This is a genomic window from Pseudomonas sp. PA-6-3C (assembly GCF_021605825.1).
GTDB lineage: Bacteria > Pseudomonadota > Gammaproteobacteria > Pseudomonadales > Pseudomonadaceae > Aquipseudomonas > Aquipseudomonas edaphica.
Genome location: NZ_WKDV01000005.1, coordinates 1 through 57,406, shown reverse-complemented (window position 1 = coordinate 57,406; position 57,406 = coordinate 1). Strand labels below are relative to the sequence as shown.

At 59.5% G+C, this 57,406-nt stretch carries 48 protein-coding genes and 1 pseudogene (1 of these 49 cut by a window edge); 24 read left to right on the top strand and 25 right to left on the bottom strand.

Translation table 11 applies throughout. The features are described 5' to 3' along the window. The 5 genes in view from GIW48_RS05555 to pepN are tightly spaced (at most 14 nt apart) and all read left to right on the top strand, a layout consistent with a single transcriptional unit that may run on beyond the window. A protein-coding gene (locus GIW48_RS05555) for a metallophosphoesterase (protein ID WP_370589459.1) crosses the window boundary here: on the top strand, positions 1 to 850 show its 3' portion. 125 nt of this gene lie to the left of the window's left edge; the window shows 850 of its 975 coding nt (coding positions 126-975); its start codon lies off the left edge, out of view; its stop codon occupies positions 848 to 850. After that, a complete protein-coding gene (locus tag GIW48_RS05550) occupies positions 847 to 1,716 on the top strand; it encodes a rhomboid family intramembrane serine protease (RefSeq protein WP_236462777.1) in 870 nt (289 codons plus the stop codon). Before GIW48_RS05555 ends, GIW48_RS05550 begins: the two co-directional genes overlap by 4 nt. 14 nt (positions 1,717 to 1,730) lie before the next feature. After that, positions 1,731 to 1,991 carry a YeaC family protein gene (locus GIW48_RS05545; protein ID WP_017138108.1) on the top strand — a complete coding sequence of 87 codons (261 nt, stop codon included), beginning with the start codon at positions 1,731 to 1,733 and terminating at the stop codon, positions 1,989 to 1,991. Further along, complete coding sequence (locus tag GIW48_RS05540; RefSeq protein ID WP_056860307.1) at positions 1,988 to 2,818, top strand: DUF2797 domain-containing protein; 831 nt, start codon at positions 1,988 to 1,990, stop codon at positions 2,816 to 2,818. Before GIW48_RS05545 ends, GIW48_RS05540 begins: the two co-directional genes overlap by 4 nt. Positions 2,819 to 2,832: 14 nt before the next feature. Then, entirely contained in the window at positions 2,833 to 5,490 is a 2,658-nt protein-coding gene (pepN, locus tag GIW48_RS05535) for an aminopeptidase N (protein ID WP_236462780.1), read from the top strand. Between the two features lie 354 nt (positions 5,491 to 5,844). Here pepN and GIW48_RS05530 read toward each other — a convergent pair. After that, a pseudogene (locus GIW48_RS05530) lies at positions 5,845 to 6,057 on the bottom strand (aldo/keto reductase); the annotation flags it as partial. A gap of 92 nt (positions 6,058 to 6,149) precedes the next feature. Between GIW48_RS05530 and GIW48_RS05525 the strand changes: the two are divergent. The 4 genes from GIW48_RS05525 to GIW48_RS05510 all read left to right on the top strand — a co-directional run bounded on the left by GIW48_RS05525 (position 6,150) and on the right by GIW48_RS05510 (position 9,024). Further along, positions 6,150 to 6,866, top strand: a complete 717-nt coding sequence (locus tag GIW48_RS05525) for a helix-turn-helix transcriptional regulator (RefSeq protein ID WP_170039668.1) — start codon at positions 6,150 to 6,152, stop codon at positions 6,864 to 6,866. Between the two features lie 51 nt (positions 6,867 to 6,917). Continuing rightward, positions 6,918 to 7,253, top strand: coding sequence for a nuclear transport factor 2 family protein (locus GIW48_RS05520; protein ID WP_017138114.1), 336 nt, complete (start codon positions 6,918 to 6,920; stop codon positions 7,251 to 7,253). 15 nt (positions 7,254 to 7,268) lie between these two features. Beyond that, positions 7,269 to 8,375 carry a cell division protein ZapE gene (gene zapE, locus GIW48_RS05515; protein WP_236463081.1) on the top strand — a complete coding sequence of 369 codons (1,107 nt, stop codon included), beginning with the start codon at positions 7,269 to 7,271 and terminating at the stop codon, positions 8,373 to 8,375. A 157-nt stretch (positions 8,376 to 8,532) separates the two neighbouring features. Next, entirely contained in the window at positions 8,533 to 9,024 is a 492-nt protein-coding gene (locus tag GIW48_RS05510) for a GNAT family N-acetyltransferase (RefSeq protein WP_017138116.1), read from the top strand. A 112-nt stretch (positions 9,025 to 9,136) separates the two neighbouring features. Here GIW48_RS05510 and GIW48_RS05505 read toward each other — a convergent pair whose 3' ends face one another. The 4 genes from GIW48_RS05505 to GIW48_RS05490 form a co-directional block, all read right to left on the bottom strand. Continuing rightward, positions 9,137 to 9,349, bottom strand: coding sequence for a hypothetical protein (locus GIW48_RS05505; RefSeq protein ID WP_017138117.1), 213 nt, complete (start codon positions 9,347 to 9,349; stop codon positions 9,137 to 9,139). A gap of 142 nt (positions 9,350 to 9,491) precedes the next feature. Continuing rightward, the gene (locus GIW48_RS05500; RefSeq protein ID WP_236461139.1) at positions 9,492 to 11,729 is read right to left on the bottom strand and encodes a TonB-dependent siderophore receptor; all 2,238 of its coding nucleotides are present in this window, start codon (positions 11,727 to 11,729) and stop codon (positions 9,492 to 9,494) included. Between the two features lie 128 nt (positions 11,730 to 11,857). Then, positions 11,858 to 13,600: a phosphoethanolamine transferase CptA gene (locus GIW48_RS05495; RefSeq protein ID WP_236461141.1), complete on the bottom strand. Its 1,743-nt coding sequence runs from the start codon at positions 13,598 to 13,600 to the stop codon at positions 11,858 to 11,860. 152 nt (positions 13,601 to 13,752) lie between these two features. Beyond that, complete coding sequence (locus tag GIW48_RS05490) at positions 13,753 to 13,929, bottom strand: DUF6026 family protein (protein WP_268935033.1); 177 nt, start codon at positions 13,927 to 13,929, stop codon at positions 13,753 to 13,755. Positions 13,930 to 14,199: 270 nt separating this feature from the next. Between GIW48_RS05490 and gnd the strand changes: the two genes are divergently transcribed. From gnd to GIW48_RS05475, 3 genes are read left to right on the top strand one after another with little or no spacing between them, the layout of a single operon-like run. Next, positions 14,200 to 15,183, top strand: a complete 984-nt coding sequence (gene gnd / locus GIW48_RS05485; protein WP_017138121.1) for a phosphogluconate dehydrogenase (NAD(+)-dependent, decarboxylating) — start codon at positions 14,200 to 14,202, stop codon at positions 15,181 to 15,183. Next, positions 15,180 to 16,703: a glucose-6-phosphate dehydrogenase gene (gene zwf, locus GIW48_RS05480; RefSeq protein ID WP_017138122.1), complete on the top strand. Its 1,524-nt coding sequence runs from the start codon at positions 15,180 to 15,182 to the stop codon at positions 16,701 to 16,703. Before gnd ends, zwf begins: the two co-directional genes overlap by 4 nt. Next, positions 16,700 to 17,524 carry an HAD family hydrolase gene (locus GIW48_RS05475; protein WP_236461143.1) on the top strand — a complete coding sequence of 275 codons (825 nt, stop codon included), beginning with the start codon at positions 16,700 to 16,702 and terminating at the stop codon, positions 17,522 to 17,524. Before zwf ends, GIW48_RS05475 begins: the two co-directional genes overlap by 4 nt. A 67-nt stretch (positions 17,525 to 17,591) precedes the next feature. Here GIW48_RS05475 and GIW48_RS05470 read toward each other — a convergent pair whose 3' ends face one another. After that, positions 17,592 to 17,852: a hypothetical protein gene (locus tag GIW48_RS05470; RefSeq protein ID WP_170039662.1), complete on the bottom strand. Its 261-nt coding sequence runs from the start codon at positions 17,850 to 17,852 to the stop codon at positions 17,592 to 17,594. Between the two features lie 344 nt (positions 17,853 to 18,196). On the opposite strand from GIW48_RS05470, the gene GIW48_RS05465 reads away from it, so the two are divergent. Beyond that, positions 18,197 to 19,522, top strand: coding sequence for a sigma-54 dependent transcriptional regulator (locus tag GIW48_RS05465; RefSeq protein ID WP_099549303.1), 1,326 nt, complete (start codon positions 18,197 to 18,199; stop codon positions 19,520 to 19,522). Positions 19,523 to 19,642: 120 nt separating this feature from the next. Here GIW48_RS05465 and GIW48_RS05460 read toward each other — a convergent pair whose 3' ends face one another. From GIW48_RS05460 to GIW48_RS05430, 7 genes are all read right to left on the bottom strand, one after another. Next, positions 19,643 to 20,941: a transporter gene (locus GIW48_RS05460; RefSeq protein WP_099549304.1), complete on the bottom strand. Its 1,299-nt coding sequence runs from the start codon at positions 20,939 to 20,941 to the stop codon at positions 19,643 to 19,645. A 49-nt stretch (positions 20,942 to 20,990) separates the two neighbouring features. After that, positions 20,991 to 21,740 carry a hypothetical protein gene (locus tag GIW48_RS05455; protein ID WP_099549305.1) on the bottom strand — a complete coding sequence of 250 codons (750 nt, stop codon included), beginning with the start codon at positions 21,738 to 21,740 and terminating at the stop codon, positions 20,991 to 20,993. Positions 21,741 to 21,777: 37 nt separating this feature from the next. Continuing rightward, positions 21,778 to 22,455 (bottom strand): C39 family peptidase, encoded by a 678-nt coding sequence (locus tag GIW48_RS05450; protein WP_017138128.1) that lies wholly within the window; start codon positions 22,453 to 22,455, stop codon positions 21,778 to 21,780. Positions 22,456 to 22,517: 62 nt separating this feature from the next. Then, positions 22,518 to 23,201: a hypothetical protein gene (locus tag GIW48_RS05445; RefSeq protein WP_017138129.1), complete on the bottom strand. Its 684-nt coding sequence runs from the start codon at positions 23,199 to 23,201 to the stop codon at positions 22,518 to 22,520. 67 nt (positions 23,202 to 23,268) lie between these two features. Continuing rightward, complete coding sequence (locus GIW48_RS05440; protein WP_017138130.1) at positions 23,269 to 23,832, bottom strand: hypothetical protein; 564 nt, start codon at positions 23,830 to 23,832, stop codon at positions 23,269 to 23,271. After that, entirely contained in the window at positions 23,829 to 24,287 is a 459-nt protein-coding gene (locus tag GIW48_RS05435) for a hypothetical protein (RefSeq protein WP_170039661.1), read from the bottom strand. The genes GIW48_RS05440 and GIW48_RS05435 overlap by 4 nt, the downstream gene beginning before the upstream one ends. Positions 24,288 to 24,605: 318 nt before the next feature. Further along, positions 24,606 to 25,601 carry a FecR family protein gene (locus tag GIW48_RS05430; protein WP_236461145.1) on the bottom strand — a complete coding sequence of 332 codons (996 nt, stop codon included), beginning with the start codon at positions 25,599 to 25,601 and terminating at the stop codon, positions 24,606 to 24,608. A gap of 152 nt (positions 25,602 to 25,753) precedes the next feature. Between GIW48_RS05430 and GIW48_RS05425 the strand changes: the two genes are divergently transcribed. Then, positions 25,754 to 26,023, top strand: a complete 270-nt coding sequence (locus tag GIW48_RS05425) for a PepSY domain-containing protein (RefSeq protein ID WP_017138134.1) — start codon at positions 25,754 to 25,756, stop codon at positions 26,021 to 26,023. A 19-nt stretch (positions 26,024 to 26,042) separates the two neighbouring features. Here GIW48_RS05425 and GIW48_RS05420 read toward each other — a convergent pair whose 3' ends face one another. Further along, positions 26,043 to 31,187, bottom strand: coding sequence for a dermonecrotic toxin domain-containing protein (locus tag GIW48_RS05420; protein WP_236461147.1), 5,145 nt, complete (start codon positions 31,185 to 31,187; stop codon positions 26,043 to 26,045). Between the two features lie 183 nt (positions 31,188 to 31,370). Here GIW48_RS05420 and GIW48_RS05415 point away from each other — a divergent pair, with 183 nt between their 5' ends. Next, positions 31,371 to 32,408 carry an Ldh family oxidoreductase gene (locus GIW48_RS05415; RefSeq protein WP_017138136.1) on the top strand — a complete coding sequence of 346 codons (1,038 nt, stop codon included), beginning with the start codon at positions 31,371 to 31,373 and terminating at the stop codon, positions 32,406 to 32,408. A 33-nt stretch (positions 32,409 to 32,441) separates the two neighbouring features. Here the strand turns inward: GIW48_RS05415 and GIW48_RS05410 are convergent, their stop codons facing one another. After that, on the bottom strand, positions 32,442 to 32,762 hold the full coding sequence (locus GIW48_RS05410; RefSeq protein WP_017138137.1) for a DUF883 family protein: 321 nt from the start codon (positions 32,760 to 32,762) through the stop codon (positions 32,442 to 32,444). A 163-nt stretch (positions 32,763 to 32,925) separates the two neighbouring features. Here GIW48_RS05410 and GIW48_RS05405 point away from each other — a divergent pair, with 163 nt between their 5' ends. Beyond that, the gene (locus tag GIW48_RS05405; protein WP_003190904.1) at positions 32,926 to 33,180 is read left to right on the top strand and encodes a hypothetical protein; all 255 of its coding nucleotides are present in this window, start codon (positions 32,926 to 32,928) and stop codon (positions 33,178 to 33,180) included. Here GIW48_RS05405 and GIW48_RS05400 read toward each other — a convergent pair. Continuing rightward, positions 33,173 to 34,081, bottom strand: a complete 909-nt coding sequence (locus GIW48_RS05400; RefSeq protein ID WP_236461149.1) for a LysR family transcriptional regulator — start codon at positions 34,079 to 34,081, stop codon at positions 33,173 to 33,175. The two genes, GIW48_RS05405 and GIW48_RS05400, sit on opposite strands and share 8 nt — an antisense overlap. An 81-nt stretch (positions 34,082 to 34,162) precedes the next feature. Here GIW48_RS05400 and GIW48_RS05395 point away from each other — a divergent pair, with 81 nt between their 5' ends. Beyond that, positions 34,163 to 35,089, top strand: a complete 927-nt coding sequence (locus GIW48_RS05395) for a carbon-nitrogen hydrolase family protein (RefSeq protein WP_138453733.1) — start codon at positions 34,163 to 34,165, stop codon at positions 35,087 to 35,089. A 107-nt stretch (positions 35,090 to 35,196) separates the two neighbouring features. Here the strand turns inward: GIW48_RS05395 and GIW48_RS05390 are convergent, their stop codons facing one another. From GIW48_RS05390 to GIW48_RS05380, 3 genes are read right to left on the bottom strand one after another with little or no spacing between them, the layout of a single operon-like run. After that, a complete protein-coding gene (locus GIW48_RS05390; protein ID WP_236461151.1) occupies positions 35,197 to 35,748 on the bottom strand; it encodes a GNAT family N-acetyltransferase in 552 nt (183 codons plus the stop codon). 5 nt (positions 35,749 to 35,753) lie between these two features. Beyond that, complete coding sequence (locus tag GIW48_RS05385) at positions 35,754 to 36,215, bottom strand: LEA type 2 family protein (protein ID WP_017138141.1); 462 nt, start codon at positions 36,213 to 36,215, stop codon at positions 35,754 to 35,756. Between the two features lie 13 nt (positions 36,216 to 36,228). Further along, a complete protein-coding gene (locus GIW48_RS05380; RefSeq protein ID WP_170039651.1) occupies positions 36,229 to 37,656 on the bottom strand; it encodes a nucleobase:cation symporter-2 family protein in 1,428 nt (475 codons plus the stop codon). Between the two features lie 234 nt (positions 37,657 to 37,890). On the opposite strand from GIW48_RS05380, the gene GIW48_RS05375 reads away from it, so the two are divergent. Next, complete coding sequence (locus GIW48_RS05375; RefSeq protein ID WP_170039649.1) at positions 37,891 to 39,516, top strand: methyl-accepting chemotaxis protein; 1,626 nt, start codon at positions 37,891 to 37,893, stop codon at positions 39,514 to 39,516. Between the two features lie 35 nt (positions 39,517 to 39,551). On the opposite strand, the gene GIW48_RS05370 is transcribed toward GIW48_RS05375, so the two are convergent. Further along, positions 39,552 to 40,667, bottom strand: coding sequence for a Gfo/Idh/MocA family protein (locus GIW48_RS05370; protein ID WP_170039647.1), 1,116 nt, complete (start codon positions 40,665 to 40,667; stop codon positions 39,552 to 39,554). Positions 40,668 to 40,967: 300 nt separating this feature from the next. Here GIW48_RS05370 and GIW48_RS05365 point away from each other — a divergent pair, with 300 nt between their 5' ends. Both GIW48_RS05365 and GIW48_RS05360 read left to right on the top strand, forming a co-directional pair. Continuing rightward, positions 40,968 to 42,005, top strand: a complete 1,038-nt coding sequence (locus tag GIW48_RS05365; RefSeq protein WP_236461168.1) for a WD40/YVTN/BNR-like repeat-containing protein — start codon at positions 40,968 to 40,970, stop codon at positions 42,003 to 42,005. Between the two features lie 15 nt (positions 42,006 to 42,020). After that, positions 42,021 to 44,396, top strand: coding sequence for an efflux RND transporter permease subunit (locus GIW48_RS05360; RefSeq protein ID WP_017138146.1), 2,376 nt, complete (start codon positions 42,021 to 42,023; stop codon positions 44,394 to 44,396). 102 nt (positions 44,397 to 44,498) lie between these two features. On the opposite strand, the gene GIW48_RS05355 is transcribed toward GIW48_RS05360, so the two are convergent. Beyond that, positions 44,499 to 47,465 (bottom strand): dermonecrotic toxin domain-containing protein, encoded by a 2,967-nt coding sequence (locus GIW48_RS05355; RefSeq protein WP_236461153.1) that lies wholly within the window; start codon positions 47,463 to 47,465, stop codon positions 44,499 to 44,501. A gap of 186 nt (positions 47,466 to 47,651) precedes the next feature. Between GIW48_RS05355 and GIW48_RS05350 the strand changes: the two genes are divergently transcribed. From GIW48_RS05350 to GIW48_RS05340, 3 genes are all read left to right on the top strand, one after another. After that, complete coding sequence (locus GIW48_RS05350) at positions 47,652 to 47,948, top strand: DUF5629 family protein (RefSeq protein WP_017138148.1); 297 nt, start codon at positions 47,652 to 47,654, stop codon at positions 47,946 to 47,948. Further along, the gene (locus tag GIW48_RS05345) at positions 47,935 to 49,110 is read left to right on the top strand and encodes a lactonase family protein (protein WP_170039641.1); all 1,176 of its coding nucleotides are present in this window, start codon (positions 47,935 to 47,937) and stop codon (positions 49,108 to 49,110) included. The genes GIW48_RS05350 and GIW48_RS05345 overlap by 14 nt, the downstream gene beginning before the upstream one ends. A gap of 156 nt (positions 49,111 to 49,266) precedes the next feature. Next, positions 49,267 to 49,446, top strand: coding sequence for a hypothetical protein (locus GIW48_RS05340; RefSeq protein ID WP_017138150.1), 180 nt, complete (start codon positions 49,267 to 49,269; stop codon positions 49,444 to 49,446). 126 nt (positions 49,447 to 49,572) lie between these two features. Here the strand turns inward: GIW48_RS05340 and GIW48_RS05335 are convergent, their stop codons facing one another. The 3 genes from GIW48_RS05335 to GIW48_RS05325 are packed head-to-tail and all read right to left on the bottom strand — an operon-like array spanning position 49,573 to position 55,039. Continuing rightward, on the bottom strand, positions 49,573 to 50,166 hold the full coding sequence (locus tag GIW48_RS05335; RefSeq protein ID WP_236461155.1) for a glutathione S-transferase: 594 nt from the start codon (positions 50,164 to 50,166) through the stop codon (positions 49,573 to 49,575). Then, complete coding sequence (locus GIW48_RS05330; RefSeq protein ID WP_236461157.1) at positions 50,163 to 53,801, bottom strand: AAA family ATPase; 3,639 nt, start codon at positions 53,799 to 53,801, stop codon at positions 50,163 to 50,165. The genes GIW48_RS05335 and GIW48_RS05330 overlap by 4 nt, the downstream gene beginning before the upstream one ends. Beyond that, positions 53,798 to 55,039, bottom strand: coding sequence for an exonuclease SbcCD subunit D C-terminal domain-containing protein (locus GIW48_RS05325; protein ID WP_236461159.1), 1,242 nt, complete (start codon positions 55,037 to 55,039; stop codon positions 53,798 to 53,800). Before GIW48_RS05325 ends, GIW48_RS05330 begins: the two co-directional genes overlap by 4 nt. A 271-nt stretch (positions 55,040 to 55,310) precedes the next feature. On the opposite strand from GIW48_RS05325, the gene GIW48_RS05320 reads away from it, so the two are divergent. Beyond that, positions 55,311 to 56,231 carry a hypothetical protein gene (locus GIW48_RS05320; protein ID WP_236461162.1) on the top strand — a complete coding sequence of 307 codons (921 nt, stop codon included), beginning with the start codon at positions 55,311 to 55,313 and terminating at the stop codon, positions 56,229 to 56,231. 323 nt (positions 56,232 to 56,554) lie between these two features. Here the strand turns inward: GIW48_RS05320 and GIW48_RS05315 are convergent, their stop codons facing one another. Further along, entirely contained in the window at positions 56,555 to 56,854 is a 300-nt protein-coding gene (locus GIW48_RS05315; RefSeq protein ID WP_236463166.1) for a DUF6124 family protein, read from the bottom strand. Positions 56,855 to 57,406: the final 552 nt, after the last annotated feature.

Here is a 57,406-nt window from a genome sequence, read left to right as displayed (position 1 = left end):
GCGTATGGCGGTGTTCCTCGGCGATATCATCGACCGTGGGCCACGCATCCGTGAGGCGCTGCATATCGTCCACGATATGACCGAGGCCGGCCAGGCGCTGTGCATCATGGGCAACCACGAGTTCAATGCGCTGGGCTGGAGCACGCCGGCGCCGCCGGGCAGTGGCAAGCAGTTCGTGCGCGAGCACAACCCACGCCATGCGCGGTTGATCCACGAAACCCTGACCCAGTTCGAGCACCACCCGGCCGACTGGCACGACTTCCTCGGCTGGTTCTACGACATGCCGCTGTTTGTCGACGCCGGGCGGTTTCGCGTGGTGCATGCGTGTTGGGACGAAGGCTTTATCCAGCCGCTGCGCGCGACCTTCCCGGATGGCTGCATCGACCAGCACTTTTTGCAGGCCGCCGCCGTGCCGGGCAGCTTTGCCTGCAACGCCTTCGACCGCCTGCTGCGCGGCACCGACATGCGCCTGCCGGACGGCCTGACGCTGACCGGTGGCGATGGCCTGACGCGCTCATTTTTCCGCACCAAATTCTGGGAAGACGACCCCAAAACCTACGGCGACATCGTGTTCCAGCCCGATGCACTGCCGGAACCGGTGGCGCGAACGCCGCTTTCGTCTACGGAAAAAAATTCCCTGCTGCGTTATGGCGTCGACGAACCGTTGTTGTTCGTCGGCCATTACTGGCGCAGCGGCAAGCCGGCGCCGATCCGCGACAACCTGGCCTGCCTGGACTACAGCGCGGTGCTTTACGGCAAGCTGGTGGCGTACCGACTGGACCAGGAAACCCGCCTGGATCCGCGTAAATTTGTATGGGTCGACGTTGAGCGGCCTGAGGTCATTGTATGAGTACGGTAGCTGTATTGCGCTTGCCGCTGAGTGTCGACTTGAGTGGTTTCGTCAAACTGCTGCAACGCATGCAAGTGCCCCATCGCGTCAGTGAAGAAGCAGGCGAGCAAGTGTTGTGGGTGCCCGAGAACATCAGCGCCGACGTGCAAGTGTTGTATCAACGCTTTCCCGCCGGTGACCCGGACCAGCAACTGGATATTCCCCAGCAGGCGCCCGTCACGCGGCCAAGCTTTGTTCAGCAGGTGCGTTTCAGTCCAGTGACGGCGCTGGTGCTGCTGGCGAGCATGATCGTTGGCGCGGTGACCTTGTTGGGTGAAAACCTGCAGACCATGAGCTGGCTGACCTTCCTGCCGTTTCACGTGATGGGCGACTACATCCAGTTCACCCCGTTTGCCGAGACCATGGCCTCGGGGCAGTGGTGGCGGCTGGTCACGCCGATGCTGATCCACTTCGGCATCCTGCACCTGGCCATGAATGGCATGTGGTACTGGGAGCTGGGCCGTCGTATCGAGTTGCGCCAGGGCAGTATCAACCTGCTGGGCCTGACCCTGTTGTTCAGCCTGGTGTCCAATTACGCGCAATACGCCTATGGCGGCCCGAGCCTGTTTGGCGGTTTGTCTGGCGTGTTGTATGGCCTGCTCGGGCATTGCTGGATCTTCCAATTGTTGTCGCCTAACCCGGCTTATCGTCTGCCGCGTGGCGTGCTGGCGATGATGCTGATTTGGCTGGTGCTCTGCATGTCGGGGCTGATCTCGATGATCGGTTTCGGCGAAATCGCCAACGCGGCTCACCTGAGCGGCTTGGTCATCGGTTGCCTGACGGGTTTGCTGGGCGGGTTGTACAACCGCCGCAAAGCCTCTATTTGATAAGGAAGAGCCTTATGTCCTCTTTTGCTGAAATGATCGAAAACATCACCCCGGACATCTACGAGAGCCTCAAGCTGGCCGTGGAAATCGGCAAGTGGTCCGATGGCCGCAAGCTCACTGCGGAGCAGCGCGAGCTGTCGCTGCAAGCGGTGATCGCCTGGGAAATCCAGAACCTGCCCGAAGAGCAGCGTACCGGCTACATGGGCCCGCAGGAATGCGCGTCCAAGTCGGCGCCGGTGCCGAACATTCTGTTCAAGTCGGATGCGATCCATTGATTGAAATTGGTCGCGGTGCAGTCAGTAAAATGTCGGCGCAACTCGGTGAGCCGACCGTTCAATACGCATTTCGCCTGGGCGACACCGAGGTGCCGGTCAACCCGTTGATCGGTACCCACGTGCGCCTGGAATACCTCGGTGCCATTCATTGCAGCCATTGCGGCCGCAAGACCAAGACCAGTTTCAGCCAGGGTTATTGCTACCCATGCATGACCAAACTGGCCCAGTGTGACCTGTGCATCATGAGCCCCGAGCGTTGCCATTACGACGCCGGCACCTGCCGTGATCCGGGCTGGGGCGAACAATTCTGCATGACCGACCACGTGGTGTACCTGGCCAACTCGTCGGGCATCAAGGTCGGCATCACCCGTGCCACCCAGTTGCCCACCCGCTGGCTCGACCAGGGCGCCAGCCAGGCGCTGCCGATCATGCGCGTGGCGACCCGTCAGCAATCCGGTTTCGTTGAAGACCTGTTTCGCAGCCAAGTGGCCGATAAAACCAACTGGCGTGCTTTACTCAAGGGCGATGCGCAATCGGTGGATCTCAAGCAGGTACGCGATGAGCTGTTCGCCACCTGCGCCGACGGCCTGCTGGGGTTGCAGGAACGCTTTGGCTTGCAGGCCATCCAACCGGTAACCGACATCGAGCCGATCGAAATTCGTTACCCGGTCGAGCAATACCCGGCCAAGATCGTCAGCTTCAACCTGGACAAGAACCCGATTGCCGAAGGCACGTTGCTGGGGATCAAGGGCCAGTACCTGATCTTCGACACCGGCGTTATCAACATTCGTAAGTACACGGCCTACCAGCTCGCCGTGCATCAGTAAAAAGGATGCTATCCATGCGCACCGAACAACCGAAGATGATTTACCTGAAGGACTATCAGGCGCCGGATTACCTGATCGAAGAAACGCACCTGACCTTCGAGTTGTTCGAGGACCATAGCCTGGTCCATGCGCAGCTGGTGATGCGCCGCAACCCCGAGCGCGGCGCCGGCCTGCCGCCGCTGGTGCTCGATGGCCAGCAGCTGGAGCTGTTGACCGTCAACCTGGGTGACAGGGAACTGACCGAGGCCGACTACCAGTTGACCGACAGCCACCTGACCCTGCACCCGACCTGCGAAACCTTCACGGTCGACACCAGTGTGCGTATCCACCCGGAAACCAACACTGCCCTGGAAGGCCTGTACAAATCCAGCGGCATGTTCTGCACCCAGTGCGAGGCCGAAGGTTTCCGCAAGATCACTTACTACCTCGACCGCCCGGACGTGATGAGCACCTTCACCACCACGGTGATCGCCGAACAACACAGCTACCCGGTGCTGCTCTCCAACGGCAATCCGATTGCCAGTGGCCCCGGCGAAGACGGCCGTCATTGGGCGACCTGGGAAGACCCGTTCAAGAAACCTGCCTACCTGTTTGCATTGGTGGCCGGTGACTTGTGGTGCGTTGAAGACACTTTCACCACCATGACCAATCGTGAAGTGGCGCTGCGCATCTATGTCGAGCCGGAAAACATCGACAAGTGCCAGCACGCCATGACCAGCCTGAAAAAATCCATGCGCTGGGACGAAGAAACCTACGGTCGCGAGTACGACCTCGACATCTTCATGATCGTGGCCGTGAATGACTTCAACATGGGCGCCATGGAGAACAAGGGCCTCAATATTTTCAACTCCAGCGCCGTGCTGGCCCGCGCCGAAACCGCCACCGACGCTGCGCACCAGCGCGTCGAAGCGATTGTTGCTCACGAATACTTTCACAACTGGTCCGGCAACCGCGTGACCTGCCGTGACTGGTTTCAGCTGTCGCTCAAGGAAGGCTTCACCGTGTTCCGTGACTCGGGCTTCTCCGCCGACATGAACTCGGCCACGGTCAAGCGTATTCAGGATGTGGCGTACCTGCGCACCCATCAGTTTGCTGAAGACGCCGGCCCGATGGCCCACGCGGTACGCCCGGACAGCTTTATCGAGATCTCCAACTTCTACACCCTGACCGTGTACGAAAAGGGCTCGGAAGTGGTCGGCATGATCCACACCTTGCTCGGCGCTGAAGGCTTCCGTAAAGGCAGCGACCTGTACTTCGAACGCCATGACGGCCAGGCCGTGACCTGCGACGACTTCATCAAGGCCATGGAAGACGCCAACGGCGCCGACCTCAGCCAGTTCAAGCGCTGGTACAGCCAGGCCGGTACGCCGCGTCTGGCGGTAAGCGAGTCGTTTGATGCCGCAGCCAAAACCTACAGCCTGACGTTCCGTCAAAGCTGCCCGCAAACGCCGGACAAGGTTGAGAAACTGCCGTTCGTGATTCCGGTGGAATTGGGCCTGCTGGACGGGCAGGGCGCCGCTATCGCCTTGCGCCTGGCGGGCGAAGCAGCGGCTGGCGGCACGTCGCGGGTGATTTCGGTGACGCAAGCGGAGCAGACCTTCACCTTCGTCGACATCGCAGAAAAGCCGTTGCCTTCGCTGCTGCGCGGCTTCTCGGCGCCGGTGAAACTGAGCTTCCCGTACAACCGCGACCAACTGATGTTCCTGATGCAGCACGACAGCGATGGCTTCAACCGCTGGGATGCCGGCCAGCAATTGTCGGTGCAGGTGTTGCAGGAGCTGATCGCCCAGCATCAGCAAGGCCAGGCCTTGAAGTTGGACCAGCGTTTGATCGACGCACTGCGCACGGTGCTCAGCGATGAAAGCCTGGACCAGGCCATGGTCGCCGAAATGCTCTCGCTGCCAAGCGAGGCCTACCTCACGGAAATCAGCGAAGTGGCGGATGTGGAGGCCATCCACGCCGCCCGTGAGTACGCCCGCAAGCAACTGGCCGACAACCTGTTCGAAGCGCTGTGGCTGCGTTACCAGGCCAATCGCGAGCTTTCCAAGCAGACGCCTTATGTGGCGGCGGCCGAGCACTTTGCGCGGCGCGCCTTGCAGAACATCGCGCTGTCGTACCTGATGCTCAGCGGCAAGCCTGAAGTGTTGGCCGCAACGCTGGACCAGTTCGACACCAGCGATAACATGACCGAGCGTCTCACGGCATTGGCGGTGCTGGTGAACTCGCCGTTCGAAGCGGAAAAAGCCCAGGCGTTGGCGGTGTTTGCCGAGAACTTCAAGGACAACCCGCTGGTGATGGACCAGTGGTTCAGCGTGCAGGCGGGCAGCACGTTGCCGGGCGGGTTGGAGCGGGTCAAGGCGCTGATGGAGCACTCGGCGTTCAACATCAAGAACCCGAACAAGGTGCGCGCACTGGTGGGTGCATTTGCCGGGCAGAACCTGATCAACTTCCATGCTGCAGACGGCTCGGGTTATCGCTTCCTGGCGGACCTGGTGATCCAGCTCAATGGCTTCAACCCACAGATTGCTTCGCGCCAGTTGGCGCCGTTGACCCGCTGGCGGAAATACGACAGCGCCCGTCAAGCGCTGATGAAGGCGGAACTTGAGCGCATTCGTGCCTCCGGCGAGCTGTCGAGCGATGTATTCGAGGTGGTCAGCAAGAGCCTTGCGTAAACCGCGCGCATAAAAAAACGGCCTGAACAGGCTAATGCCAGTCAATTAAGACATAGCCGGTAATTGTGGCGAGGGAGCTTGCTCCCGTTGGGCGGCGTAGCAGTCCCATGCTTTTAAAGCAAAGAGCAGGGGCTGCTTCGCGCTGGAGCGCCAGCCCGGCCCAGCGGGAGCAAGCTCCCTCGCCACAGGTTACTGGTTGTCAGTTCTCGCGCTCAACTGGCTGGCATTAGCCTGAACAGGCCGTTTTTTTTCGTCTCAAATAACCGGTGGGCGCGGTGTGTCTGCGCCGTGGTCGAGCGCGAAGCGCTCCGAGATAATCCCGTGGGGAACGCCCAATGGAATTGCGCCGGCAGTGTCCAGGCGGGCCACTTGCTCGTTCGCCAGGTCGGCATAGTGGATCTTGCCGGCGCGCACCAAGACATCGAAGCTGCGCAGTATCTCTTCCATCGGCGTGACGTTGTCGCTCATGTGCGCCCAGAGCGGGTCGATGTGATCGGTGTTCAAGCTTTTGAGGCTTTCTTCGACCGCCCGCACCATGTTCTTGCGGTTGTTGCCGAGTTTTGTAATTTATTCGGTCAAGGGTCTTTTTTGCTGCTGACATTTTCTGACAGGGCGCTCTGCTAAGCTGCGGCACTTTTTCCTTTTTCGGCGGGGTCCAAGTGTCGCGTACCACTCGTTTACTCACCTTGTTGCAGGCCCTGCGGGGCAAGAAGCGCCCGGTGACCGCGGCCGTACTGGCTGCGCAGTTGGAAGTCTCCGAGCGCACGCTGTACCGCGATATCGCTGAGCTGACGGCACTCGGCGCGCCGATTTTTGGTGAGGCGGGGGTGGGTTATGTGTTGCGCAGCGGGCTGTTTTTGCCACCATTGATGCTCAACGCCGAGGAAACTGAAGCCATCGTGCTGGGGTTACGCTATGTGGACCAGCGCGGCGACGACGTGCTCAGTCGTGCGGCGGCTAATGCCTTGGCAAAAATTGCCGATGTGCTCGACCCGGTTGCGCAGGAAGCCTTGCGTAACCCCACGCTGCTGCCGGGGCCGCCGGGGTTTGGCTACCCGGAAAATCGCGTACCGCTGAATGTGTTTCGTGAGGCGATTCGCAACCAGGCCAAGCTGCATATCGATTACGCAGACGCCAGCCAAACCCAGAGCCAGCGGTTGATCTGGCCGTTGGCATTGGGGTTTCTCAATGAGGTCCGTGTGATCGTGGCCTGGTGCGAGTTGCGTGGCGCTTACCGTACGTTTCGCACCGACCGGGTGGCCGCAGCTGACGCCCACGGTGAGCGTTACCCTGGCCGGCGCAGCGACCTGCTGCGCGGCTGGCGCAAGTTGATGGAACACAATGATTCGGGACCGTTCACTCCTGACAAAAACTGACACAGGGCTGGCTTAGCATGGCGCCATAAATCACTAAAAAGGAGCTGTGCCATGTCTTTTCCAGCGTTAGCCCCCGCCATTGCAGCCTACATAACCGCGACCAATACCGGCGACACCTCAGCCATTGCCCAGTGCTTTGCCGATGATGCCAACGTATTCGATGAAGGCGATCATCAAGTTGGTCCGACAGCCATTGCCCGCTGGGTTGAAGACACCGGGCGTCGCTATCAGCCTCGTGTTGAAGTGATCAACGTGCAGCATCGCACCGGTAAGGTATTGGTCAGCAACAGGGTCTCCGGCAATTTCCCCGGTAGCCCTTTGGAGCTGCGTTATACCTTCCGCCTGAACGAGCAGGGCAAGATTTCACGGCTGGATATCTCGCTGTAAGTCATACTGGCACGCATGACTTTCGACTCGCCGCTTGCCGCCTACCAGTACGCCATCGCCCAGCAAGGCTTCGTGCCCGACGACGCCCAGTGCCGGGCGGTGCAAGCCCTGCAAACCTGCTTTGAGGCCTTGCACCACGGCCGCTTGCCGATTCCCGGGGTTTACCTGTGGGGGCCAGTGGGCCGGGGCAAGACCTGGCTGATGGACCAGTTCTATCACAGCTTGCGTGTACCTGCGCGGCGCCAGCATTTTCATCACTTCATGGGCTGGGTGCATCAGCGCTCTTTCCAGCTCAGTGGCATCCATGACCCCTTGCAGGCTTTGGCGCGCGAACTCAGCCAGGACGTGCGCGTGTTGTGTTTCGACGAACTGTTCGTCAGCGACATCGGTGATGCGATCATTCTCGGCCGGCTGTTCCAGGTGATGTTCGAGGAGGGCGTGGTCATGGTCTGCACCTCCAACCAACCACCGGACGAGCTGTACGCAGGCGGCTTCAACCGCGAGCGATTCTTGCCGGGTATTGAGGCGCTCAAGCAACATATGCACGTGGTGGCAGTGGACGGTGGTGAAGATCACCGTTTGCATCCAGGTGTGGGGCTGCAGCGCTATTGGGTCAATCAGCCACAAGCGCTCGCCACACTGTTCAAACAGTTAAGCGAAGGCCGGGTGCCCGGCAGCGGCGTGGTCAGCGTCGGGTACCGTTCGATAGTGGCGGTGCAGTCCAGCGACACGGTGCTCTGGTGCCGGTACGCCGATTTGTGCGAGCAACCCTTGGCAGCGATGGACTTTATGCTGCTGTGCGATCGCTACAAGGCGATCCTGCTGGGTGAAGTGCCCAACCTGAGCGCACAAAAACGTCCGGGACGGATTGCCCGTGGCACCGAAGATGGTGTTCAGCGAGTAATGGCCGGTGACCGTGAGTTGCCTGAATTGTCGGTACACGATGACAGTGTGCGGCGCTTCATCGCGCTGGTGGATGAGTGCTACGACCGCAAGGTGCCACTGTTTATCGAGGCCCAGGTGCCGTTGGCAAGTCTTTACACCGAGGGTTATCTGGAGTTTGCGTTCCGGCGCACCTTGAGTCGTTTGCAAGAGATGCAACTGCAGCGGTTCGGCGCCTAGGACAAATCCCAGGCCAGTGGTGCTTGTTGGTGGGCGCAACCTTCGTCATTTCCGTCAGGTATTTGTAGCTAATCTCCTTCATCTGCGACGGGCTCCCCGCTTACAATTGTCTCCTCAAAGGGAACCGATTCCCTTGTTGTCGTGATTGAGGAAGGAAATGGACACCCCAGACATCCTGGTGCTGCAAGCCAGCTACACCAACCCCGTGCATGCCGAAGCCATTGGCCTGGTGCTTAACCATTACGCTGAAGACCCGATGGGTGGCGGTCACACCTTGCCGGCCGATCTGTTGCAGCAACTGCCAGCCGAACTGGCCAAGCGCCCCCACGCGTTCAGCGTACTGGCGTTTGTCGGCGGGGAGCCGGCGGGTCTGATCAATTGCTTTGAAGGTTTTTCGACGTTTGCCTGCCGCCCGCTGATCAACGTGCACGATGTGGTGGTGATGAATCAGTTTCGTGGCCTGGGGCTTAGCCAGAAAATGCTGCTCAAGGTCGAGGAAATTGCCCGCCAGCGCGGTTGCTGCAAGATCACCCTGGAAGTGCTCGAAGGCAATGACGTGGCGCAAGCGGCCTATCGAAAGTTTGGTTTTGATGATTCGATATTTGACCCCGCCCACGGTCGTATGCTGTTCTGGAGCAAACCGCTTTAATCACTGCGCTTAATATAGGCAACATAAAAAAGGCGCCATTAAATGGCGCCAAATTAACCTTTGCCAAAGGAGCGGGTTGGCATAGGGGCATGCAGATTAACTAAAGATTAAATCAGCTGTTAGGCTGTTGTTCAGCGCTGTTTTGTTCGGGCTTTACAGACTTGCCGTCGGCCAGTGCTGTTTTGTCCGTGGTGCCGTGAATTTGCTGCTGGGTGAAGGCGAAGTTGTTGTAAAACTCCTTCGAGCGCTCTGAACCGCCCTCTGCGAAGGCGGCTACGGAGGTCAGGCTCATCAGGCCGGCAAGCATTAAGGTCGAAAGTTTCATGGCAGTATTCCCATTAAGAGTGAGTGGTGTTCGATCGCTCCGTGATCCGATTCATGGAGCGACTATGGGGCTGTCTTATTAAGTGGGAATTAACATGGAACGGCCCCGAAGTTAACGTTTTTGTTAACTTCGGGGATGCAGTTTATAGCCGCCAATCCAGTGCCAGTGTGATGGAGCGTGGGTCTCCCCAATACACGCCATTATAAAAACCGACGCGTTCGTAATATTTTTTATCAAATAGATTGTTGACGTTAACTGACGCCGAAACGTGTTCGTCGAATTGATAGCGCGACATCAGGTTGACCACGGTGTAGGCCTGCTGGGTGATCTTGGTGCTTTCGGTGATCAGCCGGCCGTCACTGTCCCGGCCACCGGTAGGGCGTGGGGCAAATTTGTAGAAATCGCTCTGCCAGTTAACCGCGCCACCTACGGTCAACCCGCGCCATTGGCCCGGCAGGCGATAGGCCGTCGATAGTTTCAACAGGTTGAGTGGCTGGTCGGTGTTGTTGCGCTGTTTATCACCATTGACCGAGTGGGTGTAGGTGTAGCCTGCTGTCAGGTTCCAGTCTGGCAGGACCTCGCCCGATGCTTCCACCTCAAAGCCCTGGACCTTGTTGCCTTTGCCGCCCGACTTGTAGAACTGCTCGCGCGTGACCGGATCCGGCGGTGCGCTGTTATCGAGTTCGGCGACGTTATCCTGGGTGCTCCAAAAGTACGCGGTGGCCAGGTTCAGGCGCTCATTGAGCAGGCTGCCCTTGAGCCCGACTTCGTAGTTGCTGCCCACCACCGGCTCCAGGTACTTCTTGCTGGAATCGCGCTCATCCTGAGGGTTGAAGATATCGGTGTAGCTGGCATACACGGTGTACTCGGGGGTGATGTCGTAGAGCAGCCCCGCATACGGCGTCCACATATCGTTGTGGGTCTGGCGAGTTTTGCTCGATTGAGTCAGTTGGTTATTGTCGTTGTACTGCGGCGAGACGCTTTCGATTTCCCAACTGCCATAGCGGCCGCCGAGTACAGCGTGCAGTTGGTCGGTGAGGCTCAGGCGCGTAGCCAGGTAACGGGCTTTCTGTTTTTTGCTGCTGTGTTCGCCTTTGAGGCCGGTGGTGCGGTCGGGGAACTTGGGGATACCGCCCATGTGCCGCCAGTCCTGAATGTCTTCATAACCTTCGGGTGTGCTGTAGCGCTGAAACGGCGATGAGTCTCGCTGCTCGGATTCGCCATACCCTGCCATCAGCTCATGTTCACGGCCAAACAATGAATAGGTCCCGGCAAGGTTGAAGTCCACCACGTCCATTTTCGATGTACCGACCATCTGGTTGGTCCAGGCGTTCATGCCGCTGCCATCCGGGTTGGGGTAGCCGGCGCCGCCGTAGTACACCTTGCCATCAGTATCACTCTGGCGATGGGTGTAGGCCGCCTTGAGGCGCCAGTCAGCGGACAGTTTATGGTCGATAGAGGCGAAGGTGGTCTTGTCTTTGAGTGGCCAGGAACTCCAGTCGGCAGCCATGTTGGCCGAGCGTGACAGTCGCGCCTTGCTGCCATCGCTGTTCCAGTAGGGCAGGGTGCCCCAAGAGGTGCCTTGCACATGTTTGTTCTGATAGTCCAAGCCTACGGCGACCACGGTGTCGTCGGTCAGGTCGCCTTCGAGGATGCCGTAGCCGACCTCCCGTTGCATGGCGTAATTGTCGCGATAGGACTGGCTGTCGCGATAGGCAAGTACCGTGCGTCCACGCAGTCGCCCATCAAACGCCAGGGGGCCGCCCACATCAACGTAGCTGTAGTAGTTGTCATGGCTGGCGCCGCTGACGCCGGCCCTGGCTTGCCAGTCTGCGGTTGGGCGCTTGCGGATCATGTTGACCGTGGCCGACGGGTCACCCGCGCCGGTGGTCAGTCCGGTGGCACCGCGCACCACCTCGATGCGGTCGTAGATGATGGTGTCGGCATCCGGCTTCATGCGCCCGTAGGTGCTGAGCATGCCGTCGACCTGGTAGTTGCTGATCGAGTAGCCGCGGGAAGAGTAGCCGACCCGATCCGAGTCCAGGTGTTGCACCGTTATGCCTGTGGTCTGGCGCAGCACGTCAGTCAGGGTATTGAGGTTGAAGTCATCCATCTGCTGACGGGTGATCACCGAAACCGATTGCGGGGTTTCCTTGATCGACAGGTTCAGCTTGGTGGCGGTGTTCATCGAGCCGGTGGTGTAGGCCCCGGTGTGTTCGGTGGTCGCGCCCAGGCCTTCGGCGGTGATGCTGGTGGCACCCAGCTCAAAGGGGCGTGGCGGGGCAGGCTCGGGGTCGGTTTCAGCCCGCAGGTCCGGGCTCAGCGCGACGCTGAACAGGCCAAGGGTGAGGGTCATGGAACGGGTAAAGGGCGCGAACATCGCGGCAGACTCCTTGTCGTCTTTGCGGCCTTCTCATTAAGAGAAGGCCTTGGCTCAAAGACGAAAGGGCGCGCGGAACTTTAGGCTTAAACGAGAATGATTGTTATCTTTCTGTTACAAGGCTCACGCTATTTAGCAACCACTTCGGAGGCGTCTGACTTCTTCGGTTTGATCAGACTGAAATCAATCAAACCCTTTTTCTGGCCGATGTAAGGGTCACCAATCAGCAACGGGCGTGGCTTGAAGGTGTCGTTCACCAGGCTCTTGCTGCGGTCCCATTCATCGAAGCTCAGCCCGGCCAGGTCGGCCCAGGTGTGGATCAACTGCGAGCTGCTGTAAGGCCGCTGCAAATCGCTGGCAAAGCTCCAGTCATGGGTTTCGCGCCATTTCGGCGAGGCGTAGGCCATGAACGGGATGGTGTACATCGGCGCCGTCGGTTTGCCTTCGTTACGGCCCAGGGTACTGTGGCCGGCCGAGTCGAACACATCTTCGCCGTGGTCCGAGAGGTACAGCAGGAAGCCGTTCGGGTCGGTCTTGGCGTAATCCTTGATCAGGCTCGACACCACGAAATCGTTGTACAGCACCGCATTGTCGTAGCTGTTGTAGGTCGGCAACTGATCATCGCTGATGCCGGCCGGTACGCCCTGGCGATCGGTGAACTTGTCGAAGGTTGGCGGGTAACGGTACTGGTAGCTCATGTGAGTGCCCAGCAGGTGCACCACGATGAACTTGCGCTCGGCGGGGTCGGCCAGGGCCTTGGCGAACGGTGCCAGCACGTCGCCGTCGTATTGGCGGGCGTTCTGGTTGCGGTTGTTGTTGAGGTACACCTGCTCGTCAGCCTGCTCGGAAAAGGTCGTGAGCATGGTGTTGCGCTTGGTCATGGTCTGCTGGTTGGTGATCCAGTAGGTCTTGTAGCCGGCCTGTTTCATCACGCTGACGATCGAGGGCGTCTTCAGGTACAGGTCCGGGTTCTCTTCGTCGGCAAACGTCAGCACCTGCTGCAGTGCTTCGATGGTGTAGGGCCGCGGAGTAATGACGTTGTCGAACACCGCCAATTGGTCGCGCAGCTTGTCCAGTTCCGGCGTGGTGTTGCGCGGGTAGCCATAGAGGCTCATGCGCTGACGGTTGGTGGATTCGCCGATTACCAGCACCAGGGTCGACGGCTGGTCGGCCATGGTGTCCTTGAGGTTCTTCAAGGGCGGGATCTTGCTGGCGCTGGTGAGCATGCCCTGCATGCTGTTGAGCTGTTCGGTGTAGCGGCGGTAGGCAACGATCATCTGCCATGGCACGGCCGGTTCGACGCGGCTTTCGAAACCGTCGATGGCCAGTTCCATGGTCGGGTTGGTTGCAATCTGCTTGACCAGCGGGTAACCGATAACGGCCAGCACAATGGCGGTGGCTGCCAGCAGCGCCTGGCCACGCGGCAGGTAAACCGGGCGCAGGCGGGTCCACAGGAATACGGCTACTGCGGTATGGGCGATGAATGCCAGCACGATCCACCAGGCGAAGTACTGGGTCGCGTATTCGCCGGCTTCAGAGATGTTCGACTCGAACATGATGAAGATGACGCTTTGCGAGAATTCCTGCTGGTAAATGAAGAAATAACCCAGGCTGGCCATCGAGCACGCCCACAGCACCACGCCGATCAAGCCCGCGAGCAAGCGCGTGCGCTTTGGGAACAGCAGCATCGGCGCGAGCCAGAACGCGCTCAGGAAGAAGGCTTGGCGAAAACCACTGAAACCGGAGGTGCCGGTCAGCTGGATCAGGAGTTGGGTAATACCCGAGAAATACCAGAAAAACAGGAACAACCAGCCAAGACCGGCCCAATCAAAGCCTTTCGCAGACTTGGTGCTGCGTTTGAACATCGCCATCCAGTACTCCAACCCGATAATTGCTCAGTCGCTGCGCAGGAATGCGCGCGACAGTGGGCCGCCGCGTGTGCGTGGCCCTATTCGGCGGGAGTATCGGGAGGAGGATGTGAAAACTTCGTGAGTTATTTCTGAAGGCTTTGTTCAGCTCAGGTTCAGCAAAGTGCAGGCTGGGTGCCGGATGCCTGATTGACCTGTGCTTGAAGGTGTGCGCGCAGACGCAGAACCTCCTGCTGCAGTTGATCGCGTTCTTCTTTTAATTGGCGCAATTCATCGCGACGCACGCTCACGTAGAGGGTCTGTGGCGCTCGGGTCATCTGTGCTGTGCTCATTGCTTACCTCGCAAATAGCCGGTAGATCGCGGTGCCGGAACGCGTCAATCGAGGTTCTCGGCAACAGTCGAAAGCAATTCTGAATTCTTTTTCGGGGCAATGGAACTTTTTTATTTTTGGTGGTCGCTGTGACTTTTTCAGCGGTGATGCTGAAACGATGGCGTTTTTTTGTCATGAAACTACACCGATCCGCTCTGGACTAACCCTCATTAGCCTCATTGCGCTATAAACTATGTCACACATTTATTTAGTAGTTAGGAGCATCAGCACATGCAACTGGGGATTATCGGACTAGGCCGCATGGGCGGTAACATTGCGCGGCGCCTGATGCTCAATGGGCATACCACCGTTGTTTACGACCGTAACGAAGCATTCGTCAAAGGCTTGAGCGAGGAGGGCGCCACCGGCGTCGCCGACCTGAAGGCCCTGGTAGCCGGGCTGCAAAAGCCGCGCGCTGTGTGGGTGATGTTGCCGGCAGGCGCGCCCACCGAAGACACCATTAATACGCTCAGTGAGTTGCTCGAAGACGGTGACGTGATCATCGATGGCGGCAACACCATGTACAAAGATGACATTCGCCGAGCCAAGGCCTTGTCGGAAAAAGGCCTGCATTACGTTGACGTCGGCACCTCCGGCGGCGTCTGGGGCCTGGAGCGCGGTTACTGCATGATGATCGGCGGCGACGTCGAGACCGTGCAGCGCCTCGACCCGATTTTCGCCAGCCTGGCACCGGGCCTGGGCAGCATCCCGCGCACCAAGGACCGTTCGGCCTCTGCCGACAGCCGTGCCGAACACGGTTACATCCATGCAGGCCCAGCCGGTTCCGGGCACTTCGTGAAGATGATCCACAACGGCATCGAGTACGGGATGATGCAGGCCTTTGCTGAAGGCTTCGACATCCTCAAGACCAAAAACTCGGAGAACCTGCCGGAGCACGAGCGCTTCGACCTCAATGTTGCCGATATCGCCGAAGTCTGGCGCCGTGGCAGCGTGGTCTCGTCCTGGTTGCTGGACCTGACCGCCGACGCGTTGGCCACCGACCCGAAACTCGATGGCTACTCCGGTTCCGTGGCCGACAGTGGCGAAGGCCGCTGGACCATCGAAGCCGCCATGGAGCAAGCCGTGCCGGTACCGGTGCTGTCCACCTCGTTGTTCGCCCGCTTCCGTTCCCGTCAGCAGAGCACCTACGGTGACAAAATGCTGTCTGCCATGCGCTTCGGCTTTGGTGGCCATGTGGAGACTTCCAAAAAATGACCGCTAACGGCAAGAAACCCAAGGCCGAACCCGCTCCACCCACTACCTTGTTTCTGTTTGGCGCCCATGGCGACCTGGTCAAGCGCCTGCTCATGCCGGCGCTGTACAACCTGAGTCGTGACGGGCTGCTGGGCGACGGCCTGCGCATTGTCGGCGTTGACCACAACGCTATCAGTGATGCCGACTTCGCCAAGAAACTCGAAGACTTCATTCGCACCGAGGCCGCGAGCAAAGTCCGGGGCAATGCCGAAAACGCCCTGGACCCCGCGTTATGGGCGCAGTTGGCCAAAGGCATCAGCTACGTCGAGGGCGATTTCCTCGACGACAGCACCTACGCCGACATCGGCAAGAAGATCGCCGACAGCGGCACCGGTAACGCGGTGTTCTACCTGGCGACTGCACCGCGCTTCTTCGGTGAAGTGGCGCAGCGCCTGGGCAGTGCCGGCTTGCTCAACGAGACCGATGATGGTTTCCGTCGTGTGGTGATCGAAAAACCTTTCGGGTCGGACCTTGCCACCGCCGAAGCGCTGAACGCGTGCCTGCTCAAGGTGATGAGCGAGAAGCAGATCTATCGCATCGACCATTACCTGGGCAAGGAGACGGTGCAGAACATCCTGATCAGCCGTTTCTCCAACGTGCTGTTCGAAGCGTTCTGGAACAACCATTACATCGACCACGTGCAAATCACTGCGGCGGAAACCGTCGGCGTCGAAACGCGGGGTAACTTCTTCGAGAAAACCGGCACCCTGCGCGACATGGTCCCCAACCACCTGTTCCAGCTCCTGGCGATGGTCGCCATGGAGCCGCCGGCGGCGTTTGGCGCTGATGCGGTGCGCGGTGAAAAGGCCAAGGTAGTGGGTGCGATCCGCCCGTGGTCGTTGGAAGATGCGCGCGCCAACTCGGTACGCGGCCAATACAGCGCTGGCGAAATCGGCGGCAAGTCGTTGCCCGGTTATCGTGAAGAAGCCAACGTTGCGCCTGATAGCAGCACTGAGACGTTTGTCGCCCTCAAGGTGATGATCGACAACTGGCGTTGGGTCGGCGTGCCGTTCTACCTGCGTACTGGCAAGCGCATGAGCATCCGTGACACCGAAATCGTGATCTGCTTCAAGCACGCGCCGTATGCGCAGTTCCGCGACACGGATGTGGATGAGCTTAAGCCCACCTACCTTAAAATCCAGATCCAGCCAAACGAAGGTATGTGGTTCGACCTGTTGGCCAAAAAACCCGGGCCGGCCCTGGAAATGGCCAATATCGAGTTGGGTTTCGACTACAAGGACTTCTTCGAAATGCAGCCGTCGACCGGGTATGAAACCTTGATCTACGACTGCATGACCGGCGACCAGACCTTGTTCCAGCGCGCCGACAACATCGAAAATGGCTGGCGTGCGGTGCAGCCGTTCCTGGATGCCTGGAAGCAGGATGACGCGATTCAGGCTTACAAGGCCGGAGAAGACGGCCCCGCGGCCGCCGACGAGTTGCTGGCCCGCGATGGTCGCACCTGGCATAGCCTCGGATGAGTGATGCAGCGATTCATCCCATCCAGTTGGTGCTCAGTGATGTAGACGGGACCTTGTTGCATCCTGACCATAGCCTTAGCCAGCGCACTGCCGATACTGTCCGCGCGTTGCGTGACGCCGGGGTATTTTTCAGCCTGGCCAGCGGGCGGCCGCCCAAGGCCATGCTGCACCTTATCGAAACGTTTGGTATTGATGTGCCGGTCGCGGGTTTTAATGGCGGCACGTTGATCAACCCGGATGGCAGCATCCTGGTTGCCCATCATCTGCCGGCAGAGGCGGCGTCGGTGACACTGGCGCTGTTTTCGGCCGAACCGGATGTGGAAGTCTGGGTGTTCGCTGACGGCGATTGGCTGCGCCGTGATCCGCCTGGGCCGATGATGCAGCGTGAAGCCGATGGCTTGGGCTACGGGCCGGTGGTGGTGGAGAGTTTTGAGCCGTACCTGGACCGGGTCGACAAGATCGTTGCTGCCAGCAACAACACGCAGTTATTGGTGGAGCTGGAAGCGCAGTTGCAGCCCAAGGTGCAGGGCCTGGCGCAGGTATCACGCTCGCAGCCGGTGTACCTGGATGTCACGGCCATGCTCGCCAACAAGGGCGAGGCCTTGAAAACCTTGGCCGCGCACCTTGGTGTGCGCATGGAACAAACGGCAGCTATCGGCGACGGCGGCAATGACCCGGCGATGTTTGCAGTGGCGGGTTTGTCGATTGCGATGGGGCAGGCGGAAGAAACGGTCAAGCGCCAAGCCAGTGTTGTGACCGGCAGCAATGTCGAGGACGGCGCAGCTGAAGCGATCGAGCGCTTTATTCTCGTACCGCGATAAGCCGCTTACGTTGTGATGCTCAACTTCCGATCATTGTTATGCAATGATCGGAAGTTACTGCCGCGTCTTACTTGGGCATGGTCCACGACAACAACTGATGGCCATCTTTGTCGAGTTCGGCACGCGCCTGCAACAACAAATCCTCAAGTTGAGTCGGATCGGTATAAGTACTCGAAGACAGCTGTTTGCTGCCGATGCGGGTATTGGTACGGTCGATGACGCTCAGGCTGAGGGCGCCGTTGCCATCGTGCCAGGCCACGCACTGAAAGGGCTGGAAGGCACGGTCTGCGATCAAAAGAGCTTCGTTGATGCGGAGCGGGGCGTTCATGTGGGTCTTCTCTCTAAATGCCCAGTCATTTAAGTACCGTCGGTTGGGCGAGCCAGACGGTGAGTTACTTGTACTGATGCACGATGGCAGGGTACGGGTCACATCTTAGATCAAGAAATTTCAACTTTTCGTGATTGGCGTCATGTAAGCGGCTGTTTTGAAAGCGCATTGAGTGTGGCGGTCGCGCCTGATTTTTTGGCCCCAGCGACGCAGAGATGGCTTTGTGCCCAGACTTATAGCGAAATAATACAAAGGCTGTGTCAATAACTTGCTAGTGTTAGCGCCAGGCCGCACAAACCGTTGTTTATAAATAACTTTAACAATTTTGGCGCCAAGGAATAGTCATGGTTGTTACACCTGTCCAACGACGCTTGCTTGTAGTCGACCCGTGCGACGACTGCCACCAGCTATTGCCTGGTTTGCACAGTGCGGGGTGGGAAGTGGACAGCTGCACGCTCGGCGCCGTAGGCGACAGGTCGTGCGATGTGGGGCTGTTGCGCCTGCAGCCCTATCACCTGGAGCGCCCGGAGGCCGTCAAGGAATTGATCAGCCGCAGCGGCACCGAATGGATCGCGGTGCTCAGCCAGGATGTACTACGCCTGCAAAATGTCGGTGATTTTGTCTGTGAATGGTTTTTTGACTTCCACACTTTGCCGTTTGATGTGGCACGCGTGCAGGTAACGCTGGGGCGTGCATTCGGCATGGCCCGCTTGCGCGGCAAGGGCCACACACTGATCGACGCGCAGGAACACGAGCTGCTGGGCGACAGCCGGCCCATTCGTGAGCTGCGCAAATTACTCGCCAAGCTGGCACCTACAGAGTCGCCGGTGCTGATTCGCGGCGACAGCGGCACCGGCAAAGAGCTGGTGGCCAAGACCCTGCATCGCCAATCCCAGCGTCATGCCAAGCCCTTTGTCGCGATCAACTGCGGTGCCATTCCCGAGCACCTGATCCAGTCCGAACTGTTCGGCCATGAAAAAGGTGCGTTCACCGGCGCGCATCAGCGCAAGGTCGGGCGTATCGAAGCGGCCCACGGTGGCACGTTGTTTCTCGATGAGATCGGCGACTTGCCAATGGAACTGCAAGCCAACTTGCTGCGTTTCCTGCAGGAAAAGCAGATCGAGCGCGTCGGTGGCAGCCAGCCCATCCCGGTGGATGTGCGGGTGCTGGCGGCGACACACGTGGACCTGGAAGCGGCGGTTGAGAAGGGCACCTTTCGCGAAGACTTGTATTACCGGCTTAATGTCTTGCAGGTGGTAACCGCGCCGCTGCGCGAGCGGCACGGCGACGTTGCGATGCTGGCCAACCATTTCTCACGTTTCTACAGCCAGGAAACCGGGCGCAGGCCGCGCAGTTTCAGCGAGGATGCTCTGGTTGCTCTGGGCCAACACCCGTGGCCGGGCAACGTGCGCGAATTGGCGAACCGCGTGCGCCGTGGCCTGGTATTGGCAGAAGGGCGTCAGATCGAAGCCGGTGACCTGGGGTTGCAGTGCGAGCAGGCAATTGCGCCACCGATGGCTACACTGGAAGATTACAAGCACCGCGCTGAACGCCAGGCGTTGTGCGATGTGCTCAACCGGCACAGCGATAACATGAGTATCGCGGCCCGCGTGTTGGGCGTGTCCCGGCCGACGTTCTACCGGTTGCTGCACAAACACCAGATCCGCTAGGGCGGGTAAACCGAAAAGCCCCGCAACGACCCTTATCGTTGCGGGGCTTTTCCTTGCTGCCTGATCGTTCCCACGCTCCGCGTGGGAATGCCGCCAGGGACGCTCCGCGTCCCACTACTGCTAAAAGTAATACGGGAATTTCAGGCTGAACGTAAAGTCCGGCGCATCATCGGTCATCCCAATCGACAGGTTCGGTACGATCGTCAGGTTATCCGACGCCGCAATCGTCATGCCGACGTTGAAATACCCGGCGTTGGCATCGCTGGACACCACCGATTGCCAGTCCTGGCCGCTCTGCTTGACCTTGCTTTTACGTTGCACCAGGTCAGACACCGAGAACGACATGCTCATCTTCTCATTGAGCGCGAAGGCCACCCCGACACCGAGTTGGAAGCTGTCACCCAGGCTGACTTTGCCAGGGATCTTCTGATTGAGATTGGGGCTGATATCGCTGAACGAGTCTTCGAAGTTATGGGTGTAGGAGAGCGAGCCGAACAGCACGGCGGGGTCGAACGTCTTGACCAGCGAAATACCTGGCGTGACCGACCACACCCCGTTGCCGGTCGGCAGGCTTTCCGGCACGGCGAGGTTGTTATTGCTGGCTTGCTCGATCAGCTTGATGCCATAGGGTTCCTTGCCGGTCGGTGCCTTGACCCGCAACGACACCACCGCATCCGGCAGGCTGGCGCTCTCATCGAGGAATTTATAGGCGATGCCGAAGTTGACATCACCAATGGTTGGGTCGCGGCTGACTGAGGCTTCCGACGTATTCTTGGCATCGCCGCCGGCGCCACCGGACTGGTAGGTCGCTTCGCGATACACCACCGGCACGTTCAGGTCGAACTGCCAACGGTTGTCCAGGTTGTAGCGGCCGGTGAGGTCCAGGGTCCAGCTGTCCGACTTGATCCGGTCCAGGTTGATATTGCCCAGGAAGATCGAGTCCAACGCCAGAAAGCCGTTGAGTGACAATTGGCGCGCGTCGTAGCGGGCATAGGTGAGTCCGGTTTCAAAGCTGAACTTGCCATTGCCAAAAAAGCCGCTGGCCTCGTTGTACAAGTTGCTCACACTTTGTGCCGGGGCGGAATCGTCCTTCAGGCTTTGCCCGTACGAGCTGTTACCGGCTGCACCGCCGGACGCTGCGCCCGCGCCGACGCCGGCCACTGTCGTACCGCCTTTCTGGAAGTCGGCAGGCGACTTGGCCAGGCGTTTGGGCGTAGGTGTTGCGGGCTGATCTTCCACTTGCCTTACGCGTTGCTCCAATACGGCCAGTGCTTTTTGCTGCACTTCATAACGTTGCTTGAGCTCCAGCAGTTCCTGCTTCAGTGTTTCGATATCGGTATCCGGCGCGGCGTACAGCACCGAAGCGGGTAGGAGCGTACTCAAACAAATCACGGCACGTAACGATAAAGATCGATGCATGAAATAAGCCGTCCCTTTCTAATGCGTAAGTGTCGAGGCTCAGCGTAGTTCAATAACCGGAGGGGCGTAGGCCTTTGAGTTGATCCAGGTTCAGGTTCTGCGTGATGTTGTTCAAACCGTTGTTGCCCATGACCACATTAAGTTGGGTCATATTGTTCACGAAGTTGCTGTTGCCCTGAATAACCGTGCCTTGCAGCACATTACCGGCACCGATTTGCTGCACCACATTGCCCTGATTGTTATTGGCCTGGAGCGCCATTTGCAGGCCACCGTTTTTAGCCGTGACCGTCACTTGGCCGGCGGCTGTGCCTCCGGTGATCGGCTGGCCGGCAATCAATGCCTGACCCGACTGCACGTAGTTGGCGGGCGCCAGGCCGTTTTTCGTCACGTTGATATCCACGCCGTTGTTGGCCGTGTTGCCATCGCCCGCTGCGCGCACGCTTTGCGTGACACCCTGGCCGGTGCCGAGGCCGGCGCCGCCGACGACGGTGCCCTTGCCGTCAGGCTGTTTGATCACGCCGGTGCCGTCGTTACCGGTGATTTGCACGTAGAATTGCGGGGTGACGGTGGAAGCGTTGACTTGCATGTCGGCGGTGCCGGTCACGGTCGCGCCGGCGGCATTGGTCCAGGTGCTGCTCATCACAATGCCAAAGCTGATAATCCGCCCGGGCATCACATAGCGCCCGCGCAACTCGGCCATTTCCGCGTCCTTGAGCTCGATCGGCTTAAATGCCGAAGAAGCATAGGCAGGTGCTGCGGCTGCCAGGCACATGACCGTCAGCCAGCGTCGAGTGTTCATCGTTTGCTCCTGGAGCGTCCTGCTCCTTATTGCGCTTCTAGAAGAAGTCGCTCTGGATAAAACCGAAGTCCATCAATTCACTGTCGCGTACCGGGCTGAACTCGTTGAACTGGTTCTTGGCCGTCAGCGGCGCACGGGGTGTGAGCAAGGCGTTGGCCTTGTCGTAACCCTCACCGATCACCGCGAACACGATGCCGTTCCAGCCCTTGACGAAATCGTTCTTGGCATAGCGCTTGTTGCCCAGCACGGGGTCGCCGATATACACCCAGTCTTTGTCGGCCCGTTGCAGCACGACAAAGTGCTTGTAGCCACGAATGTCCAGCAACACCACCACCGGCACTTTCACGGTGACGAGTACCTCAGGCGTAATCCGGTAGCCCTTGGCGCGCATGTGGATGCTTTCCAGGTAGCGCTTCATGTCGAGCATCGAGAAGCCTTGGGTGCGCACCAGGTTCTGGTCGGCATTGACCAGCATGCCCTTGATCACGTGGTCTTCATCCACGTCCATCCAATAGGCTTGGCGCAGGATGGTTGCCAGCGCGGCGGCGCCGCAGCTGAAATCGGTTTTTTGTTCCACCAGGTTGGCGAATTTGCGCTCGCGGATGCTTTCGACCTTCTTGTACACCACCGCGCCGTTTGGCATGACAACGGCCATTTGCGCCGCCCAGGTCGGGCCGGTGAGTGCGAACAAGAGGAGGGCAGCTGTGAGGCGCATGATCGTATGACCTGCTGGACACTGGAAATAAAAAGGGCCTTGTTGCCAAGGCCCGATCTGAATCAGAAGCGAGTGATTGCTACGTTGTTCTGACCTTGGTTGTTGCTGCCCGACAGAACGTTGGAGTTCGACACCCCAGAGCTGTAGTTCATCGAGTTGTTCACGCTGGCGTTGTTGACCACCGGTTTGGTGCTGCCCCAGCCGTGGCCGCTGGCCAGGTTGAGGGTCAGGTTGCCCGACACATCCTGCACGCCAGTGACGGCTGCAGCACCGCTGTCGCCATTACCCGAGGCAATTGCAACGCTGTTGCTGCCTTGGTTGGAGGTGCCCGATGCGGCGTTCAACTGAATCACGCCTGAAGCGTGGTTGCCGCTGTCGTTAAGGGAAGCGTTGTTTCTAGTGCCGCTGTTGGCCACAAAGTTACCGGTGTTCGATTGAGCGGTACCGGTGGCGGCGAATACGAAATCCGCATCCCCGGAAACGATGGCAACGTCGTTTTTGCCTTGGTTGTTGTCGCCGCTCAGCACGTTGCCGTTGGCCACGCCACTGATGTTGTTGTAGGAATCATTGGCCGAGGCGTTGTTTTTGGTTTTGTCATTAAGTACCACGTTGCCATGGTTGCTCTGACCGTCCTGTGTGGTCGCAGCAGCCGTGGTAGGCGCGTGATAACCGCCCGCTTGAGCAGCAACAGCCATGAGCGCAGCGAGAGCAAAAGCCAGTGGTTTAAGAGCCATTGAAGTTTTCATGGTGTATCTCCTTGCTTCTAATTAGTTGGTTAAGTGTTGGTACGGTCTAGCTATGGACTCAGCTCCATCAGTTGAGTCGTAAGTTCAGGGTGTTAGCCACTCGGTTCCCCACCCCGGCGCTCTGGTTGACCTGAACCACTCCACGGCTGCCGGTGAAGGCCTGGTCGCTGGTAACGACCTGGCGGCTGCCAGTGGTAGGGGTCAACCCTGAGTCGGTTGCAAGCGCAACGTTTTGTTGCGACATGACGCTGTCGTCGATGCTTTGCGGGCCAGCACTCACGCTGATGCGCACGGCATTGATCATCTGGTTCTGGGCCCCGGCGGACTGGTTGACACTCAGTGCACCGTTGCCATTACTGAAGGAGTTGCCCTGGATCGCAGCATTGGCGTTCAGGGAGCGGTCGGTGGGCGCGCCGCTGATTTTTTGCGTGACGGCGATGTTCGCCCGGGCATTGTGGCCCACCGCAATAGCGACGTTGTTGCTCAGTTGTTGCTGGTCACCCGCGGCCTGGTTGATCGTCACCACACCGTTGTACTGCTGGCCCGAGTTATCAATGGTTGCGTTGTTATTGCTGTCGGCCATCGCCGCTGTGCAACCGAGCGCTGCTAGAAGCATCCAGGAGTGGTTCATTTCATTGCTCCCCCCACCATGCCGCTGATGTTGTTCAGAGGGGCGAGCCCGCTGGATATCGCACCGTTGACCGTGCCTGCAATACCGCTGCCGCTACTGCCGTGGGCGGCTGCTCCCGCTGCGCCGAGGTTGTTGGCGCCACCGAGCGAGTTCAAACCGGTAATGTCACCGTTTGGCATGATGCTGCGCGTAATGCTGGAACCGCTGCTGATACCGGCAATGTCGTTATCGCTCAGCTCATGGTTCATGGCGCGATTGACTTGGGCCGATGGGTTGGCATTCACGGTATTGGGGTAGGGGTCTTGGCCGCGTGAGCGACCGATTGCATAAGGTTGAACCTGGCGTTCAACCACGATCACACCATCACCGGCCGCAAGCACTGGAACGCTCACGCTGGCACTCAGTGCACAGCTGATCAGCAGGAGGCTCAGTGAGCCCTTATTGTGTGTGTCCATGGCAGTGTTCCTTGTTCTTCACGCTGACCCTAAACAGCGTTATCAGGAACAGAGCAGAACGCGTGCCGCTTTTTATTTATTGTTTATATTCAGAGGGTTGGAGATAAAACGAGGCAAAGTGATGGCGGTGCTGTTTCAGGGTTGAAACAGTGTCGCCGTCAAGGGGCATGCCCGGCCCCGCCTCAAGGGTGTCTCAGCGATGTAACACTGCGCGTGACAAAGCCATGAATGCGCACCGGGCGGGCGATTCAAGCGAGGGAGGTGTTTCAAAAATGGACACTTGGGCGCGAGCAAACTCGCCGTTGCCGGCTGGCAGACTCAGCCCTTGGGGGCTTTACGCGGTATGGAATTGAGGACCGTGTTGCCGTCCTGGTTCTGGGTCAGGTAGACCGGCAGTACCTTGGGCAGGGAAGGCACGAGGTTGTTGACCTCGTTGATGTTGTAGATGCCGCCGATGCGAATCGCCCCGGTACTGGCATCTGCCAGCATCACCGGTTTGTTCAGGTAGCGGTTGATCAGCGGCAACGCGTCCGTCAGGGCCAGGTTGTCGAGTACCAGTTTGCCCTGGCGCCAGGCCAGGGTCGAATCATTGGGGTTAATCGCAGCGATTTGCGGGGTGGCATCGCCCAGGTTGTAAGTGGCCTGCATGCCTGGGGTAAGGGGCACGCTGGCGTGCTGCTTGTCACTGGAAATCTGCACCGAGCCTTCAAGCAACATCACCCGCACCTGGTCTTCATATTTCCAGACGTTGAACTGAGTGCCGGTCACCCGAACCTGGCCTTCGCCCGCCTTGACGATAAACGGGTGAAGGCGGTCATGGGTGACTTTGAAAAACGCTTCGCCCTTGTTCAAGGTCACGCGGCGTTCATCCTTGTAATGGCTGTAGACCAGTTCGGTGCCCAGGTTCAATTCAACCTGGCTGCCGTCGCCGAGGGTGACTTTGCGCAAGCCCGTGTCGGCTTCGAAATGCTCATAGGAACTGGGCAACCAGCCCGCTTCCCAGCCGGTAAAGGCGGCCAGCGGCAGGGCGGCGAGGCATATCGCGGCGGCCACCGCGTAAGTGCGCAAGCGGCTGCGCGGTTTTAACGGCAGCACAACCGCAGCAGGTTCGCTGCGTGGCAGGTGGTCAGCCACGTCCCAGATTTCCAGCATGGCCGCATACTCAAAGGCATGCAGCGGATGGGCGTCGTGCCATTGTTCAAAAGCCCGACGCTCGCCCGCCGAGCAATCACTGGCATGCAGGCGCATGCACCAATGCGCGGCGGCATCGGTGATCGCGTCATAGTCGTCTTCTGAAAGGGGCTGTTGAGTCATTAAACCGTCCTGATTTCCCACATTCTAACCTCCCAAGGCGGATGGCGAGAACAGCCGTCATGGCGATTGCACATCAATTGGAACTTATTCTCGTTTGGAAACATCAGAAAACACAGGACACGAGTCCGTCATTCCCACAATGGAGAACGAATATGCTGAAGAAAACCTTAGTCGCCCTGTGTGCAACCACCGCACTGCTCAGCGCCGGCGCCGCCCTGGCCGATAAGCCGGGCGCGGGCTGGATCACCATCGAAAAAGCCATTGAAACCGCCAAGACCAAGGCCGGCTATGTCGAGGTCTACAAAGCCGAAGCCGATGACAACGGTTACTGGGAAGTCAAAGGGCGCAAGTCCGATGGCATCGTGTATGAAGCGCGTATCGATGGCGCCTCCGGCAACGTTCTGCGCGATCAGAAAGACTGACGCGACTGGCGGGGGCTGCTCAAGCCCCCGGATCCAAAACACGACCCAAGTGCGTAATCAAGTAAGTCACTGAGTCGGCATTGGCCAAAATCGTGTCAATGCGTTTGTCGGCGTTACTCATGAAGACGTCGCGGGCATCCATGAGGTCCTTGGTGCCGGTGGTGTTCAGGACTTTTTGTCTAACGTGACCCGTTGCAGTGTCAGGCCCATAGTCTTCCCATTGCGCCGAGTAATCATCCCAGGTCTTGAACAGCATCGTCGCGGGCGTCATGGTGGAGAGCGCGGTTCTTTGCAGGTCCTCCAGGGTTGTTTTGAGTATCTGGGCGCCCGGTTTGGCCGCGTTGATCAAGTCGGTGAACGGCCGCATCGAGTCAAGATAGGCGATGTCTTCAGTCTCGAGCTTCAAGTGCGTCAGTTCGTGAATCAGGGTACTCGCCCTGGCGTGGGCGCAGAGGTCGAAAGGTGAATTCAAACGGTTCTGGTAACTGTCCATACCTGGATCAAAGAACCGATTGAGCAGGTACAGCTTGCGCTCCCTGTCTTCAGGAATGACAAACGCGTATTGGTGCGCTGCACTGACACGGCTGGTCCCACTGACAAAACGCTTGGAGTCGGCGCTGGTCAGGGTCGGATCGCTCAATTCATCCAATATCATGTCGACTATTTTCTCGACTCTGCTCAACTGGTCAGGTGTCAGGCTGACGACACCGAATAATTCACCTAAAAAGCGGCCTGCCCGGCTATCGGGCGCACGCTGTTTTGCAAACTGAACGATGTTGCGTTTGCAATTGACGGTGTAATAGATCGCAACGTTTAACCCTTCTGTGATGACTTGGGCTTTCCAACTCGAGAGTGCGGCAATTTCGCGCATGCCCGTCGCCTCGATATTGATCGCTGCCCGTTCGCCGGCCCGCGTGTGCATGCGCGACATGACTTTGCCATATCGCGGGTTATGCAGGCTGAGGTCCAGCACCCATTTACCTTGTGAATTACGGCCCACATACGCGCCCACATGCTTATCCTTGGACAGGCGCCAGCGCTCGGCGGTTTTCTTCACCGCGTACACCTTGCCTGCCAGTGGCACATAGTCTTTCAAGCTCGCCTTGTCCATGTACACATGGCTGGAAGCACTCTGTTCCAGGTCCTTCAATGCGACATCGTGAGCTTCGAAAGGCTGCAACCCGGTACGCGCGGGTGCGGTGATATCCAGGGTCGTCAGGTGGGTGGCCGCGGGCAGGGTTTCGTCTGACAGGTTGGCTTGTGATACTTCCGTTTCGGTAGGCGGCGGGGCTTCGGTGCCCTCAAGCTCATTGTGCAGGGCGGCCAAATGAGCCACGCCGATGATGAAATCCTTCAGGCCGGCCTTCCACTGATGCAACTGCAATGCATCGGCTGAACGTTTGAACATTTTGTAGCTTCGCCACACCGCCAGCGGATACGCGAGTTTTCCTGCCATGAACTGAGCGGCTGCGGGGATGCCCTCGCGCAGCAGGTAGATGACCCTGTCCCAGAGCGATTTCGCGCCTTTCTCGAATTGGCAGGCGAGCATTTTGAGCAATATCTGCGTGTTGTCGTCGAACAGGTAGTGAAGGGCATTGCCGGTGACGACGGTCGAGGCCAGGCGGATATCGAGGGGGCGATGACGGTTGTTTTGCAGCAAATTGCGGTAGGTTGCCTGATGCGTCGCCTCCAGGTGCAGCACCACCCAGTCCTGAAGCTCTCCAGGCTTGGTCAATTCATCCAGCAGCGCTTGCTCGTTCGCATACTCCTTGAGTGTATGGTTTTCGCTGTAGGGCGCGTACAGCACCAGCGGCCCAGCGCTGCGGGTTGTGGGACCAATCAAGTACATCCCCAACACCTTGGCCAGGGAAGCACCTTCGGTGGCAATCAACTCCAAGGGTCTGAACATTGCCGTTGCCCCGTCGAGCGCAGCCCGCGCCAGTGCGTCGGGCATGTCGAATACCTGCTGAACATGGCTCAGTGCCTGCGCCGTCAGCCGCTCCTGCAGCCTTTGCTCATGGGCGTATTGCAGGGTTTGCCAGGGTAACTGTCGGCAATACAGGCCTCGGCGTTTACGGCCTTCATCCGTGTTAGCGTCCAGGTGGCTTTGCAACAACTTCTGGTAAGCGCTGTTCAGGTCCAGTTGGCGCACCATTTGCACCACGGCACTGGCATCCAATGTGGCCGGCAAGGCCGTCGCGTTGCGTGAGCGTGGGCGGATGTTTTCGGCGTCCAGGTCGGGCCAATGCCGCAAAGCAAAGTCGGTCAGGCTGCAGACATTCACGTCGAGCGCCTGATGCAACGGGATCATCACGTCATCGGGGTTCAGTGGCTGGCCGGGATAGCGTGCCTTGAGCAACGCCAGAAGTGCCGTGTGCGCATGCTTGCCGATAGCGGTGATGCCATTGAGGTAGTCTTTTTCGTCAGGAGCACTGTTGTGATACTGCTCAAGCAGCTCGGCTTGATGAAGCTGATCCTGAGGGGGTGCCAAACCCAGCCAGACGGGCAGAGCCTGTTGATGGGTCATTGCACTCGCCACCGCCCTGGCCCGTGCAAGGTTGGTCGGCGCGGCGTGTTCCAAGGCCGTTTCAATGTGGTTTTGCAAGGCGCGAGCGGCCCATTTGCTCGCAAGCAATTGGTCGATACCGTCCATGACGAAATCGCTGTAGGTTTTCAGACGATTATCCAGCAAGTTGTCGTCAATGCGTTGCAGTGGCCCCAGACCATATGCCTGATGCGGCGCACGCAAGGAAATAGCCAGGTTTTCCAACAGGGGCAAGCGCTTGATCGGGTGCTCCAGGCGCTGACTCATCTCCTCGCGCAAGGCTTGCACCGAGGTGAATACCTCATACCCGCGCCGAGGCGTCCAGAGCACCGCCTGGCCCGAACGCTGCGGGTCGATGCCTCCGCGTTCAGTCAGCACAAACAGGTTGGCAAGCGCATGGGCGGTGTCGGATGTGCCAATGTTCAGTGTCAAGGTGTAGGCGTCCGGAAGAAAGCCGTTCAGGCCGTGGCGGGTCAAGCGTGCAAGGCTGTCGGTGCGTAGGACGGTGTCAATCACTGCCTGGCTGTTGGGCGGCAGTGTTTTGCCCAACAGTCTCAGTTCGGCTTCACTGCGCAACCCAAGCAGCATCGAGTGCGCCTGTTTTTTGCTCATGTTGCTGAGGAACAGCAATGGAAGCTGGCGCATCTCGTGGTTGGCAAACACCTTCAAGACTTGATCATTGATCATGTTGAAAGTACTCAGGGTCATGCTGGGTAACTTCTGCGCCAGATGCGGCTCGAGCTTGCTGTAAAACCCGGTTGTGACACTGTTGGGAACGCGCGAGGCTTCATCGCTCAGGCGTTCAATGAAGTGGTCAACCATGCTCACCGACGTCAACGAAGGACGCTCCTCGCGCTCTTGGGCACGGGTGGGATAAGTGTTGATATAGACCTCGTCGGCCTTGAGCGCCAGGCGTTGTGATTGCATTTCTGCATTCAGGGCGAGGGTGACCATTGAGCGTAATGTCGGCTGTTGTTTGCGCTCTGTGGTCAGTGCATCTTCAGTGGCACTGAGGCGCCGTAGCTGCACCTTGGCGTGCTCTGCCCGCACGGTGGATGGCCGGTCGTTGCCGCTGGTGACCGGGTGCGCCGTCCAGCGCCCTGCGGTTTCCAGCGTTGCGAGGCGGCTGTCCAGCATCGTGCGTATGTCCAGTGCGCAATCGAGCAGCGCATCCAGATTTATCTGGCCATCACTGCGTCGGTAAAGGTCCAGTGCGTGGTTCATATTACTGAGCTGCTTGCCCGCAATGTCTTCGACCATGCCGGCAAAAACGTCACCCGCAATGGGGTGGGCGGCGATGTTAATCTGATCCAGGCCAATAAAGGTGTCGCGCTCATCCAGCGACAGGAAATTGAGCAGTTCATCTTCGTGGCCAGCGGCCTTGAGCATGCTCAATAGCGTGTCTTTGAGATCTTCCATGTCTTTGAGTACTTGTACCCCACGCGACTGCGTGTACAGGTAGGCGTGGCTCTCGCTGATCAATAGCGTGCTGGCCAGTTCCACATAGTGCTGGTAGGGCGCATGCAGGCGTACTTTTTCCACGCTTAGTTCGTTGGCGTGAGCGTTGCGGGCGCCTTGGTCTGGTAGAAACAATGCCTGAAGGGTGTGGCTTTCGTCGGCGTTGAGAATTTGCGCCTGACGCTTGAGCAAGACATCCAGGCGAAATTTATCCGCCATGACCTGGGTGAAGAGTTTCAGGCGTGAGGTTTCGTTGCCGATGTCCTCGTTCCAATAAGTCTTCAGCAGGCTGTCCAGCAGTTTTGACAAGCTGCCGGATGTTTCTTTGATCAGGGTTTCCCAGTACTGCTGATCTTGTTCGCGTTCTACCGGGGTGAAGGCGCTGGTGACGTGTTTCGGGTTGAAATATTCACGGATCTGCTCCTGGGGCCAGGCATGTCTCACATAAAACTGCAGGAACGCTTCGCTCAATGGCAGGGAATTGACCCAGCGTCGCTGACCGCCTGCCGGGTCCTGGATAAAAAAATCGACCCGTGTATCGCGTTGATCCAGGTTGGGGAAGTACGAGCGCGCCATGATGCTGAGCAGCGTGTCGAGCATGCCGTACAGCGTGGGCGTCGTCTGCAGTTGCTCCAGTACGACGCGCACGTTGTCTTGCTGGCAGGCCTCCAGGGCTTGCTCCTGGTCTTGCATGACGGCGCCTTCGACAAGGGTGGCGGTCAGCGTTATCGGCGTACTGGCGGGCAAGGCGTTGCGCTGTGCAATCGACAGAAAGCTCAACAATTGGACACGCTGCACCGCATCCGCCAGTTGCTCGGCGACGTCGACCAGCAGGCTGGCGTGGTCGTCAAACACCTGAATACCACCATAAGGCGTGTAAAGCAGTGCTTTGCCGTCGTCCGGGGCAGGGCTCATCAGAAAGGCGCCGGCAAGTGGAAAAGGCGGCTGGCCCGATACATTGATCAGCAGTCTTTCGACGCGCATGGGGTAGGTTTGCCGTTCGGGGTCGTTACGTGCGGCATCGCTGGCTTGGTACACCGTGTGCAGCCAATCGAGGTCTTTGACGGTCAGCCCCAGCGCGCGCTCACGGTCGGTCGGCGCGTTTCTTTTAATCGGCAGCAGGAATTCGTCAAAAAAATATGCGGGGGTTACGCCGGTCATGGGCTTGCTCCGTTGAGTAGGGGAGTGACAGGCTAGGGAGGCGTGACCGGAGGGCGGGGGTAACTATTGAGGCCCGTCGCAAGTTGACAGCAGGCACAGTGCGTGGTGTTTAATCGAACACTTGAATGTCCATTCGTTGCCTCTCCTAATCATAAAAACGCCATCATAAAAACGGAGCTTCAAATGTCTGCGCAGTCTCCGACAGTTGCCAAGGCTTCAACCGCAATCGGCTTCACCGAGTTAGTGGCCCTGCTACAACAGGTTTTTGTGCGGCACGGTACGTCACCGCAAGTGGCGGCGATCCTTGCGCACAATTGCGCCAGCGCTGAACGTGACGGCGCGCATAGCCACGGCGTGTTTCGCATTCCAGGGTATGTGTCGACGCTCAACAGCGGCTGGGTCAATGGCAAGGCGGTGCCCGTGGTTGAGGATGTGGCCTCAGGCTTTGTGCGTGTGGATGCCGATAACGGCTTTGCCCAACCAGCACTGGAGGCCGCGCGCTCGCTGTTAGTGCGCAAGGCGCGCAGCGCCGGGATCGCGCTGCTGGCGATTCGAAACTCCCATCACTTTGCGGCTTTATGGCCCGATGTCGAACCTTTTGCCGAAGAAGGTCTGGTAGCGCTCAGCGTGGTCAACAGCATGACCTGCGTGGTGCCCCATGGCGCGGATCGACCGCTGTTCGGCACCAACCCTATTGCTTTTGCCGCGCCGCGCGCCGATGGGCCACCCATCGTGTTTGACCTGGCCACCAGTGCCATTGCCCATGGTGACGTGCAGATCGCAGCACGCAAGGGCGAGCGTTTGCCGCCGGGCATGGGCGTGGACAGCTTGGGCCAACCGACCCAAGATCCCAAAGCCATTCTTGAAGGCGGCGCGCTGTTACCGTTTGGCGGGCACAAGGGTTCAGCGCTGTCGATGATGGTCGAGTTGCTGGCGGCGGCGCTGACGGGCGGCAATTTTTCGTTCGAATTCGATTGGGCCGATCATCCCGGCGCGCGCACACCATGGACCGGCCAATTGCTGATCGTGATTGACCCTGGCAAAACCGCCGGGCAAGGCTTTGCCGAGCGCAGCCAGGAACTGGTGCGACAGATGCATGCGGCGGGGTTGCGGCGGTTGCCGGGGGATCGACGTCATCGCGCACGGGCGAAGTCGCAGGAAACAGGCATCGAGATTGATGCGCAGGAGCTCAAGCAGTTGCAGGCACTGGCAGAAGGATAAAAGGGGCTGCGCTATCAGCGCAGCCCCTGTGGTTTAGCCGCGACGACCCAACAAAAGGCCGACCACCAGGCCAAAGCCTGCGGAAATGGCCACGGTCTGCCATGGATGGCCACCGATATAGTTTTCGGTGGCGTCCACCACCGGCTTGCTGCGTTCACGCACGTTGGACACCGAGTCCAGTGCTTGCTTGAGCTTGATAGCGACCTGCTCACGCAGCGTTTCACCTTCTTCGCCTACCAGCGAAGCGCTGCTTTTGAGCAGCTTGTCCGACTCTTCGATCAAGGCCGTCAGTTCACTGAAAGCTTGATCCTTGATTTGATCTTCGACAGCTTGGGCGGCAGTTTTGCGGGCCATTGTGTGACTCCTTGCGAGTGAATGTGGCAGTGAACAATGGAGTGTCGGGCTTGGCTAAAAGTTGCAGTTTTTTTGCCGTGAGTGGCTTACGGGCAAAATCCGGATCAGGATATTTCGACCTACAGTGTAAGATGTCACCTATTTGTGCAGCAGGTAATTCAACATGAGCTTCAATCTGGCCAACAAAACCCTTGCCGAACGCGCCGAACTGGAAGATGAAAAGTCACGCCTTTACGATCTGTGGCAAACCAACCTGGGTAAGGCCAAGGGCGAAGCTGCGCGTTTGTTCGGCGAGCGTGCCAAGCGTAAGGGCAAGTGGGCCGAATGGGTCCGTGCCGAGCTTGACGGCATGTCGCCGCCGGAGTTTTCCAACATGGTGCGCAGCGAAGTCAACAAGCTGATGGCCGCCGCTAAGTAAAGCTGGCCACAATCGCTTCACGCACTTTGAGTAACAGCGGATCCAACTGCGCCTGGGTACGCCAGCCCAGCTCTACCGGGTAGCGTGGTAACGCCAGTGGGCAGGTCAGTACGCGCAAGCTGGTCATCTGCGCAATCGCTTCGGCAGCATGCCCGGGAATCGTCGCCACCGCCGCGCTGCCCTTGAGCAAAAACGGCAGCCCGGCAAAGTGACTGGTGGACGCACACACCTGGCGGCTCAACCCTTTAGCCGCCAACCCTTCATCGGTAATCCCGATAAACCCGCCCGACGACACCAGTACATGTTCGCGTGCCACGAATTCCTCCAGGCTGATGCCGTCTTGGCCCGGCGCCAGGCTGTGTGGGTCGACCAGGCAGCGGTAATCGCCTTCGCCCAGCACGTGCCGGCTCAACCTGCGCTCGGCAAAGCCGCCTGCGGTGATCGCCAGGTCAAGGCTGCGCTCGAGCAGGGCGCCTGCCACGATTTGGCTGTGGGTCTGGCGGAAAATCACCCGCAGATTCGGCGCGCGCCGGGCAATTTCTGCCATCAGCCGCCGGCCATGGGCAATCTCGAAGTCATCGGACAAGCCCAGCACCACCGAGCGGCCCTGATAGTTCGGGTTGGTCGGGTTGATCATTGCCAGGCTCTGCCGACAACGGTCCAGGGCCTCGCTGATCACCGGTTTCAACTGATTGGCACGCAAGGTCGGCGCCAGCCCACGCCCGGTGCGCACGAACAGTGGGTCGCCGTACACGTCACGTAACCGCCGCAGGCCGGCGCTGATCGCCGATTGCGTGACGCCCAGGCGCAAGGCTGCGCGGCTGGCGCTGGACTCGTCGTGCAAGGCTTCGAAGGTTTTCAGCAGGTTCAAGTCGACCTGGGCGATATTTATTTGGCTCATATCATTTAGCACTGATGGGGGCTTTATTCATGATTGCCCCTCGCCGGAGAATGGGCAACCCCTTTAACTGGAGTGAACCTGATGCCCATTTCTACCGTGGCGGCGTTGCAGATCGGATCCTTGCCGGGTGGCAAGGCTGACACCCTGGCGCAGATCCTTACCTATGAGGACGCGATTGTGCGCAGTGGCGCGCAATTGGTGGTGATGCCCGAAGCGTTGCTCGGCGGTTATCCGAAGGGCGAAACCTTCGGCACGCAGTTGGGCTACCGCTTGCCGGAGGGGCGCGAAGCCTTTGCACGCTATTTTGCCAATGCCATCGATGTGCCGGGCGCCGAGACCGAGGCGCTGGCTGGCTTGTCCGCACGCACCGGCGCCAGCCTGGTACTCGGCGTGATCGAACGCAGTGGCAGCACGCTGTATTGCACCGTGCTGTATTTCGAACCCACCGGCGGCCTGGTGGCCAAGCACCGCAAGTTGATGCCCACCGGCACTGAGCGGCTGATATGGGGCACGGGCGATGGCTCGACCTTGCCGGTGATCGACGCGCAAGTTGGGCGTTTGGGCGGCGCGGTGTGCTGGGAAAACATGATGCCGCTGCTGCGCACGGCGATGTACGCCAAAGGCGTGCAAGTGTGGTGCGCGCCGACGGTCGATGAGCGTGAAATGTGGCAAGTGAGCATGCGCCACATCGCCCATGAAGGCCGCTGCTTTGTGGTGAGTGCCTGCCAGGTGCAGGCTTCGCCCGAGGCGCTGGGCACGCAGGTTGCCAACTGGCCGTCAGAGCGTCCGTTGATCGCCGGTGGTAGTGTGATTGTCGGGCCGATGGGTGACATCCTGGCCGGGCCGTTGGTGGGTGAAGAGGGGTTGCTGACCGCGCAGATCAACACCGATGATTTGGTGCGGGCGCGCTATGACTACGATGTGGTGGGGCATTACGCGCGGCCGGACATATTCGAGTTGGTGGTGGATGAACGCGCCAAGCCGGGCGTGCGCACACTGACTGATTAAACACGGTAAAAATGTGGGAGCTGGCTTGCCTGCGATGGCCTCAACTCGGTGTGCCTGATGTACCGAGGTGCCTGCATCGCAGGCAAGCCAGCTCCCACATCAGATCTTCAGCGTTTGGAAGATCTGAATACCAACCACTCTTCGCGGGTAATCTCCCAAATGTCGCGTGGCAACGTACCTTCTACAAACTCACCCATCTGCGTGCGGATCAGGCGCATCCCGGTGCGCTCGGAAATCCGCCGCGACGCCAGGTTAGGCGCAGCCTTGGGCACGCGCATTCGCGGGCGTTTAAGCACATCAAACCAGTACTCCGTCACCGCCGCACAGGCTTCAGTCATAAGGCCCTGGCCTTGCCATTGCGGGCCCAGCCAGAACCCTCGGTTGTCGTCTTGCTCGTCCGTCAAGTTGATATTGCCGATCAACTGTTGCGGCGCGTGTTTGAGGCGGATCGACCAGTGCCATTGGTCGCCACGGGCCATGCCCGGCAAGGCCACCTGTTCCAGGTAGCGGCGAGCGCCGTCCGCCGGGTACGGCCAGGGCACCTCGGCAGACAGGTAACGCACCACGTCCCAGTGCGCGAATTGCGCCTGGGTGTCCTCGGCATCCTCCAGGGTCAATGGGTGCAGGATCAGTCTTTGAGTAAACAACGTCGGTTGCATGGCCGTTACCAGGTCGCAGTGTTGGGCAGGTCCAGGGTGCCGCGTTCCACAAAGCGCATGGTACCGAACAGGCCACCTGCGAGTTTGCCGCGCAGTGTGTAAGGCAGGTTGTTCAGGCTTTGGGTCTGGCTGAGACCCAAGGTCTGACGCAGCACAGAAAACGCCGAAACGCTCACCGGCACCATCAGCACTGTCTCGGAAAAGCGTGGGATGCTTCCGGCCTGATCGCTCACGCCGGACGCCAATGGGCGCCCATTCACGTCCAGGTCCAGGGCCACACCACTGTAGTCGATCGCCGTTTCATTGGGGTTCTGCACCCGCAGCTTCACGGCGAAACGCACTTCCAGGTCCTGGCTTTGCAGCGGCTCGATACCCACCACACTGATATTGACCGGGTCGCGATTGGGGAACAGCGCACAGGCGCTCAAGGTCAGCAGCAGTAACGATAGAACCATGAGCTTGCGCATAACAAAGGTGCTCCTATTTCGTGACGTCCGGATCCTGCATGACCTTGAGGGTAGAGGACTCCGGATCAAATTCATCCTCTTCCAGCTCTAAGAACTCCTCCGGCAAGAAAATGTTCAGCAGGATTGCACAGAACGCGCCCACCGTGATCGGCGATTCAAAGATGTTGTGCAACGCCTTGGGCAGGTCGCGCAGCACTTCCGGCACGGCAGCCACACCCAGGCCCATCCCCAGGGAGATCGCCACGATCAGCACATTGCGCCGGTGCAGCCCGGCTTCGGCGAGGATCTTGATCCCGGCCACGGCCACGGTGCCGAACATGATCAGCGTGGCACCACCCAGTACCGGTTTGGGCATCAGTTGCAGCACCGCGCCGATCATCGGGAACAGCCCCAATAGCACCAGCAGGGCGGCGATAAAGTACGCGACATAGCGGCTGGCCACGCCGGTAAGCTGGATCACGCCGTTGTTCTGGGCGAAGGTCACCATCGGCAGGCTGTTGAACGTGGCTGCCATCGCCGAGTTGAGGCCGTCGGCCAGCAGGCCGGACTTGATGCGCTTGATGTACAGCGGGCCTTTGACCGGCTGCTGGGAAATCATCGAGTTGGCGGTCAGGTCTCCGGCAGCCTCCAGCGGCGAAATCAAAAAGATCACCGCCACCGGGATAAACGCCACCCAATCGAACGAGAACCCGTACTTGAACGGCACCGGCACGCTGATCAACGGCACCTGGGGCAGGGCGGCCAAATCCACACGGCCCATCATCCAGGCAACGACAAAACCCAGGGTCAAGCCGATCACGATCGAGCCCAGGCGCAGGAACGGGTTGCTGAAGCGGTTGAGGACCACGATGGTCAACAGCACCAGAGCTGCCAGCCCCATGTTGCCCGCTGCACCCAGGTCGCTTGCCCCAAAGCCGCCAGCCATGTCGGTGACGGCTACCTTGATCAGCGACAAACCCATCAAGGTAATGATGGTGCCGGTGACCACTGGAGTAATCAGCTTGCGCAGCTTGCCGATGAACTGGCTGAGCACCACCTCGATAAACGCGGCGAAAAAACAGATGCCAAAAATCGTCGAGAGAATCTCGTCGGTGCCACCGCCGCGCGCCTTGACCATGAACCCGGCGCTGAGGATCACGCTGATAAACGAAAAACTGGTGCCTTGCAGGCACAACAGGCCGGAACCCACCGGGCCGAATGTGCGCGCCTGCACAAAGGTGCCAAGCCCGGACACGAACAGCGCCATGCTCACCAGGTAGGGCACCTCGCTTTCCAGGCCGAGTACGCCGCCGACGATCAGCGTGGGCGTAATGATGCCGACGAAGCTGGCCAGCACATGTTGCAGCGCGGCAAAAATCGCCGCGGTGAAGTGCGGGCGGTCTTCCAGGCCGTAGATCAGGTCGGATTTATAGCGGGGGCGGGGAGCTTGAGCGTCAGACAAAGTGCAGGCTCGGGTCAGAAAATGGAGGCGCAGGATGCCAGAAAGTGTCGGCTGTCAGAAGTGTGAAAAAATATTTCGAAATGTGCCGATTAATTTCTCAAGCCTGCCGATAGCCTGAATAGGCCCACACACCAATTAAAACAGTGGCGCCTGACGGTCCGAGACGCGCGTTGCCGCTAACGGATTGTGTCGCGGCAGGGATGCGCGCCAACACTACTTCTTGAGAGCACCGCTATGTCCCTTCGTAATCTGAATATTGCACCTCGCGCTTTTCTCGGTTTTGCGTTCATTGCATTGCTCGTTGTGATTCTTGGCGTGTTTGCGGTCAACCGCATGGGTACGATCCGCCAGGCCTCAGTGGATATGGGGACCAACCAGTTACCCAGCGTGAAGTTCCTCGGCAACATGACCGAGAACGTACTGCGCTTGCGCATTCTCTCGTTCCGCATCTTGATCAACCGCGAGCCGGCCGCGCTCGAAGAGGCCAAAACCCGCGTGGCCGTGCTGGTCGACAAGGTCAAGCAGGCCCAGAGCGCCTATGCCGTTTTGCCGGCGGGTGCTGATGAGGCTGCTTTATACAAGTCTTTCACCGCCACGCTCGACAGCTATCTGGCCGCCCAGGCTGAAATGATGTCGTTGTCCCAGCAGAATAAAGTCGAGGACATGCGCACCCTCATCAATACGCGCATCAAGGACGGCACCGACCTGATGGGCGAGCAACTGAACAAACTGATCGCCATCAACAGTGCCGATGCCGACACGGCCGGCCGGGAAGCTGAAGGCAGCTACCAGCAGGCGGTGACGGGCATCGTCATTGTGGCCGTCGCGGCGGCGCTCATGACGGTACTGCTCGCCTGGCTGCTGACCCGCAGCATCGTCACGCCGCTGCGCAAAGCGTTGGAAGTGGCCGAAACCATTGCCGGTGGCAACCTCACCAAAGTTATCGAAGATGCCGGCAAGGACGAGCCTGCGCGCCTGCTGGGCGCCTTGTCGGCGATGCAAACCAACCTGCGCCAGACTATCCAGCACATCGCCGGCTCGGCCACGCAACTGGCGTCTGCCGCCGAAGAGCTCAGTGCGGTCACCGAAGAAGCCTCCAAAGGCCTGCAACAGCAAAACAACGAAATCGACCAGGCCGCCACGGCCGTCAACGAGATGACCGCCGCCGTCGAAGAAGTGGCGCGCAATGCGGTGTCCACCTCCGAAGCTTCCAGCCAGTCCAACCAGGCGGCGCGGGAAGGGCGTGACCGCGTGGTGGAAACCGTCGGTGCAATCCAGACCATGACCCAGGACGTGCAAAACACTGCGTTGATGATTGAAGGCCTGGCAACCCAGGGCCGTGATATCGGCAAGGTGCTCGACGTGATCCGCGCGATTGCCGAACAGACCAACCTGCTGGCGCTGAACGCAGCGATTGAAGCCGCGCGCGCCGGTGAAGCCGGGCGTGGGTTTGCGGTGGTGGCCGACGAAGTCCGCGCCTTGGCGCACCGCACGGCGCAATCGACTCAGGAAATTGAAAAGATGGTCGCCGGCATCCAGAGCGGTACCGGTGAAGCCGTGCAATCAATGCAACAGAGCAACCAACGCACCCAGACCACCCTGGAGCTGGCCCGCGCGGCCGGTGTGGCCCTGGAGCAGATCACCCAGTCGATCAGCTTGATCAACGAGCGCAACCTGGTCATCGCCAGCGCCTCGGAAGAGCAGGCCCAAGTGTCCCGTGAAGTGGATCGCAACCTCGTCAACATCCGCGACTTGGCGACTCAGTCGGCGGCGGGTGCCAACCAGACCAGCGCGGCCAGCCATGAACTGTCGCGCCTGGCGGTGGATCTGAATGGGATGGTCGCGCGGTTCGTTATCTGAATTGAGCACACGGGGGAGCACGCCGCTCCCCTTGATCAGACCTCACCTACGTCGACCCAGCGCTCCTCACGGGCGGCCAGGCGAATCGCCGTTGCCAGCCGCTCGACCGCCCAGGCGGCTTCAAAGTCAGTGCCCGCTGCACCTTGGCCCGCCAACGCCATGACCAGCTCCTGCACTTCCAGGGTCTTCAATTCGTTGTAACCCAGTTGATGCCCGGCAGCCGGGCTGAATGCGGCATAGCCGGGCAGGGCGGGCCCGGCGAGCACACGCTGGAAACCGTCCTGGCCGGCGCGGCATATGCGCAGCTCATTCAAGCGTTCCTGATCGAACGCCAACGTGCCGCGAGTGCCGCTGATTTCAAAACTCAGGTGGTTCTTGTAGCCCTGCTTGAGCCAACTGCTGCTCACGGTGCCACGGGCGCCATTGGCGAAACGCAGCAGTGCATGCACTTGGTCATCCACTGCAATGGGTTTGAGCGCGTTGCTGCCTTTGACGGCAGGGCGCTGGGCATGCACGGTGTGTGTGTCGGCACACACGCTCACCACATCGCCCACCAGATAGCGCGCCATCGACAGCAGATGGCTGCCCAGATCCGCCAGCGCGCCACCGGCATGTTCCACTTCACAGCGCCATGACCACGGCGAGGCCGGGTCGGCCATGAAGTCTTCGCTGAACTCGCCCTGGAAGCTGATGATCTCGCCCAGTTCGCCGTCGACAATCATCTGCCTGGCCAGGCCAATCATCGGGTTGTGCTGGTAGTTGTAACCGACCCGGGTGACCACGCCGGCAGCACTTGCGGCACGGCGCATCGCGTCGGCCTGTTCCAGGCTGACCGCCAGGGGTTTTTCGCAATACACCGCTTTGCCCGCCGCAATGGCCGCCATGGCCATGGGGTAGTGCAAGTGATTGGGCGTGGTGATGGCCACCACATCGACATTAGGGTCGTTGACCAGCGCCTGCCAGTCACCGTGGGCCTGGGCAAAGCCCCAGGCCGTGGCGCAACGTTGGGCGCGTTCGGTGTCGGCATCGGCCAGCGCCGCCAGCTTGAGGTGTACCGGCAGTTCGAACACCGCGCGGGCATTGTTGAACGCCAGCGCATGGGCGCGCCCCATAAAGCCTGTGCCGATCAAGCCGATTCCGAGTTCACGCATCGCCGTGTTCCTTTGGATTATTGTTGTCAGGAAGGCTATTAATGGAATAAAAATTCCCATAATTCAATAGATAGAATAAAAATTCATTAATCAGCCTGGGTAATGCAGGCATATTCAGGCCAGCGCCAAAACCCGTCAGTTAACAAAAGATAACGTAGCGCCGATTGTCAGACGATTCCAAAGCCCGATAGGATGGCCCCTGCTTCCTCCAGGCGCTCTAGATTGCAGGTTTCAGAGCCCGGGAAGGCGAGACCACCTAACAATAATAAATGGGGAGAAAGGTCTATGAGTGAGCCTGTCATGGGTTGGGCTGTTTGCCGCCCGCGCGCCGCACGCAGGGTTGCGATGCTGGCCACAGCGCTCTCGCTGCTTGGGGCGTTGTCGACACCCGCGCTGGCAGCCGGCGACACCAGCAACGCACAGCCGGTATTTGCAATTGAGTCTCCCAAGGCCGCCAAAGGCCTGATGATCGATGTCGTGCATGCCGGCAAGCGCCTGGTGGCGGTCGGCGATCGCGGGCACATCCTTTATTCCGATGACCAGGGCAACACCTGGACCCAAGCCAAAGTGCCGACCCGGCAACTGCTCACGGCGGTGTATTTCGTTGACGACAAACACGGTTGGGCGGTGGGCCATGACGCGCAGATCCTGGCCAGCACCGACGGTGGCGCCACCTGGGCTCAGCAATACCAGGACCTCAAGCGCGAAGCGCCATTGCTCGACGTGTGGTTCAAGGATGCCGAGCATGGCCTGGCCGTGGGCGCCTACGGTGCGCTGATCGAAACCACCGACGGCGGCAAAACCTGGGACGACGTGAGTGATCGCCTCGACAACGAAGACCAGTTCCACCTCAATGCCATCGCCGCTATCAAGGGTGCCGGGCTGTTTATCGTCGGCGAGCAGGGCAGCATGTTCCGCTCCAGCGACGACGGCCAGACCTGGGAAAAACTCGAAGGCCCCTATGAGGGCTCGCTGTTCGGAGTGATCGGCACCGCCCAGCCGCAGACCCTGTTGGCGTATGGCCTGCGCGGCAATCTCTACCGCTCCACCGATTTTGGCAGCACGTGGGAGCCAGTGGAGTTGAATGCGGCGCGTGGTGCCCTGGAGTTTGGCTTGTCGGGGGCGACGTTGCTCGATGACGGCGCCATCGTGGTGGTCGGCAACGGCGGCAGCGTGGTGATCAGCCACGACGACGGCCAGACCTTCAGCGTATTCAACCGCCCGGACCGCATTTCGCTCTCCTCGGTCACGGCGGCGGGCAATGGCAACTTGATTCTGGCGGGGCAGGGCGGCGTTCGTGTTGCCAAGCCAACCGGCGCTGAACTCGAAAAACAATAAGAAGGCGGGGAAAGAATGAGCAGTCATCACAACGATAAAGCGACCTTTCTTGAGCGCCTGATCTTCAACAACCGCCCGGCAGTGATCGTTATCTGCCTGCTGGTGAGTATTTTCCTGTTCTGGCAGGCGACCTTGATCCGCCCGTCCACCAGCTTTGAAAAGATGATCCCCCTCAAGCACCCCTTCATCGAAAAGATGATGGAGCACCGTAACGACCTGGCGAACCTGGGCAACACCGTGCGCATCTCGGTGGAGGCCAAGGATGGCGACATCTTCTCGAAGGAGTACATGGAGACGCTGAGGCAGATCAACGACGAGGTGTTCTACATCTCCGGCGTTGACCGCTCGGGCCTCAAGTCGCTGTGGAGCCCCAGCGTGCGCTGGACCGAAGTCACCGAAGAGGGTTTTGCCGGCGGTGAAGTAATCCCGCAAAGCTACAACGGCTCGCCGCAAAGCCTCGACCAACTGCGCAACAACGTGCTCAAGTCCGGCCAGGTCGGGCGTCTGGTGGCCAACGATTTCAAGTCGAGTATCGTCGATATTCCTTTGCTGGAGTCCTACCCGGACCCGCAGGACCAAGGCAAGTTGCTGGCCCTGGACTACCGCAAGTTTTCCCATGAACTCGAAGACAAGATCCGCGACAAGTTCGAAGCGCAAAACCCCAACGTCAAGATCCATATCGTCGGTTTCGCCAAGAAGGTCGGTGACCTGATCGACGGCCTGGTAATGGTGGTGATGTTCTTCGGCATCGCGTTTGTGATCACCTTGATCCTGTTGCTGTGGTTCACCAACTGCCTGCGCAGTACTGTCGCGGTGTTGAGTACCACGCTGGTGGCGGTGATCTGGCAATTGGGGCTGATGCACTTTTTCGGCTTCGGCCTGGATCCCTATTCGATGCTGGTGCCGTTCCTGATCTTTGCCATCGGTATTTCCCATGGCGTGCAGAAGATCAACGGCATCGCCCTGCAATCCAGCGAGGCAGATAACGCCCTGACCGCGGCACGGCGCACGTTCCGGCAACTGTTCCTGCCCGGCATGATTGCGATCCTCGCCGACGCCGTGGGCTTTATCACGCTGCTGATCATCGACATCGGCGTGATCCGTGAACTGGCCATCGGCGCGTCCATCGGCGTGGCGGTGATTGTGTTCACCAACCTGATCCTGCTGCCGGTGGCGATCTCCTATGTCGGCATCAGCAAGCGCGCGATCGCCAAGAGCAAGAAGGACGCGCACCGCGAACACCCGTTCTGGCGCCTGCTGTCCAAGTTCGCCAGCGCGAAAGTTGCGCCAGTCTCGATCCTGCTCGCGCTGGTCGCCTTCGGCGGCGGCCTCTGGTACAGCCAGAACCTCAAGATCGGTGACCTCGACCAGGGCGCGCCGGAACTGCGCCCGGACTCGCGCTACAACAAAGACAACAACTTCATCATCAGTAACTACTCCACCAGCTCCGATGTGCTGGTGGTGATGGTCAAGACCAAGGCCGAAGGCTGCTCGCGTTATGAAGCCATGGCGCCCATCGACCAGTTGATGTGGAAGATGCAGAACACCGAGGGCGTGCAGTCGGCGATCTCGCTGGTGACCGTGTCCAAGCAGATGATCAAGGGCATGAACGAGGGCAACCTCAAATGGGAAACCCTGTCGCGTAACCCCGACGTACTGAACAACTCCATTGCCCGCGCCGACGGCCTGTACAACAACAATTGCTCACTGGCGCCGGTGCTGGTGTTCCTCAACGACCACAAGGCCGAAACCCTCGACCGCGCCGTGCATGCGGTGCAGGACTTCGCCAGGGAAAACAACAAGGACGGCCTGGAATTTATCCTCGCCGCCGGTAACGCCGGGATCGAAGCTGCCACTAACGAGGTGATCAAGGAGTCGGAGCTGACCATCCTGATTCTGGTGTACCTGTGCGTGGCCACCATGTGCATGATCACCTTCCGCTCCTGGGCGGCGACCCTGTGCATCGTGTTGCCGCTGGTGCTGACCTCAGTGCTGGGCAATGCCCTGATGGCGTTCATGGGCATCGGGGTCAAGGTCGCAACCTTGCCGGTGGTGGCGCTGGGCGTGGGGATTGGCGTGGACTACGGCATTTACATCTACAGCCGCCTGGAAAGCTTCCTGCGCGCCGGCCTGCCGTTGCAAGAGGCCTACTACCAGACGCTCAAGTCCACCGGTAAAGCCGTGCTGTTCACCGGCCTGTGCCTGGCCATCGGTGTGTGCACCTGGATCTTCTCGGCTATCAAGTTCCAGGCCGACATGGGCCTGATGCTGACCTTCATGCTGCTGTGGAACATGTTCGGTGCGCTGTGGCTGTTGCCGGCACTGGCGCGGTTCCTGATCAAACCCGAGAAGCTGGCGGGGCAGAAGGGCAATTCATTGTTTGCGCACTGAGCATGCTTGACCACAGGCAATTTGGAAACAAACGCCCGACCTGACCCGTCGGGCGTTTTACTGTGTGCCTACCGATGGCGAAGCCGTGCCTTGTTTTGCACGCTACAGGCCTGCCACGGCTGGCGGGATTTGGGCCCTGCGGGTGCGTTCGGTAGCCAGGCGCTTGAGCACGCTACCGCCTTTTACGCGTAGGCTCATATCGAACGACCAATTGCCTTGCTCGTCGACTTTTAAGCGAGGTCCGCGGGTGCCTGAACTCGCGCGAACGATCGACACACGCTCGTCGTCGAGCATGATGACCTTGAAAAGAATCCCATAGACGTTCAAGTGCCAGGCGTTGTCGATCCGGTATAGCCCTCGGTACGGGCCGTCAGACGAAGCTTCAGGCAGCGCTTCAAAACAGGCAACGCCGAAAAAGCTGGTGACGTTCGCCCAATGCCCGTACGGCATTCTGTTTTGGAAAAAGGTGTATCCAAATTCCAGTGCTGAATCGAGCTTTTTGTTGGCTCCGTAGTAGTAGCCAATGACGTTTTCCGTCAGTACCACGTTGCTGGAGAGCTGCCGTCCCTCTTGGGATTGACGCGGCGCGGGCGGGCGTAACGCCTGGTCTTTGAGCGTGGCGTCCACAGGCTCGGTGGTCGAGGCAACCGGCATGCTTTCAGCGAGCAGGATAGCCAGGTTGAGTGTCATGTCGGCTATGGCCACTTCGCGTGTGATGGGGTCATTGCTATTGAGTGCAGGCAGATCAGGCGTCAATTGATTCACCAGTGTGCCTAGCCAGGCGGTCAGCAAAACCGGTGCTCGCTGTTGCGGCTGCAGTAACGCATCAAACGGGCCGCCGCTCATTTCCAGCAATGCTGCCCAGCGTTTTGTTTTATTCAGCGGCGCGCCATCACCTCCCACATTGGTCAGCGCCTCTACGATGTAGAAGTAGAGGAAGGACTGGGCGCTGGAGAAGTTCATGCTTGTCAGCGATTTGTCGACCTCGCGTTGATCGGCCAGTTGTGCCGTGGGTAGGGGTGAATCGGGTACAGACTCGGCATTCAGGCCAACATCCAGGGGATGGGGTGCCAGGAGGCCACCGTTGTCATAGACAGCCCGGGCTTCATCGGACATCCAGGCCAGCACACTGTCGTGCAGTTCTCCTGGCTGCGAGATAGCATTCAGCAGCGCGTCGCGTGTGGCGAACTCACATAAGGCGTGTGCATAAAAGGGGCGGTAAAGCAGATGGGGGCCTTTGCTCTTGTCCTGCGCTTCGATGATGAACATAGCGCTGACGACGTCAGGTTCCGCTTGCGCTGCGCGCAACAGTGCCAACGGTTGAATGATCACCGATGGGGTGTCGACGAAGCCTTTGCTGCCAATGGAGGCTTCGTTGGCGTTGTGCTGCAGCAGCGTGGCAACGTATCCGGCGGCCAGTGCGCTGACACTGCTCGGTTGTTTCAGATGCAACTCCAGCGCCTGCAACGGTAGTTGATAACATAGCTGGGCGACGAGCTGGCGCTTGCGCGCGAAAGACTCTGGCGTGTGATTCAATAACTGTGTTTCGAGGTAGTCGGAATAAGCCTTGCCGATGTCGAGTCTCTCAATTAGCCCGCCGTTGCGGGTGATGAAGTCCGCCGTCAACCATCCAGGCAGGGTCAGGCCGTCACGGTGCGCCAGGGTAAAGGCGCCAGCAGGGCGGCCTTTCAGGCAGGTGATCACCAGGTCTGTCAGGCTCATCGACTCAGCGGAAATGCCCTGTGCGGTGTCTTCAGCGTCAGCAGCAGGGGTCACCGTGACAAGCACTTTGTCGGGCGCATAGGTCTCGGGTAGCGCAGCCTCTTCGTCGCTCGCGGGCAGGCTTTGCTGCTCGGCGTCGAGCGCCTTTGACAAGGCGGCGGTGGTGAAGGCGTTGATGTCCGTAATGCCGCTGAGAAAGGTATGGCCCCTGCTGAGCCGCTTACTGTTCGCCAACCCCAAACTGTAGCGGGAGTAGTTTTTTTTGGGGATGTGCGAGGCGTTTTGGAGCCAGTCTGGCAGTTGCGGGCTCAGCACGTTCTGAAACTGTGCCTGGACTTGGGTCGTGTTGGCAAAGCAGGGCGTCGGGTCACTGAGCTCATGGTAAAGCGCTTGCAGCTTAGCCTTCCCGAAGGAGCAGGGCAGTTTCACGGCTTCAATGTTGAGTAATTGTTGATTCAGGATCAGTTCGGCTTGATGCCCGAACGCATTGCCATAAACCTCGTAACGTTTGCAGCTCAGCGAATCGACGCTGTATTGAGCGGTGAGGGCGCTGCCCCAATGCTGGTTAAAGGCATCCATTGAGCTAAATGTTTCGATTTTTCCACCCGGATGGCATAACAGAACGACCGTATGCGTATTGACGGTACGCTCCAGCAATAACTCGGAGGCGAATAAAACCGAGTTGCCGCTGGCGCTGTTCAGGTAGGTTTCCAGTTCGTAGACAAGGGTGTTGCTGTCGTTATTTTGCTGACGCGGATAACTGTCAGGGAAGTCAATGACCTGTTGTACCGTCTCGCGCTCAATATCGCTCAAGCCTGGCTGGGTCAGCACTGAAATCTGCAGCGCTTGCACCAAGCTCTCACTGAGTAAACTCCAACGGCTGGGTAGCTCGCCGGCCGGGTTCCAATAGGCCGTCAAGGCATCTTGCAGGCCGATCGGCAGCGACCAGGCCAGTTCGCGAATCAGTGCCTCGACCTGCATCATGTCCAGCGCGTCACCGGCGGGGGTGGTGATGGGCGTGGGTGCCTGCTCAGTGAGGAAAAAGGCGTGCGAGCCTACCGCACTAAAGTCCAAGGCGGCCCCATCGGCCAGATAGTCCAGCGCTTTTGTCGTGAGTCGCTCGAAGGTATAGCGCCCATCGGCCTGGGGCGTCGCCAGTTGGGTGCGGGAAAGGTCCAGCGCCATCCCCGGGTATTTTTGCGTAAGGGTTGTCGCCAACATTTGCTCAACGACGGCTTCAAGCCTGGGGCGGTCTGCGAACTGCGCGCTGACGGTAGCGCCCATGCTTGGGCATTGCGCGAGCATCACATCGCTGGCAGGCGGCTCGTTGATGGACGGTGGTAGCATTTTTTGAGGTCTCCACGATTGGTTAATCGAACATCACAGGTGTCATGGCGAGTTAACGTCGATCTCGTGGTAAAGGAGCGGTATCTGGGTACTGCATGATGCGCGTTGGTGTGTTTGAGGCAGGGTTTTAGGCTGATGCAGTAATTTGCCCTATCATGAGCGCTTTCCCCTTGATGATTGATGTCTATGACTGCCGACACCGCTACCTTGCTGCATGCTTTTGAAGACTGCCAGATGGTTGAAATCGATGGGCTGCACACCTTTGATTTCAGCCTGGATGACCAGAAACTGTTGATCATTTGCATGGACGGTCGCGCCGAAAAGCGCTGGAGCTTCAGCCTGGAGCAAGTCAAAGCAGCAGTGTTTGATCCCACCTTGCAAAGCTGGACCCTTACCGGTGACTCGGGCGAGCATCGCCTGGTCTGCATGAGCGGCGTCACCGGCAACAATAACGACGAGGACGAAGCGGATGATGATGCGTAAATTCTGGCCCCTGTTGATGGCGGGCAGTGTCGGTGCGATGTCGGTGCAAGCCGCGCCGGCCGACACCTATGAACTGTTGGTGGGCAGCTACACCGCCGGCACCAGCGAAGGTATTTACCGCCTGCAATTTGACAGCCGCACCGGCCAATTCAGCGGCAAACCCGTACTGGCGGCCAAAGCGGCCAACCCCTCGTGGCTGACGATTTCCAAAGACCGCAAGCACCTGTTTGTGGTCAACGAGAACGGCCCAGGGCAAAAAGATCCGGTCGGCCGCATCAGCAGCTACAGCATCGACCCGCAGAATCATCAGCTCAGCCTGATCAACCAGGTGCAGAGCCTGGGCAACGAACCGACCCATTCCAGCCTGGCCGCTGATGGCCGTTACCTGTTCGTCGCCAACTATTCGGTGCTGGAAGACCCGGGCGGCAGCCTGGCCGTGCTGCCGGTTGACGCCAATGGCAAGCTGTCGTCGCCGGTGCAACTGAGCGCGCACCCGGCCAGCCGCGTGAACCCTGAGCGTCAGGCCTCCAACCACGTGCACTCGGTGGTGTCGTCGCCGGATGGCAAGTATGTGTTTGTACAGGACCTGGGCGCCGACAAGGTGTTTGCCTACCACTACGATCCCAAGGCCAACCACGAACTGCCCTTGACCCCGGCCGACCCCGCCTTTGTGCAATTGCCACCGGGCAGCGGCCCGCGTCACCTGTTGTTCAGCGCCGATGGCAAGCATGCCTGGCTGACCACTGAAATGAGCGCTCAGGTGGCTGTGTTCGATTACAACGACGGCAAGCTCAGCCAGACCCAGTTGGTCGATTTTGCCGCCGGGCAGCCGGTTTCCGACAAGGCCGGTGCGGCCGTACACGCCTCAAGCGACGGTAAATTCCTGTACGTGAGCAACCGTGGCACGGCCAACCAGGTGCTGGTGTTCAGCATCGACCCGGCCACCGCGCACCTCAAGGAACTGCAGCGCCGTTCGGTAGAAGGTGACCACCCGCGCGAGTTCAGCCTGGACCCGAGCGGCAAGTTTTTGCTGATCGCCAACCAGAAAAGCAATGAAATCGTGGTGGTCGAACGCGACCCCAAGACCGGCCTGCTGGGTAAAACCGTGCAGAAACAGTCGATCGATGCGCCCAGCGACCTCAAGTTCCTGGTGCGTCAATAAGCCACAGGCCCCGCAGTGCGGGGCCTGACCCTTTGTATTAATTCTATTAATAGCGGCTACTGTTTCAAAGCATTTCTAAGGTTTAACCCTCGGGCGTAAGTTTGGTTCCAAGGCCTTCCCCGGCCACCTAACCAAACGAACACAAGGGTTACCGCCATGAACTTGAACCTCTTCTCCATCATCGCTGCTTCCGCTGTTTCCGCCACCGTGGCATTGCCTGCTGCCGCCAGCGTGGAAGTCACCGGCAAAAAATCCACCACCACCGCCTACACCCAGAAATACCTGCAACAAAGCGCCAACTTCTATGCCGCACTGGATCACAAAGCCCAGCACTGAGCTTGAGCCAAGCGACGGTCAAATGTGGGAGCTGGCTTGCCTGCGATGAAATCGATGCGGTGGATCAGTTACACCGAGTCGTCGGCATCGCAGGCAAGCCAGCTCCCACATTTGATTGTGTGGACCTCAGGGTTTTGCCATGACCGCCACAAACAGCGGCGATTCCAGAAAGCGCTGTAGCCAGGTCTGTAACCGGTGATACGGGGTACAAGCAAACCACTCGCGGTCGACATGCGCAAACTGGCGCACAAACGGCGCCAGTGCCATATCGGCCAGGCTCAAATGCTCGGCCAGCAAGTAATCATTCCTCGCCAGCAACGCTTCCAGCTTCTGCAAAAACACCTCGCCCTCGGCCCGATAATATTCCATCGGCTGCTCGGGGTAGCGCTCGGCGTACTTGTATCGATTCAAATGATATTTGAACACCTGGTCGTTCTCAGCGATCAGTTCCTGAACCCTCGGGTCGCCCTGTAGCAACCAATCATCAGGATCGTGCTGCGCCAGCGCCCAATGCATGATTTCCAGGCTTTCCTCGATCACCTGGCCGCCCACGCAAAGCACCGGCACCGTGCCCTTGGGCGACAGTGCCAGCATCTCGGCCGGCTTGGCCTTGAGGCTCACTTCGATGATCTGCACGGGCACACCCGAGTAGCGCAAGGCCAGGCGTGCCCGCATCGCGTACGGGCAGCGCCGAAACGAATACAGCAGCGCCTCGCTCACTTGACCTCCAGCGTGCTCAAACCATTGCCCTGGCGCTTGACCTGGATCTGCACCGGGATGCGCTCATGCATTTCCTGTACGTGGGAGATCACTGCCACCTTGCGGCCCTGGGCTTGCAAGCCGTCCAGCGCGTCCATCGCCAATTGCAGCGATTCGGGGTCCAGGCTGCCAAAACCTTCGTCGATAAACAGCGACTCGATCTTCAAGGTGCTGGACGCCATCGACGCCAGCCCCAACGCTAACGCCAGCGACACCAGGAACGTCTCGCCACCCGACAGCGAATGCACCGAGCGCAATTCGTCGCCCATCTCGGTGTCCATCACCAACAGCCCCAACATGCTGCCGCCGCGCTTGAGGCGATAGCGGCGCACCAGTTGGCGCAACTGCACGTTGGCGTGGTGTACCAGCAAGTCGAGGTTGTAGGCCTGGGCGATCTTGCGGAACGTGTCGCCGGTGGCCGAGCCGATCAGCGCATTCAGGCGTGCCCAGCGCTGCCACTCGTCATAAGCCTTGGCGATATGCTCGCCCAGGACATGGTTGGCGTCCTGGCGACGTTGGTCTTCGGACTGACGCGCACGCAATTCGGCGCAGCGGCTGTCGCCCTCGGCCAATTGCTGATTAAGCGCGGCGAGACTGCTGTCCAGCTGTTCGGCGTCCAGGTTGCCATTGTGCAAGGCCTGGTGTTCGGCCAGGCGCTGTTCGCGCTCCTGCAACAACACCTTGGCTTGCTCGACGGCTTTCTCGCTGTGCTGCAACTGCTGGCGCAAGGCGCTGACTTGGCTGTCATCAAAGGCCAGCAAACGCGTAAGACCGTCGTTATCCAGTTGCGGGTGCAGCGCGCGCCATTCGCCCAGGCGCGCGTCGAGGGTCTGCTGCTCGGCGGTCAGCGCCTGTACGCGTTCCTGCTGGGCCTTGAGGTCGGCAGCCAATTGGATCAGGGCATCGCGCAGCTCTTGCAGCTGTTGGTTGGCGTCTGTCTCGCTTCGGCGAGCTTGCGCCAGGGCCTCATCCAGCCGGTGTTGCCACTGTTGGGCACTGGTGTGCTCGCCGAGCAAGGCGGTGAGTATTGCCTGGGCGGCCTGTTGCTGGGTGGTCAGCTCGGTGACTTGCTGTTGCAAGGCTTCCACCTGCTGCTGGCGATGCTGCTGATGGGTCTGCTCTTTTTCGATGGCCTGCTGGCGTTCTTGCTGTTCAGCCAACTCATCACGCTGATGGCCCAGCTGTTCCAGGCGCTGGCTGACGTGCTGGTCCAGCTGCATAAAGGTCGCTGCCGGTTCACGGCGCAAACCGTCGAGGGTGTCGGCCGGTAGCAGGCCGGCGAAGGCCTGCAGTTCTTCGTCCAGGCGCTCACGGTCATTGGACAGTTCGCGTTGCTGGTCCACCAGCAGCTGGCGGGCTTGCTGGCTGGCGTCCTGGGCCGCTTGCAGTTGTTGCTGCAAGCGCCCGGCATTTTGTTGCAGGTTGAGCAGGGCGCCTTGGCGTTGCTCATCCTGGGCGATGCTTTGCGTAAGTTGCGCCAACTGCTGGGCCAGCCAGGCGCTGCGCTGGGTGGCGTCCTGATTAAACAGCGAGGCCGACAATGGATGTGCTTGCAAGCTGGGGGCCAGGCCCTGTTGTTGTGTCGCCAACAGCTCTTGCTGTTGCAGGAACTCCTTTTGCTGGGCGATCAAGCCGCCCACTTCGCCACGCAGCTCGGTGAGTTTTTCCTTCAGCGTATCGACGGCCTTCTGCGCCGTGGCTTCTTCGTTTTCATCATGGCGGCCAAGGTTTTGCAGCAAGGCTTCGGGCTGATGGTACGGATGCTCATGGCTGCCGCACACAGGGCACGGCTGGTCGTCCTGCAACTGCTCGCGCAACTCTTCGACACTGGCACTGCGCGCCAACCGCTGGCGTTCCAGCAGTTGCTTGGTCACCGACAGGGTTTGCTCGGCCACCGTGAGTTCGGCCTTGGTTTGCAGGCCGGTCTGGTTCAACTGTTCGCGCTGTTGCTGGGCGTCTGCGAGTTTTTGCGTCAGCGCGGCGCTCTGTATATCCAGCTGCTGCTGGCTGTCCCACAAGCGCGTAAGGTCTTCGAAGGCGCGTTGCTGCTTGCGATTGTCCTGCAGCAGGCTTGCGAGCAATTGGACCTGCTCGGCGACGGCGTGCGGTTCGGCGCCGGCTTCCTGGTACAGCAGGTCCAACGCCTCGCGCTGCTGGGTGAATTTTTCGGCAGCGGTGGCGGCTTTGTGTTCAAGCTGCGGCAGTTCGGCCTGGCCCTTGTTCAGGCGGTTGCCGATCAGCATCAGCTGTTGCAGGCGGTCGCGATAGGCGGTCCAAGCGTCGCTCAGCGGTGCAAAGGCAGCGCTGCGCTCAAGCTCAGCGGCCAGGCGTTGCAGGCGCCCGGCAACCTGGGCCTGTTTCTCCAGCAAGCCATTGAGCAACGACTGCCCTTCGGCGCAGGCGGTTTCCTGTTGTTGCTTGTCGTCACTGCGTTTGGCCAGGTCTTTGCTCAGATGGGCGAGGGTGCTCTGCTGTTCGAACGCCTGGCGCAGCAAGGGCACGGCGTCGGCCTGGTGTTTCAAGGCGTCAGCCAAGGCGACCTGGGCGGCGGCCTGCTGTTGTTGCGCCTGCTCCTGGCGTGCTTGCAGCGCGGTTTGCTGCTCGATGTGCTGTTGAATCTGCGCCGCCAGCGGGGTGAGCAGGGTGTCGAGTTCAGCCAGCCGCGCGAACTGATGGCGTTGTGGCGCTAACTGCTCCAGGCGGCTCAGGTCCTGACGCTGTTGGCCTTGGCTGTCCCAGAGCTGTTGGGCTTGCTGCAATTGTTCGGTGGCACTGAGCTGGCGCTCCTGCCACTCACGTAGCTCCTTGAGCCAGGTGTGTTGCAGCTCCAACTGCTTGAGTTGCGCCTGCTGGGTCTTGAGGTGCTGCTGCGCCTCGGCCAACTGCTGGTCAAGTTCGGCGCGGGCCTCAGGCGCCAGTGGCACCAGGCCGGTGGCCTGGTCTTGCAGCTGTTTATGCGCGTCCCTGGCATCCTTGGCCTTGTCGAAAGCGCGGCGGCCGAGCTGGGTATACAGCGCGGTGTCGGTGAGCTTTTCCAGCAGTTCGCTGCGCTCATTGTCGTTGGCCTTGAGGAACGCGCTGAACTCACTTTGCGCCAGCAATACGGCACGGGTGAACTGCTCGAAATTCAAGCCCAGGGCCAGTTCCAGCTGGGTCTTGTATTCGGTTTTCTGGCTGGCCAGCAGTTGGTCGCTGTCCAGGTCGATCAGGCTTTGGCGGCTGTTCTGCAACTTGCCACTGGCCTTGTCGCGGGCGCGGTTGGCTTCCCAGCGGGCGCGGTAACGGCGGCCGTTGACGCCGACAAAATCCACCTCGGCATACCCGCCGCCGGTGCCGCGGCGAATCAGCGTGCGTGGGTCGCCGATGGAGATATCGCTGTCGGCATCCGGCATCTTCGCCTGGCCGGTATCGCCCAAACGTGGCACGGCGCCAAACAGTGCCAGGCACAAGGCATCGAGCAGGGTACTTTTACCCGCGCCGGTTGGGCCGGTAATCGCGAACAACCCGGCGCTGGCCAGGGGCTCGGCAGTAAAGTCGATCTCGAACGGGCCAGCCAGGGAGGCGAGGTTTTTCAGGCGGATGGCGAGGATCTTCATGGCTGTTCGCCCTCCTGTTGCACTTCCTGAAGCAGCACGGCGAAATCCTTCATGGTCTGTTCATCCACCTCACTGCCGTAGTTGTCGTGCCAGGCGCGGCTGAACAGTTCCTGGGGCGTGAGCTGGTCAAGTTCGACCAGACCGGCTTCGTCCGTGTCGTCGCTGCCGCGTTTGCCTGCGTATTCGGCGGCGATGCGCACCAGGCGCACGGCCTTGCCTTGCAGGGCAGTCTCGATTTGCTGGCGCAGGTCCGGCTGCGGCTCGTCGAGGCGCACGCGTACCTCCAGCCAGGGGTGGCGCTGGGTTTCGGCGAGCAGGTCGATGTCGGGCAGGTCCGCCAGTTGGGTGAGGATATCCGCCAGCGGCGCAGCGTCCAGGCGTTGCAGGTTGACCGAGCGTGGGATCAGGCGTGGCTCGACGCCCACCAGGCGTTGGCCCTGGAAGGTCACATCGAGAATCTGGTGCTTGTAGCCGATTTCGGAAAACGACAAGGGAATGGGCGAGCCGCTGTAGCGGATGCGCTCCTCGCCGTTGACCTGCTGCGGCTTGTGCAAATGGCCCAGCGCCACATAACTCACACTGGCATCGAACAGGCTGGCAGGCAGTGCTTCGGCATTACCAATGATCAGGCTGCGTTCGGAGTCTTCCGACACCGAACCACCGGCCATGTGCGCATGGCTGATGGCAATCAGCGCCTGGCCTTTCTTGCGCTTGGCATTGGCGGCGGCGATCAGCCATTCATGCACCTGGCCAATGCCCCGCAGATAGTCGTCGCCCAAGTGCGCACCCGTGACTTCCGCCGGGCGCAAAAACGGCAGCGCCAGGCACCAGGCGGCGATCTTGCCTTTGGCGTCGGGCAGCGGGATCAGCAGGCGCTCGGCGTCCAATTGGCCGTCGTCCAGCCACAGCACGCGGCCCAATGCATGGGTGCGCAAGCGGCGCATCAACGGCGCGGGCAGCTCGATCCGCGAGCCGGAATCGTGGTTGCCGGCGATCATCACAATGGTCAGCTTGGGGTTTTGTTCGTGGGCGCTGATGATGAAGTCGTACAGGCGCTCCTGTGCCTTGAGCGGCGGGTTGACCGTGTCGAAGATATCACCGGCGATCAGCAGCGCATCCGGCTGCTCGGCTTTTAATTGGCCCAGCAGCCAGTCGAGAAAACAGGCGTGTTCGAAGTCGCGTTCCTGGCCGTGCAGGTTTTGGCCAAGGTGCCAGTCGGAGGTGTGGAACAGACGCAAGGCGAACTCCGTTAAATACAAGAGGTGAATGGCCGCCGTGAACAGAGAAGGGCGGTGAAAAAGAAGGGAGTTTACCTGTAAAAACCGCTGGTATGCGGGCTTGTCGGGGGGAGACCGGGGAATCTACGCAACACCACAGTGGAAACATTTGCCGACGAATGCAGCCCCATTCGGTGATCCCTGTAAGGGAACCAGAGTTCTGACCTGCGTTAATTAAGAATGACCTCCCGAATTCTGCGAGGCATCTTTTTCCTTTTGGAGTCACTACACAATGTCTCTGGGTAATATTGATCAGCACGAACATGAACGACGGGGCTTTAGCGCAGGGGAACTCTTTCCAATCTATGTGCCAACGCCTGCGCGCGGCCCCATCGACCCGCTGCGCGGCGAGAAAAATCAGCATGTTGTCCCGAGGGAAAATCTCCAGCGCCCCCAGGGCGATACTCGATCCGCTGAGCAAATCATTAATGACAACCCCATACTCAAATGGCTGGACAGCCAACGAGGAATACGTCGTGACTGGGTCGGTAAAGTGAACGGCAAAATAGTGGTGAGACAACCCGTGCGTGAAAATAATATTTACTTTGAAATGGCCTATAGGCAATTGGGCGATTGGACCTCCAGTAACCCTTACCCCCAGTCTAGAGCGGATGCGGCCTACAACGCGGCCAGAGTACTTAACTGGATTGATGCGTCTCTGAGTGCAGCAGGCAAAACTCGCGGTGAGGATGCAAACAACGGTGTACTCGAAGGGTTCACCGGCAGCGGCTATGCGGTGGCCGAAACACCGGCAAGCATGTGGCAAGCCTTCACCCAGGAGGGGTATGGCGCTCTCAGCGATAAGCAATGGCTGGCTTCCCGCGAAGACGCGCCGCATAAGGTCGGCCCACAGCCGTTCTGGAGCAACGAATACTTATTGCGGCACATCGCCTATCACTTGCGCGAGTTTGCCGCCGGTAAAAACGACCGTTTTGTGAATATTCATGAGTTGAAAGAAGCCGCCGGCATGGTGCCCAGCACCCGGACTTTTTCGGCACAGGCACAAGAGAGCGCTTTGGAACTTCTGGCCCGCCCGGAGTTGCTGCTGGCGCTGGATATCGGGATTGGCGACGATGGGCCAGGTAAGCAGGACGGCCGGTTCGATATTGAAAACATCGCCTATATCTACAAGCGCAGTCGCGCAAAGACCTGACGTTCACGCGTAGACGCTGACCAGTGGGAGCAGGCAAGCCTGCGATGGCCATAGGTATCTACACAACCGGTTAACGCGAAGCCTGCGGCCAGTGGGCTATTGTGGCGAGCAGGCTTGTCCTGCGTTGGGCTGCGAAGCAGCCCCAAACCCAGACACTGAGTTCTTTCAGGAAAATTGCAGTGCCTTTACTGGGGCCGCTTCGCAGCCCAACGCAGGACAAGCCTGCTCGCCACAGGAGAAATTGGCTGCCTTCAGAAGTTGTGTAGATACCTATGGCCATCGCAGGCAAGCCAGCTCCCACATAAGCCAGTTCCGGCAGAGGGTTACGCGGCGTTCATGCACTCCAGCGCGCGGTCGGCAAGGGTTTTGGCCTGGTTGACCAAGTGCTCGGTGGCGCCGGCCATGTGCTGTTCATCACCGCTCAGCGTTTGGCGCGTGTCTGCGGCAGTGGCGGCTGCACAGCGCAGCAAATCGCAGATTTGGGCGAGGGCGTCTTCGAAGCTGAGGTCGTGATGCGCGGTGAAGGATGGCGGTGGGGTGGGTTGCAGGTAGTGGCTCAGGGCGCGTTCGAAGATTTTACGGTCGGGGGTGAAACGGGGTGGGTCTGGGACGATTTTGGTCATGAATGAAACTCCTAAAAGTTGGGAGCCATTCTTTTGCAGATCTCACTCGACAAAAGGTGGCAGCTATGTACGGGGTGAGATAACCGGTCAGGAGCACCCGGCCAGACCTAGGTCTGCCCGCACACAGCCGCCATAGAGCATGTTGCTCGCGGTTGTGGCACTTGGCACTCCGTTCACAGGATCTCACTCCCGATCGCTGATATGCAGCGACGGAGCGAAGGCTAGCCAGTGAAGTGAGCAGGCGCAAGGCCAAAGGATTGTCTAGGAAACTTCCCGCAAATTAAAGGGATATGGACTGCTGGCCTTTAACAATGCATGTCACCCAGGCTACACCCTTCATCTGTGGGAGCTGGCTTGCCTGCGATGCAGACACCTCGGTATTTCAGCAACACGAAGCCTGTGGCAAGTGTGCTGTTGTGGCGAGCAGGCTTGCCCTGCGTTGGGCCGCGAAGCAGCCCCAAACCCAGACACTGAGTTCTTTCAGGAAAATTGCAGTGCCTTTACTGGGGCCGCTTCGCGGCCCAACGCAGGACAAGCCTGCTCGCCACAGGA

Coding starts and splice junctions, on each gene's coding strand:
- GIW48_RS05475 (WP_236461143.1), top strand. CDS start 16,700: ATGAGTGATGCAGCGATTCATCCCATCCAGTTGGTGCTCAGTGATGTA.
- GIW48_RS05420 (WP_236461147.1), bottom strand. CDS start 31,187: ATGACCGGCGTAACCCCCGCATATTTTTTTGACGAATTCCTGCTGCCG.
- GIW48_RS05460 (WP_099549304.1), bottom strand. CDS start 20,941: ATGCATCGATCTTTATCGTTACGTGCCGTGATTTGTTTGAGTACGCTC.
- GIW48_RS05455 (WP_099549305.1), bottom strand. CDS start 21,740: ATGAACACTCGACGCTGGCTGACGGTCATGTGCCTGGCAGCCGCAGCA.
- GIW48_RS05405 (WP_003190904.1), top strand. CDS start 32,926: ATGAGCTTCAATCTGGCCAACAAAACCCTTGCCGAACGCGCCGAACTG.
- GIW48_RS05510 (WP_017138116.1), top strand. CDS start 8,533: ATGGACACCCCAGACATCCTGGTGCTGCAAGCCAGCTACACCAACCCC.
- pepN (WP_236462780.1), top strand. CDS start 2,833: ATGCGCACCGAACAACCGAAGATGATTTACCTGAAGGACTATCAGGCG.
- GIW48_RS05360 (WP_017138146.1), top strand. CDS start 42,021: ATGAGCAGTCATCACAACGATAAAGCGACCTTTCTTGAGCGCCTGATC.
- GIW48_RS05500 (WP_236461139.1), bottom strand. CDS start 11,729: ATGTTCGCGCCCTTTACCCGTTCCATGACCCTCACCCTTGGCCTGTTC.
- GIW48_RS05345 (WP_170039641.1), top strand. CDS start 47,935: ATGATGATGCGTAAATTCTGGCCCCTGTTGATGGCGGGCAGTGTCGGT.
- GIW48_RS05400 (WP_236461149.1), bottom strand. CDS start 34,081: ATGAGCCAAATAAATATCGCCCAGGTCGACTTGAACCTGCTGAAAACC.
- GIW48_RS05550 (WP_236462777.1), top strand. CDS start 847: ATGAGTACGGTAGCTGTATTGCGCTTGCCGCTGAGTGTCGACTTGAGT.
- GIW48_RS05415 (WP_017138136.1), top strand. CDS start 31,371: ATGTCTGCGCAGTCTCCGACAGTTGCCAAGGCTTCAACCGCAATCGGC.
- GIW48_RS05375 (WP_170039649.1), top strand. CDS start 37,891: ATGTCCCTTCGTAATCTGAATATTGCACCTCGCGCTTTTCTCGGTTTT.
- GIW48_RS05330 (WP_236461157.1), bottom strand. CDS start 53,801: ATGAAGATCCTCGCCATCCGCCTGAAAAACCTCGCCTCCCTGGCTGGC.
- GIW48_RS05410 (WP_017138137.1), bottom strand. CDS start 32,762: ATGGCCCGCAAAACTGCCGCCCAAGCTGTCGAAGATCAAATCAAGGAT.
- GIW48_RS05425 (WP_017138134.1), top strand. CDS start 25,754: ATGCTGAAGAAAACCTTAGTCGCCCTGTGTGCAACCACCGCACTGCTC.
- GIW48_RS05545 (WP_017138108.1), top strand. CDS start 1,731: ATGTCCTCTTTTGCTGAAATGATCGAAAACATCACCCCGGACATCTAC.
- GIW48_RS05370 (WP_170039647.1), bottom strand. CDS start 40,667: ATGCGTGAACTCGGAATCGGCTTGATCGGCACAGGCTTTATGGGGCGC.
- GIW48_RS05445 (WP_017138129.1), bottom strand. CDS start 23,201: ATGAAAACTTCAATGGCTCTTAAACCACTGGCTTTTGCTCTCGCTGCG.
- GIW48_RS05495 (WP_236461141.1), bottom strand. CDS start 13,600: ATGGCGATGTTCAAACGCAGCACCAAGTCTGCGAAAGGCTTTGATTGG.
- zapE (WP_236463081.1), top strand. CDS start 7,269: ATGACTTTCGACTCGCCGCTTGCCGCCTACCAGTACGCCATCGCCCAG.
- GIW48_RS05355 (WP_236461153.1), bottom strand. CDS start 47,465: ATGCTACCACCGTCCATCAACGAGCCGCCTGCCAGCGATGTGATGCTC.
- GIW48_RS05440 (WP_017138130.1), bottom strand. CDS start 23,832: ATGAACCACTCCTGGATGCTTCTAGCAGCGCTCGGTTGCACAGCGGCG.
- GIW48_RS05340 (WP_017138150.1), top strand. CDS start 49,267: ATGAACTTGAACCTCTTCTCCATCATCGCTGCTTCCGCTGTTTCCGCC.
- GIW48_RS05390 (WP_236461151.1), bottom strand. CDS start 35,748: ATGCAACCGACGTTGTTTACTCAAAGACTGATCCTGCACCCATTGACC.
- GIW48_RS05520 (WP_017138114.1), top strand. CDS start 6,918: ATGTCTTTTCCAGCGTTAGCCCCCGCCATTGCAGCCTACATAACCGCG.
- GIW48_RS05320 (WP_236461162.1), top strand. CDS start 55,311: ATGTCTCTGGGTAATATTGATCAGCACGAACATGAACGACGGGGCTTT.
- GIW48_RS05395 (WP_138453733.1), top strand. CDS start 34,163: ATGCCCATTTCTACCGTGGCGGCGTTGCAGATCGGATCCTTGCCGGGT.
- GIW48_RS05505 (WP_017138117.1), bottom strand. CDS start 9,349: ATGAAACTTTCGACCTTAATGCTTGCCGGCCTGATGAGCCTGACCTCC.
- GIW48_RS05450 (WP_017138128.1), bottom strand. CDS start 22,455: ATGCGCCTCACAGCTGCCCTCCTCTTGTTCGCACTCACCGGCCCGACC.
- GIW48_RS05470 (WP_170039662.1), bottom strand. CDS start 17,852: ATGAACGCCCCGCTCCGCATCAACGAAGCTCTTTTGATCGCAGACCGT.
- GIW48_RS05315 (WP_236463166.1), bottom strand. CDS start 56,854: ATGACCAAAATCGTCCCAGACCCACCCCGTTTCACCCCCGACCGTAAA.
- GIW48_RS05435 (WP_170039661.1), bottom strand. CDS start 24,287: ATGGACACACACAATAAGGGCTCACTGAGCCTCCTGCTGATCAGCTGT.
- zwf (WP_017138122.1), top strand. CDS start 15,180: ATGACCGCTAACGGCAAGAAACCCAAGGCCGAACCCGCTCCACCCACT.
- GIW48_RS05365 (WP_236461168.1), top strand. CDS start 40,968: ATGGGTTGGGCTGTTTGCCGCCCGCGCGCCGCACGCAGGGTTGCGATG.
- GIW48_RS05430 (WP_236461145.1), bottom strand. CDS start 25,601: ATGACTCAACAGCCCCTTTCAGAAGACGACTATGACGCGATCACCGAT.
- gnd (WP_017138121.1), top strand. CDS start 14,200: ATGCAACTGGGGATTATCGGACTAGGCCGCATGGGCGGTAACATTGCG.
- GIW48_RS05385 (WP_017138141.1), bottom strand. CDS start 36,215: ATGCGCAAGCTCATGGTTCTATCGTTACTGCTGCTGACCTTGAGCGCC.
- GIW48_RS05350 (WP_017138148.1), top strand. CDS start 47,652: ATGACTGCCGACACCGCTACCTTGCTGCATGCTTTTGAAGACTGCCAG.
- GIW48_RS05465 (WP_099549303.1), top strand. CDS start 18,197: ATGGTTGTTACACCTGTCCAACGACGCTTGCTTGTAGTCGACCCGTGC.
- GIW48_RS05490 (WP_268935033.1), bottom strand. CDS start 13,929: ATGAGCACAGCACAGATGACCCGAGCGCCACAGACCCTCTACGTGAGC.